Annotated in this window: 57 protein-coding genes and 1 pseudogene (1 of these 58 running past the window's edge); 31 read left to right on the top strand and 27 right to left on the bottom strand. The window is 69.9% G+C overall.

The features are described 5' to 3' along the window. A protein-coding gene (locus tag OWC43_RS06945; protein WP_137828950.1) for a lysozyme inhibitor LprI family protein crosses the window boundary here: on the top strand, positions 1-31 show its 3' portion. The gene continues 308 nt to the left of window position 1, outside the view; 31 of the gene's 339 nt are visible here — the last part of the coding sequence; the start codon falls outside the window, past its left edge; its stop codon occupies positions 29-31. Positions 32-115: 84 nt separating this feature from the next. On the opposite strand, the gene hisG is transcribed toward OWC43_RS06945, so the two are convergent. From hisG to OWC43_RS06925, 4 genes are all read right to left on the bottom strand, one after another. After that, on the bottom strand, positions 116-1,093 hold the full coding sequence (gene hisG, locus OWC43_RS06940; RefSeq protein ID WP_137828949.1) for an ATP phosphoribosyltransferase: 978 nt from the start codon (positions 1,091-1,093) through the stop codon (positions 116-118). Continuing rightward, positions 1,090-2,232 carry an ATP phosphoribosyltransferase regulatory subunit gene (locus OWC43_RS06935; protein ID WP_137828948.1) on the bottom strand — a complete coding sequence of 381 codons (1,143 nt, stop codon included), beginning with the start codon at positions 2,230-2,232 and terminating at the stop codon, positions 1,090-1,092. The genes hisG and OWC43_RS06935 overlap by 4 nt, the downstream gene beginning before the upstream one ends. Positions 2,233-2,402: 170 nt before the next feature. After that, on the bottom strand, positions 2,403-3,290 hold the full coding sequence (locus tag OWC43_RS06930; RefSeq protein WP_393956153.1) for a TIGR01459 family HAD-type hydrolase: 888 nt from the start codon (positions 3,288-3,290) through the stop codon (positions 2,403-2,405). Positions 3,291-3,403: 113 nt separating this feature from the next. Further along, positions 3,404-4,033, bottom strand: coding sequence for a TetR/AcrR family transcriptional regulator (locus tag OWC43_RS06925; RefSeq protein WP_171015448.1), 630 nt, complete (start codon positions 4,031-4,033; stop codon positions 3,404-3,406). A 331-nt stretch (positions 4,034-4,364) separates the two neighbouring features. On the opposite strand from OWC43_RS06925, the gene OWC43_RS06920 reads away from it, so the two are divergent. From OWC43_RS06920 to OWC43_RS06905, 4 genes are all read left to right on the top strand, one after another. After that, on the top strand, positions 4,365-7,781 hold the full coding sequence (locus tag OWC43_RS06920) for an acyl-[ACP]--phospholipid O-acyltransferase (RefSeq protein WP_393956152.1): 3,417 nt from the start codon (positions 4,365-4,367) through the stop codon (positions 7,779-7,781). Between the two features lie 59 nt (positions 7,782-7,840). Then, on the top strand, positions 7,841-8,230 hold the full coding sequence (locus OWC43_RS06915) for a type II toxin-antitoxin system RelE/ParE family toxin (RefSeq protein ID WP_393956151.1): 390 nt from the start codon (positions 7,841-7,843) through the stop codon (positions 8,228-8,230). Then, a complete protein-coding gene (locus OWC43_RS06910; RefSeq protein ID WP_393956150.1) occupies positions 8,214-8,537 on the top strand; it encodes a helix-turn-helix domain-containing protein in 324 nt (107 codons plus the stop codon). The genes OWC43_RS06915 and OWC43_RS06910 overlap by 17 nt, the downstream gene beginning before the upstream one ends. A 111-nt stretch (positions 8,538-8,648) precedes the next feature. Further along, positions 8,649-9,335, top strand: a complete 687-nt coding sequence (locus OWC43_RS06905) for a DsbA family protein (protein WP_393956149.1) — start codon at positions 8,649-8,651, stop codon at positions 9,333-9,335. Positions 9,336-9,441: 106 nt separating this feature from the next. Here the strand turns inward: OWC43_RS06905 and OWC43_RS06900 are convergent, their stop codons facing one another. Further along, a complete protein-coding gene (locus OWC43_RS06900; protein WP_137828943.1) occupies positions 9,442-10,461 on the bottom strand; it encodes a gamma carbonic anhydrase family protein in 1,020 nt (339 codons plus the stop codon). Between the two features lie 151 nt (positions 10,462-10,612). Here OWC43_RS06900 and OWC43_RS06895 point away from each other — a divergent pair, with 151 nt between their 5' ends. From OWC43_RS06895 to OWC43_RS06875, 5 genes are all read left to right on the top strand, one after another. Further along, a complete protein-coding gene (locus OWC43_RS06895; protein WP_137828942.1) occupies positions 10,613-11,068 on the top strand; it encodes a molybdenum cofactor biosynthesis protein MoaE in 456 nt (151 codons plus the stop codon). A gap of 58 nt (positions 11,069-11,126) precedes the next feature. After that, entirely contained in the window at positions 11,127-12,284 is a 1,158-nt protein-coding gene (locus OWC43_RS06890; protein ID WP_137828941.1) for an AI-2E family transporter, read from the top strand. A gap of 153 nt (positions 12,285-12,437) precedes the next feature. Beyond that, on the top strand, positions 12,438-13,121 hold the full coding sequence (locus OWC43_RS06885; protein ID WP_393958507.1) for a uracil-DNA glycosylase family protein: 684 nt from the start codon (positions 12,438-12,440) through the stop codon (positions 13,119-13,121). Then, the gene (gene pyrF / locus OWC43_RS06880; RefSeq protein ID WP_393956148.1) at positions 13,121-13,819 is read left to right on the top strand and encodes an orotidine-5'-phosphate decarboxylase; all 699 of its coding nucleotides are present in this window, start codon (positions 13,121-13,123) and stop codon (positions 13,817-13,819) included. Before OWC43_RS06885 ends, pyrF begins: the two co-directional genes overlap by 1 nt. A 2-nt stretch (positions 13,820-13,821) precedes the next feature. Further along, positions 13,822-14,178: a DUF1330 domain-containing protein gene (locus tag OWC43_RS06875; RefSeq protein ID WP_137828939.1), complete on the top strand. Its 357-nt coding sequence runs from the start codon at positions 13,822-13,824 to the stop codon at positions 14,176-14,178. Positions 14,179-14,298: 120 nt separating this feature from the next. On the opposite strand, the gene OWC43_RS06870 is transcribed toward OWC43_RS06875, so the two are convergent. Continuing rightward, positions 14,299-14,928 carry a TetR family transcriptional regulator gene (locus OWC43_RS06870; protein WP_393956147.1) on the bottom strand — a complete coding sequence of 210 codons (630 nt, stop codon included), beginning with the start codon at positions 14,926-14,928 and terminating at the stop codon, positions 14,299-14,301. Positions 14,929-15,405: 477 nt separating this feature from the next. On the opposite strand from OWC43_RS06870, the gene OWC43_RS06865 reads away from it, so the two are divergent. Continuing rightward, positions 15,406-17,094, top strand: coding sequence for a methyl-accepting chemotaxis protein (locus OWC43_RS06865; RefSeq protein WP_393956146.1), 1,689 nt, complete (start codon positions 15,406-15,408; stop codon positions 17,092-17,094). 19 nt (positions 17,095-17,113) lie between these two features. Here OWC43_RS06865 and OWC43_RS06860 read toward each other — a convergent pair whose 3' ends face one another. Further along, entirely contained in the window at positions 17,114-17,311 is a 198-nt protein-coding gene (locus OWC43_RS06860) for a hypothetical protein (protein ID WP_137828936.1), read from the bottom strand. Positions 17,312-17,416: 105 nt separating this feature from the next. Then, positions 17,417-17,899 carry a dUTP diphosphatase gene (gene dut, locus OWC43_RS06855; RefSeq protein WP_393956145.1) on the bottom strand — a complete coding sequence of 161 codons (483 nt, stop codon included), beginning with the start codon at positions 17,897-17,899 and terminating at the stop codon, positions 17,417-17,419. 151 nt (positions 17,900-18,050) lie between these two features. Here dut and OWC43_RS06850 point away from each other — a divergent pair, with 151 nt between their 5' ends. The 3 genes from OWC43_RS06850 to OWC43_RS06840 all read left to right on the top strand — a co-directional run bounded on the left by OWC43_RS06850 (position 18,051) and on the right by OWC43_RS06840 (position 20,166). Further along, positions 18,051-18,812 (top strand): DUF429 domain-containing protein, encoded by a 762-nt coding sequence (locus OWC43_RS06850; protein WP_393956144.1) that lies wholly within the window; start codon positions 18,051-18,053, stop codon positions 18,810-18,812. Between the two features lie 12 nt (positions 18,813-18,824). Further along, complete coding sequence (locus OWC43_RS06845) at positions 18,825-19,355, top strand: NUDIX hydrolase (RefSeq protein WP_393956143.1); 531 nt, start codon at positions 18,825-18,827, stop codon at positions 19,353-19,355. Positions 19,356-19,482: 127 nt separating this feature from the next. Then, positions 19,483-20,166, top strand: a complete 684-nt coding sequence (locus OWC43_RS06840; protein ID WP_393956142.1) for a carbonic anhydrase — start codon at positions 19,483-19,485, stop codon at positions 20,164-20,166. 117 nt (positions 20,167-20,283) lie between these two features. Here OWC43_RS06840 and OWC43_RS06835 read toward each other — a convergent pair whose 3' ends face one another. Beyond that, a complete protein-coding gene (locus tag OWC43_RS06835; protein ID WP_393956141.1) occupies positions 20,284-20,988 on the bottom strand; it encodes a DUF4142 domain-containing protein in 705 nt (234 codons plus the stop codon). A 403-nt stretch (positions 20,989-21,391) separates the two neighbouring features. Here OWC43_RS06835 and OWC43_RS06830 point away from each other — a divergent pair, with 403 nt between their 5' ends. From OWC43_RS06830 to bfr, 3 genes are all read left to right on the top strand, one after another. Continuing rightward, positions 21,392-22,255, top strand: a complete 864-nt coding sequence (locus OWC43_RS06830) for a universal stress protein (protein ID WP_393956140.1) — start codon at positions 21,392-21,394, stop codon at positions 22,253-22,255. A 334-nt stretch (positions 22,256-22,589) separates the two neighbouring features. Continuing rightward, positions 22,590-22,865 (top strand): bacterioferritin-associated ferredoxin, encoded by a 276-nt coding sequence (locus OWC43_RS06825; RefSeq protein WP_137828929.1) that lies wholly within the window; start codon positions 22,590-22,592, stop codon positions 22,863-22,865. Positions 22,866-22,915: 50 nt separating this feature from the next. Further along, complete coding sequence (bfr, locus tag OWC43_RS06820; protein WP_137828928.1) at positions 22,916-23,413, top strand: bacterioferritin; 498 nt, start codon at positions 22,916-22,918, stop codon at positions 23,411-23,413. Between the two features lie 123 nt (positions 23,414-23,536). Here the strand turns inward: bfr and msrA are convergent, their stop codons facing one another. Both msrA and msrB read right to left on the bottom strand, forming a co-directional pair. Continuing rightward, the gene (gene msrA, locus OWC43_RS06815; RefSeq protein WP_393956139.1) at positions 23,537-24,271 is read right to left on the bottom strand and encodes a peptide-methionine (S)-S-oxide reductase MsrA; all 735 of its coding nucleotides are present in this window, start codon (positions 24,269-24,271) and stop codon (positions 23,537-23,539) included. Then, a complete protein-coding gene (gene msrB, locus OWC43_RS06810) occupies positions 24,268-24,777 on the bottom strand; it encodes a peptide-methionine (R)-S-oxide reductase MsrB (protein ID WP_393956138.1) in 510 nt (169 codons plus the stop codon). Before msrB ends, msrA begins: the two co-directional genes overlap by 4 nt. A gap of 330 nt (positions 24,778-25,107) precedes the next feature. On the opposite strand from msrB, the gene OWC43_RS06805 reads away from it, so the two are divergent. From OWC43_RS06805 to OWC43_RS06795, 3 genes are read left to right on the top strand one after another with little or no spacing between them, the layout of a single operon-like run. Continuing rightward, positions 25,108-26,322 carry a homoserine O-acetyltransferase gene (locus OWC43_RS06805; protein ID WP_137828926.1) on the top strand — a complete coding sequence of 405 codons (1,215 nt, stop codon included), beginning with the start codon at positions 25,108-25,110 and terminating at the stop codon, positions 26,320-26,322. A gap of 17 nt (positions 26,323-26,339) precedes the next feature. Continuing rightward, the gene (gene metW, locus OWC43_RS06800; protein WP_137828925.1) at positions 26,340-27,029 is read left to right on the top strand and encodes a methionine biosynthesis protein MetW; all 690 of its coding nucleotides are present in this window, start codon (positions 26,340-26,342) and stop codon (positions 27,027-27,029) included. Then, entirely contained in the window at positions 27,026-27,553 is a 528-nt protein-coding gene (locus OWC43_RS06795; RefSeq protein ID WP_393956137.1) for an AAA family ATPase, read from the top strand. Before metW ends, OWC43_RS06795 begins: the two co-directional genes overlap by 4 nt. A 130-nt stretch (positions 27,554-27,683) precedes the next feature. Here OWC43_RS06795 and OWC43_RS06790 read toward each other — a convergent pair whose 3' ends face one another. The 13 genes from OWC43_RS06790 to OWC43_RS06730 form a co-directional block, all read right to left on the bottom strand. After that, the gene (locus tag OWC43_RS06790; protein WP_393956136.1) at positions 27,684-28,475 is read right to left on the bottom strand and encodes a lysophospholipid acyltransferase family protein; all 792 of its coding nucleotides are present in this window, start codon (positions 28,473-28,475) and stop codon (positions 27,684-27,686) included. 65 nt (positions 28,476-28,540) lie between these two features. Further along, the gene (gene ggt, locus OWC43_RS06785; RefSeq protein WP_393956135.1) at positions 28,541-30,298 is read right to left on the bottom strand and encodes a gamma-glutamyltransferase; all 1,758 of its coding nucleotides are present in this window, start codon (positions 30,296-30,298) and stop codon (positions 28,541-28,543) included. Positions 30,299-30,404: 106 nt separating this feature from the next. Continuing rightward, complete coding sequence (locus OWC43_RS06780; RefSeq protein ID WP_393956134.1) at positions 30,405-30,689, bottom strand: hypothetical protein; 285 nt, start codon at positions 30,687-30,689, stop codon at positions 30,405-30,407. Between the two features lie 262 nt (positions 30,690-30,951). Then, entirely contained in the window at positions 30,952-31,962 is a 1,011-nt protein-coding gene (locus OWC43_RS06775; RefSeq protein ID WP_393956133.1) for an NAD(P)H-quinone oxidoreductase, read from the bottom strand. A 180-nt stretch (positions 31,963-32,142) separates the two neighbouring features. After that, the gene (locus OWC43_RS06770) at positions 32,143-32,421 is read right to left on the bottom strand and encodes a hypothetical protein (protein WP_137830470.1); all 279 of its coding nucleotides are present in this window, start codon (positions 32,419-32,421) and stop codon (positions 32,143-32,145) included. Between the two features lie 143 nt (positions 32,422-32,564). Continuing rightward, positions 32,565-33,116, bottom strand: coding sequence for an RBBP9/YdeN family alpha/beta hydrolase (locus OWC43_RS06765; protein ID WP_393956132.1), 552 nt, complete (start codon positions 33,114-33,116; stop codon positions 32,565-32,567). A gap of 198 nt (positions 33,117-33,314) precedes the next feature. Then, positions 33,315-34,394 carry a UV damage endonuclease UvsE gene (locus OWC43_RS06760; protein ID WP_137830468.1) on the bottom strand — a complete coding sequence of 360 codons (1,080 nt, stop codon included), beginning with the start codon at positions 34,392-34,394 and terminating at the stop codon, positions 33,315-33,317. A 36-nt stretch (positions 34,395-34,430) separates the two neighbouring features. Next, positions 34,431-35,459: a biotin-dependent carboxyltransferase family protein gene (locus OWC43_RS06755; RefSeq protein ID WP_393956131.1), complete on the bottom strand. Its 1,029-nt coding sequence runs from the start codon at positions 35,457-35,459 to the stop codon at positions 34,431-34,433. After that, positions 35,456-36,181, bottom strand: coding sequence for a 5-oxoprolinase subunit PxpB (pxpB, locus tag OWC43_RS06750; RefSeq protein WP_393956130.1), 726 nt, complete (start codon positions 36,179-36,181; stop codon positions 35,456-35,458). The genes OWC43_RS06755 and pxpB overlap by 4 nt, the downstream gene beginning before the upstream one ends. A 223-nt stretch (positions 36,182-36,404) precedes the next feature. Continuing rightward, positions 36,405-37,202, bottom strand: coding sequence for a hypothetical protein (locus OWC43_RS06745; RefSeq protein WP_393956129.1), 798 nt, complete (start codon positions 37,200-37,202; stop codon positions 36,405-36,407). A 78-nt stretch (positions 37,203-37,280) separates the two neighbouring features. Beyond that, positions 37,281-37,664 (bottom strand): DUF3618 domain-containing protein, encoded by a 384-nt coding sequence (locus OWC43_RS06740; RefSeq protein ID WP_137830464.1) that lies wholly within the window; start codon positions 37,662-37,664, stop codon positions 37,281-37,283. Beyond that, the gene (locus OWC43_RS06735; RefSeq protein ID WP_137830463.1) at positions 37,661-38,071 is read right to left on the bottom strand and encodes a phage holin family protein; all 411 of its coding nucleotides are present in this window, start codon (positions 38,069-38,071) and stop codon (positions 37,661-37,663) included. The genes OWC43_RS06740 and OWC43_RS06735 overlap by 4 nt, the downstream gene beginning before the upstream one ends. 17 nt (positions 38,072-38,088) lie before the next feature. Then, positions 38,089-38,571, bottom strand: coding sequence for a hypothetical protein (locus OWC43_RS06730; protein WP_137830462.1), 483 nt, complete (start codon positions 38,569-38,571; stop codon positions 38,089-38,091). A gap of 474 nt (positions 38,572-39,045) precedes the next feature. Here OWC43_RS06730 and OWC43_RS06725 point away from each other — a divergent pair, with 474 nt between their 5' ends. From OWC43_RS06725 to OWC43_RS06680, 10 genes are all read left to right on the top strand, one after another. After that, positions 39,046-40,467, top strand: coding sequence for a trehalose-6-phosphate synthase (locus OWC43_RS06725; RefSeq protein ID WP_393956128.1), 1,422 nt, complete (start codon positions 39,046-39,048; stop codon positions 40,465-40,467). Between the two features lie 122 nt (positions 40,468-40,589). Continuing rightward, positions 40,590-40,937 (top strand): hypothetical protein, encoded by a 348-nt coding sequence (locus OWC43_RS06720; protein WP_393956127.1) that lies wholly within the window; start codon positions 40,590-40,592, stop codon positions 40,935-40,937. Between the two features lie 220 nt (positions 40,938-41,157). After that, positions 41,158-42,426 carry a diaminopimelate decarboxylase gene (lysA, locus tag OWC43_RS06715; RefSeq protein ID WP_393956126.1) on the top strand — a complete coding sequence of 423 codons (1,269 nt, stop codon included), beginning with the start codon at positions 41,158-41,160 and terminating at the stop codon, positions 42,424-42,426. Positions 42,427-42,554: 128 nt separating this feature from the next. Next, a complete protein-coding gene (locus OWC43_RS06710; protein ID WP_393956125.1) occupies positions 42,555-45,296 on the top strand; it encodes a TIGR02302 family protein in 2,742 nt (913 codons plus the stop codon). A 73-nt stretch (positions 45,297-45,369) separates the two neighbouring features. Beyond that, positions 45,370-45,555, top strand: a complete 186-nt coding sequence (locus tag OWC43_RS06705; RefSeq protein WP_137830457.1) for a twin transmembrane helix small protein — start codon at positions 45,370-45,372, stop codon at positions 45,553-45,555. 176 nt (positions 45,556-45,731) lie between these two features. Further along, positions 45,732-46,373 (top strand): acyloxyacyl hydrolase, encoded by a 642-nt coding sequence (locus OWC43_RS06700; RefSeq protein WP_373324333.1) that lies wholly within the window; start codon positions 45,732-45,734, stop codon positions 46,371-46,373. 154 nt (positions 46,374-46,527) lie between these two features. Then, a complete protein-coding gene (locus tag OWC43_RS06695) occupies positions 46,528-47,100 on the top strand; it encodes a cob(I)yrinic acid a,c-diamide adenosyltransferase (RefSeq protein ID WP_137830456.1) in 573 nt (190 codons plus the stop codon). Positions 47,101-47,264: 164 nt separating this feature from the next. After that, positions 47,265-48,014, top strand: a complete 750-nt coding sequence (locus tag OWC43_RS06690) for an electron transfer flavoprotein subunit beta/FixA family protein (RefSeq protein WP_393956124.1) — start codon at positions 47,265-47,267, stop codon at positions 48,012-48,014. A gap of 88 nt (positions 48,015-48,102) precedes the next feature. Further along, positions 48,103-49,056 carry an electron transfer flavoprotein subunit alpha/FixB family protein gene (locus OWC43_RS06685; RefSeq protein ID WP_137830454.1) on the top strand — a complete coding sequence of 318 codons (954 nt, stop codon included), beginning with the start codon at positions 48,103-48,105 and terminating at the stop codon, positions 49,054-49,056. A gap of 150 nt (positions 49,057-49,206) precedes the next feature. Continuing rightward, complete coding sequence (locus tag OWC43_RS06680; RefSeq protein ID WP_137830472.1) at positions 49,207-50,088, top strand: 3-hydroxybutyryl-CoA dehydrogenase; 882 nt, start codon at positions 49,207-49,209, stop codon at positions 50,086-50,088. A 154-nt stretch (positions 50,089-50,242) separates the two neighbouring features. Here the strand turns inward: OWC43_RS06680 and upp are convergent, their stop codons facing one another. From upp to glgX, 3 genes are all read right to left on the bottom strand, one after another. Next, positions 50,243-50,893, bottom strand: a complete 651-nt coding sequence (gene upp, locus OWC43_RS06675; RefSeq protein ID WP_393956123.1) for a uracil phosphoribosyltransferase — start codon at positions 50,891-50,893, stop codon at positions 50,243-50,245. 180 nt (positions 50,894-51,073) lie between these two features. Further along, positions 51,074-51,868 carry a hypothetical protein gene (locus tag OWC43_RS06670; RefSeq protein WP_393956122.1) on the bottom strand — a complete coding sequence of 265 codons (795 nt, stop codon included), beginning with the start codon at positions 51,866-51,868 and terminating at the stop codon, positions 51,074-51,076. Between the two features lie 101 nt (positions 51,869-51,969). Further along, positions 51,970-54,063: a glycogen debranching protein GlgX gene (gene glgX, locus OWC43_RS06665; protein ID WP_393956121.1), complete on the bottom strand. Its 2,094-nt coding sequence runs from the start codon at positions 54,061-54,063 to the stop codon at positions 51,970-51,972. Between the two features lie 113 nt (positions 54,064-54,176). Here glgX and OWC43_RS06660 point away from each other — a divergent pair. Continuing rightward, a pseudogene (locus tag OWC43_RS06660) lies at positions 54,177-54,630 on the top strand (polysaccharide biosynthesis/export family protein); the annotation flags it as partial.

The following is a 54,630-nucleotide window of genomic DNA, read 5'->3' as shown; positions in this document are numbered from 1 at the left end:
GTCGGAATTCGCCAAGCAGGGCGGGCAGTAGCCCGGCACACCGCGTCATCCGATCCGAAGCCCCCACCCTGAGGTGCCGCGAAGCGGCCTCAGGATGAAGGGTGGGGAGACGCCGTCAGAGGCGTGCCAGCAGCCGCTCCGCCAGCGGGTTCTCCGCCTGGAACGCGTAGTCGATCCGGCGCACGGTCACCGCCCGCGCCCCGGCCTGGACCAGCGCGTCGGAGAGGTCGAACACGGCATCGGCCGGACAGCGCAGGACGATCTCGCCGTCGGCGCCGCGCGGGGCGCCGTAGGGCAGCTCGGCCTCGTGCAGGCCGGCGATGGTGGCCAGATCGATCGCACCGGATTCGGGCAGGCCGGCGCGCACCTCCCGTGTCGTGCGAGCCCGCTCTTCCGCCGCGATGCGGCCCAGCACGGTGCGGAGCGCCCCGCGGGCGGTCTCGCCCCAGGACGCGGTGAGCGAGGCCACCAGATTGGCCTCCGAGCGCAGCATCACCCCGTCGTCGAGGATCTTGAGGGCGTTGGCCGCGAGGGTCGCGCCGGTGGTGGTGATGTCGACGATGATCTCCGCCGAACCGGAAGCGGGCGCGCCTTCGGTGGCGCCCAGGCTCTCGACGATGCGGTAATCGGCGATGCCGGCCTCGGCGAAGAAGCGGCGGGTCAGGTTCACGTATTTCGTGGCGATGCGCAGCCGCTTGCCCTGGCGCAGGCGCATCTCGCTCGCGACCTCGTCGAGATCGCTCATGGCGCGCACGTCGATCCAGGCCTGCGGCACCGCCACCACGACGCTGGCATGGCCGAAGCCCAGCGGCGTCAGCAATTCCACGCGGGAGGACGGGTCGGGCAGCGTCTCGCGGATCAGGTCCTCGCCGGTGACCCCGAGATGGGCGGTGCCGCTCGCGAGCTGGCCGGCGATCTCGGAGGCCGAGAGGTACCGCACCTCGACGCCCGGAACGCCGGCGAGCGTGCCGCGATACTCGCGCCCGCCCGCCTTCTGGACGAGCTTGAGGCCTGCCCGGGAGAAGAAGGCGGTCGCGTTCTCCTGAAGCCGGCCCTTGGAGGGAACGGCCAGAACCAGGGGCTGCTCGCTCATGCCGAGGCTCCTTCCGCACACCGGGACAGCCAGAAGGCGCAGCCGACCGCCGGCAGCGGCACGGGGCTGCCGAGTTGCTGCAGCAGGCCGTCGTAGCGTCCGCCGCCGACGAGCGTCGGGCCGCCGGCCTCTGCCGTCACCTCGAAGATGAAGCCGGTGTAATAGTCGAGATTGCGCGCGAAGCCGCCGGAGAAGCGGAACCGCTCGATCGGCAGGCCGCGCGCCGCCATGAAGCCGGTGCGCTCCTCGAACAGGCTCAGCGCAGCCTCCAGCCCGGCATGCTCCAGCCCCGCCTCGCGGGCGAGGGCGCGGACAGAGGCCGCCGCGGCGTCCGGGTCGCCGCTGATGGCGCAGTAGCGCTCGATCACCGCGCGGTTGCCCGCGTTCAGACCCGCCCCGCCCTGCGCCTGCGCGGCGGCGCGCGCGAGGAAACGCTCGGCGATGGCGCCCGCGCTGCGCCCGCCGACCTGCGAGATGCCGGCGATCGACAGAACGTCCTCGACGAAGCCGCGCACGGCGCCGGCATCCTGGCCCTGGATCGCGGCGAGGAGGCCCGCATGCGGATCCTCGGTCTGGGCATTGTTGGCGACCTCGGCGAGCGGCCGGCCGGCGGCGATCGCCCGCAGGGTCCGGCGCTTGGCGACCGGCGGGACCTGAAGCGCGTCGAGGAAGGCGTGGGTGAGCCCCATATCGCCGAGCCGCACCGCGGTCTCGGTGCGCCCGAGCAGGTCGAGCCCTTCGAGGGCGAGGCCGATCACCTCGGCGTCGGCGGCGGGGGTGTCGGTGCGCCCGATCGACTCGATGCCGCCCTGCACGAATTCGTCGGGCTCCCCGGCGGCCAGCCGGAAGACCGGGCCGAGATAGCTGTAATCGGCCGTCTCCCCGGGCCTCTGCGCCTGGTGCAGGCGGCAGACCGGAATCGTGAATTCCGGCCGCAGGCAGAGCTCGGCGCCGGTCGAATCCTGGGTCACGAAGATGCGGCGGCGGATGTCCTCGCCCGAGAGTTCGAGGAAGGGTTCCACCGGCTGCAGCACCGGCGGCGAGGCCGGCACGTAGCCGCAGGCCGCGAAATGCGCTCGCAGCCGCTCGTGGCGCACGGCTTCCGCCCCGCTGGGTCCGCCTGCCTCCGGTCTCGTCATGGGTCCTCGGTCCCGCTTGGATCCGAGCCCCCATAGCAACCGCCCGCCCTGTTGGCGACCTGTGGATCAACCGGGGGACCGGCTTTTGACTGCGCAGGGATAACGGCCGGAGATCTTGGGCCGCGTCGCCTGTGTCCCGAAAGCCGGCGGCCACGTTTCGGGCCGATGCTCTACCAGGTCAGCCGCTCGATCACGGCATCGGGCCGCACCGGCTGTGCGGCGAGCCATTCGGCGATGTCGCCGAGGCTGTGGTGGTCGGCGGTGACGCCGAGTTCCTCGGCGTGGATGCCGCGGGCCACGAGGATCGAGGGGATGCCGTAGCCCGACGCTCCGGCGATGTCGGTGCGGATCGCGTCGCCCACCGCGACGGTGCGGGCGATCTCGGGCGGGTGCGTCCCGTCGAGCTCGCCCGCCATGGCGAGCGCCGTCTCGTAGACCGGGCGGTACGGCTTGCCGGCATAGACCACCGCGCCGCCGATCGCCTCGTAGGCCTGGGCGATCAGGCCGGCGCAGGGGATGAGTTTTTTGTCGCGCTCGACCACGAGATCGGGATTGGCGCAGATCATCGGCACGTCGCGGGCCCGGAACTCCGCCAGGGTCTCGCGGTAATCCTCGGCGGTCTCGGTGTCGTCGTCGAACAGGCCGGTGCAGACGACGCGTTGCGCCTCGTGGCCGGGGACCAGCGTCAGGTCGAGCCCGTCGAAGATCGGCGCGTCGCGCTCCGGCCCCAGATGGTGCACCCGCTCGCCGGGATGCTCGGCGATCAGCCGCCGGGTCAGATCGCCGGAGGTGAGGATCGCGTCGTAGGCCTCCCGCGGCACGCCGTAGCCGTCGAGAATTGTCTGCACGCCCGGCCAGGGACGCGGCGCGTTCGAGACGAGGATCACCCGCCGCGCCCGCGGCCCCGGCAAGGCTCGGAACCGGATCAACGCCTCGCCCGCCGCGACATGGGCGCGGCGCCCGTCATGCAGCACGCCCCAGACATCGCAGAGGATCAGGTCGTAGCGCTCGGCCACCGCCTCGAAGTGGCGAAGCGTCGGGACGGGGGGCTGGGTCATGAGGGGACGATCCGGTCAGCGGGACGATTGCGGGCTCTATACCGGTCTTCGTGCCGCGCTGAAGGCCGCTGCAACGCATCTCTCCCACGTCGTCGCGGCGAAAGCCTGAATTCTCACCCCAGAAACCGTCCGACCAGCAGCCGCGCCAGTTCGCGCGGCGCGTCGGGCGTCAGCACCGCGAGCTTGCCCGAGGTCGAGAGCGAGGCGAGTCCGTGCAGGGCCGCCCACAGGGCCGCCACCGCCCGGCGCCGCTCCGCCGGCTCGGCGATCAGCGGCGCCAGCACCGCATCGACGCGGCCGACCGGCCGCGCCAGCGCCGCCGCGTACCAGTCCGGGAACGGCTGATCGGGCGCGGCGAGATGCTCGAACAGCAGGCTCCAGACCCGCGGATCGGCGGCCACGAACACGAGATAGGCATCGGCCAGGGCCAGGGCATTGTCCCGCGGGGGCCGGCGGGGATCGATGACGGCTTCCAATGCCCCGTGCAGGCGTTCCAGCGTGCGGGCATTGACCCGCAGCACCACCTGATCGAGGTCGCCGACGGCGTTGTAGATCGAGTTCGGCGCGTAGCCGATGGTGCTTGCCAGCCGCCGCATCCCGAGCGCGCGGAAGCCCTCGTGCCGCACGAGACTTTCGGCGGCGCTCGCCACGAGCGCGACGAAGCCGTCCCGGTCGTGCTCGCCCCGCGGCCCGCTGCTGCGGACGGCCCTTTTGCGAGGGGGCGGTGCCGGTTGATCCTGCATCGTGGTCGGAAAGGCTCGTCGGCAAGGCCCCTCCCACCCATTCCCCTCATCCTGAGGTGCGGAGCGCAGCGTAGCCTCGAAGGAGGGCTCCAGAGATCGCGCGATCCACTGGAGCCCTCCTTCGAAGCTGCTTCGCAGCACTTCAGGATGAGGGTGTGGGTGGGAAAAGCCGAAAACGTGCGGGCTCGCACGCCCGGCGGCGATAGATTGCACGTTGTGCAAAATCAACCTTGCGGGCGGACCGTGCCCAGATAATTTGAACATCGTGCAAAGGCTCGATTTGACGCCCCGCCCGTCGGCGGGCAGTCATGCCGGAAGCCGGGAGACCACGATGTTCCGCACGCTGATGACGACGCGGCGTTTCGCGCCGCTGTTCTGGTGCCAGTTCTTCTCCGCGTTCAACGACAATTTCCTCAAGAACGCGCTCGCGTTGCTGATCCTGTTCCAGGTCAATGCCGAGAGCGGGGAGAAGGGCAGCGTGCTGGTGACGCTGGCGAGCGCCGTGTTCGTCGGCCCGTTCTTCATCCTGTCGGGCCTCGGCGGCCAGCTCGCCGACCGCTACGACAAGGCGCTGCTGGCCCGCCGCCTGAAATTCGTGGAGATCTTCGCCGCCCTGCTCTCGGTGCTGGGCTTCTGGCTGCATTCGGTGCCGTTGCTGTTCGGCGCGCTCGGCCTGTTCGGCATCATCGCGGCCCTGTTCGGGCCGATCAAGTACGGCATCCTGCCCGACCACCTGCGGCGCGAGGAACTGACCGCGGGCAACGCGCTGGTCGAGGCCGCGACCTTCCTCGCCATCCTGCTCGGCACCATCACGGCGGGGCTCGCCATGGCCATGGGCGGCCACGCGCTGGGGCTCGGCGCCGGGCTGCTCGGCATGGCGGTCCTGTGCTGGCTCGCCGCCCGGGCGATCCCGAAGACCGGAGAGGGCGCGCCCGACCTGCGGGTCGATCCGAACATCGCCCGCTCCACCGCCGACCTCCTCAAGGATCTGTGGTCCGACACGCGGCTGTGGCGCGGCTCGGTGATCGTGAGCTGGTTCTGGCTGGTCGGCGTCGTCGTGCTCTCGCTGCTGCCGACGCTGGTCCGGCAGACCCTCAACGGCACCGAGATCGTCGCGACCACCCTGCTCGCCATATTCTCCGTCGGCATCGCGGTCGGTTCGGGCCTCGCCTCCTGGCTCGCCAGCGGGCGCATCGTGCTCCTGCCCACGCCCGTCGGCGCGGTGCTGATGGGCCTGTTCGGGCTCGATCTCGCCTGGGCGGTCTCGCACGTGCCCCCGCCCGGGGCCGAGCCCATCGGCGCCCTCGACTTCATCACGAGTGGCTCGGGCCTGCGCATCGCCCTCGACTTCGCCGGGCTCGCCGTGGCGGGCGGCCTCTATGTCGTGCCCTCCTTCGCCGCGGTGCAGGCCTGGACCGAGAAGGCCAAGCGCGCCCGCGTCATCGGCGCGGTCAACGTGCTCACCGCCGCCTTCATGGTCGGCGGCACGCTGGGGCTCGCCATCCTCCAGGCCGCGGGCCTCTCGATGGCGCAGCTCCTCGTGCTGGTGGCGGTGCTGAACCTCATCGCCGGCGCCGTCATTCTCAAGACCCTGCCGACGAACCCGCTGCGCGACGCGCTCTCGATCCTGTTCCGCGCGATCTACCGCCTGGAGGTGAAGGGGCTGGAGAATGTCGAGAAGGCGGGGCCGAACGCGATCGTGGCGTTGAACCACGTCTCCTTCCTCGACGCGCCGCTGGCGCTCTCGCTGCTCGATCACGACCCGGTCTTCGCCATCGATCACGGCATCGCGCAGCGCTGGTGGGTGAAGCCGTTCCTCAGCGTCGCCAAGGCGATGCCCCTCGATCCGACCCGGCCGCTCGCGACGCGCACCCTCATCAACGCGGTCAAATCCGGCGAGACGCTGATCATCTTTCCCGAGGGCCGGCTCACCGTCACCGGCAGTCTGATGAAGGTCTATGACGGCGCGGGGCTGATCGCCGACAAGTCCGGCGCCATGGTGGTGCCGGTGAAGATCGACGGGCCGGAGCGCACGGTCTTCTCGCGGTTGAAGCGCGATCAGGTGCGCCGGGCGTGGTGGCCCAAGATCACCGTGACGATCATGCCGCCGGTGCGGCTCACGGTCGATCCGGCCCTCAAGGGCAAGAACCGCCGCCGCGCCGCGGGGGCCGCCCTCTACGACATCATGTCGGACCTCGTGTTCGAGACCGCCGACATCGAGCGCGGCGTCTTCGCCGCCCTCATCGAGGCCGGCGAGCGCCACGGCTGGCGCCGTACCGCCCTGGAGGACCCTGTCACCGGCACGATGCGCTATTCGCGCCTCGTGATGGGCGCCAACATCCTCGGCCGAAAGCTGCAGGCGCTCCTGCCGGACGCGAAGAAGCCGGTCGGGCTGATGCTGCCCAACGCCAACGGCGCGGCGGTGACCTTCTTCGCGCTCGCCAGCGCGGGCCGCGTGCCGGCGATGATCAACTTCTCCGCCGGGCCGGCGGCTGTCCTCTCGGCCTGCAAGGCGGCGCAGGTCGACACGATCCTGACCTCCCGCGCCTTCATCGAGAAGGGCCGTCTCGGCGCGCTCATCGACGGGATCAAGGATTCCGTGCGCCTGATCTACCTGGAGGACGTGCGGGCGAGCGTCGGCACCGGCGACAAGATCCGGGGCTTCCTGAGCCCCCGCCGCCCGCTCGTCGAGCGCCGGGGCGCGGATCCGGCCGCGATCCTGTTCACCTCGGGCTCGGAGGGCACGCCGAAGGGGGTGGTGCTGGCCCATCGCGCCATGCTCGCCAACACCGCCCAGGTCGCCGCGCGGATCGATTTCGGGCCGCGCGACAAGGTGTTCAACGTGCTGCCCGTCTTCCACGCCTTCGGTCTGACGGCGGGCCTCGTGCTGCCGCTGGTCTCCGGCGTGCCGGTCTACCTCTATCCCTCGCCCCTGCACTACCGGATCGTGCCCGAACTCATCTACGGCTCGAACGCCACCGTCCTGTTCGGCACCGACACCTTCCTTACCGGCTATGCCAGGATGGCCCATTCCTACGATCTGCGCTCCCTGCGCTACGTCGTGGCCGGTGCCGAGCCGGTGAAGCAGACGACCCGCAAGACCTGGGCGGAGAAGTTCGGCCTGCGCATCCTGGAGGGCTACGGCGTCACCGAATGCGGGCCGGTGCTCGCCCTCAACACGCCGATGTTCAACCGCTTCGGCACGGTCGGCCGGCTCCTGCCGGGCATCGAATCGCGGCTGGAGCCGGTGCCGGGCATCGACGAGGGCGGGCGCCTCTCCGTGCGCGGCCCCAACATCATGCTGGGCTATCTGCGCGCCGAGAAACCCGGCCAGCTCGAACCGCCGCCGGAGGGGTGGCACGACACCGGCGACATCGTCCGGCTCGACGCCGACGGCTTCATCACCATCCAGGGCCGGGCCAAGCGCTTCGCCAAGATCGCGGGGGAGATGGTCTCGCTGGCCGGCGTCGAGGCCCTGGCGGCCGAACTCTGGCCCGACGCCCCGAGCGCGGTCGCGGCGGTGGCCGATGCCCGCAAGGGCGAGCGCCTGATCCTGTTCACCGAAGCGAAGGGCGCCACCCGCGCGGCCTACCAGACCTTCGCCAAGGGCCGCGGCGCCTCCGATCTCGCCATCCCCGCCGAGGTGGTGGTGCTGGAGACGCTGCCGATGCTGGGCACCGGCAAGGTCGATCAGGTGGGCGTGACGAAGCTGGCGAAGGAGCGAGCGGCGACGGCGGAGGCGGCGTGAGGATACGAGAACCAGCGGAAAGGTCGTTGTCAGGATAGCACTGGGTGCTATCTTACCGTATGACCGACGACGATGCTGTTGGAAAATTCCCGCGTGCCTTCAAGACCGCCGTCTTTGCCCGCTCGGCCCGCAAGGCACGCCTTGCCGACGCCGATTTGTGTCAAGCCCTTCGAGAAGTTCTGCTTGGACAAGCGGAGGATCTTGGTGGTGGAGTTTTCAAGAAGCGTCTGAACAAGAATCAGCATCGGAGTATCATTCTGGCAAAAGGCGGTCGGTACTGGATCTATGAGTACCTTTTTGCCAAGAAAGATCGTAGCAATATCAACGATGATGAGTTGAGAGATTTCAGATTGCTCGCCAAGAGTTACGCTGCGCTGAGCCAGGAACAAGTCGATCGGCTCGTATCCGATAAGGATCTGCTGGAGATCTGCCATGACGGCAAAACGTAAATACAGAAGCGACGTATCCGAAGCGCTTCATACCTCGGCAGCGATGCTTCACAAAGTCGGAGCATTGGACAAGGCCACGATGCGCGACTTCGATGCCCGCCATTTGGCCATGCCGGACATGATCGAGCCGGCCCAGATCAAGCAGATCCGCGAAACCAACAACGTCAGCCAGCCGGTTTTCGCGCGCTATCTCAACACCAGCGAGAGCACGGTCGAGAAGTGGGAGACCGGTGCCAAGCGTCCCAGCGGCATGGCTTTGAAACTTCTCTCGGTCGTCCGAAAGCACGGCCTGCAGGTTCTCGCCTGAGGGCCACGCGGTCTCATGGCTCGTGACGGAACGGCGGAAGGGTCGAAGCCGAACTTAAACCATTCTTGCCCCTATCCTGCGCTTCATTCCTCGCTGTTCCGGTCGTTCGCGATGCCTCTTTCCCGCCGCCGCTTCCTCGCCACGTCGCTCGGCCTCGCGGTCGCGGGGCCTGCCGCCGCGCAGAGCTACGGCCAGTTCTTCAAGGTCGAGAACGACGAGGGCCGTCCGGTCGCGAACATGCGGCTGCCGGGCGAGATCACCGGCCAGATCCAGGAACTGCGCGGCGTCACCTATCTCGGGCCCCGCGAGGCCGAGGTCACGCTCTACGAGTTCTTCGACTACAACTGCCCCTGGTGCCGCAAGGCGGCGGCCGATCTCACCGCGCTCTCGGGCAGCGACGCGGCCTTGCGCATCGGCCTCGTCCACAACCCGATTCTGTCGCCGATGTCGGCCCAGGCCGCGAAGGTCTCGCTCGCGGTGCAGCGCAAGCTCGGCTCGGCGGCCGCCTTCGCCTTCTACGGACAATTGCTGGCTACCAGGGGGCAGATCGACGGTCTCAAGGCCCTCGAGACGGCGGCCAAGACCGGTGTGTCCCGGGCCGAGCTCGAACAGATCGCCGACAGCGAGGAGGTGCGCCAAGCCCTGCGCGCCCACATGAACGTGGCGGCCAATCTCGGGCTGACCGCAACCCCGTCCTACGTGCTGGGCAATACCGGGGTGCTGGGCCATCCCGGTGTCAAATCGCTCGCTCGGATGATCGCGGCGGTCCGGCGCTGCGATCAGATCGCCTGCGGCTGAGAGACCGATCCGGGCAGACGATCGCCGAACGACGCCGTCGGCTGATCAGAAGCGCGTCGAGGCGTCGATTTCTCCCGTCATCGACCGACAACGGCGGAGGGTTCGTTCATCCCTCCGCGTCCTGCAGGGCCCGGTATTCCCGCCCGTGGCGGCAATAGCCCTCGACGATATGCGCCATCATCGCCCGCTTCTTCGGATCGAGGGCGCCGAGGATGCGCGCGGGGCGTCCGCCCCAGAGATGGCCGCCTTCGAGCAGCTGGCCCGGATCCGTGGTCGAGCCGCCGGCGAGCATCACGTCGTCGGCCACCACCGTGCCCGGCGCCAGCACCGAGCCGATGCCGATGAGCGACCGGGCGCCGATCCGGCAGTCATTCATGCGGACATTGTGGCCGATGGTGGTGTCGCGGCCGATCACCACGCCCTCGCCGCGGGTGCGGATCACCGTGTTGTCCTGGATGTTGGTGTCGGCGCCGACCACGATCGGGCCGACCTCCGCGGCGAGCTCGCAGGAGAACAGCACCGTGGCGCCCGCGCCCAGGGCGATGCGGCCCGACAGCCGGGCCGTGCGGGCCACGAACACGCTCTCCTCCACCTCCGGCGGAACCGGATCCGGGCCGGTGGCGCTCTCGTCGGCGGCCTCGCGCAGCCGCTCGGCCCGCTCGGCGATCTCCGCGAGCGTCACCGGGCGCAGCCGCTTGGCCGGGTTGCCGCCATAGGCGAAGCCCCCTTCCAGGGTGGAGCGCGGGAAGATGGTGGCGCCGGCCTCGATCAGCACGCCGTCGCCGACCGTCGCGCCGTCAAGGATGATCGCGTCGTCCTCGATCACCACGTCCGAACCGACGGTGCAGGCATGCACCACGGCGTTGCGGCCGACCGTGACCCGGTCGCCGATATGGGTCGGCAGCGATTCGGTGGCGATGTGGACGGTCGAGCGGGCCCCGAGCCAGAAGCGCTCCCCCGCGGTGATGACTTGGCCATCGCTGCGGATCACGCTGTCGTCGCCGAGCCAGGCCTGGGCTCCGAGGGAGGCGGTGCCGATCACCGTGCTGCCGCGCCCGCACCACACGGGCCGCGAGGCGAAAACGGGGAGGACGCCGTCGTAGGGCAGGATCAGGTCGGGCGTCACGGGCGGCTCGTCTGCTGGCAAGGCCGGCGCGCCGTGGCGCGTTGGCATCGATGAGCCATATAGGCGCACGGGGCGTTGGGGTAGGTCGAGACCCGCGCCGAGGCCTTCAGCCCTCTGCCGGCGTCCGGCACGGCCCTTCAAGTCGAGTGCGATGAATCCGGTCAGCATCCAGTCCGAGCCCTTCGACACCGCCGCCGAGATCGCCCGCGTCGAAGCGGATCTGATGGGGCGCGCCGGTGCGGTCGTGACCTTCTCGGGGCTCTGCCGCGACGAGGGCGGGCGCCTCGCCGCCCTGGAGCTGGAGCATTATCCGGGCATGGCGGAGGCGGAGATCGGCCGCGTGGTCGAGGAGGCGCGCGCCCGCTGGCCGGTCCAGGCCGTGCGGGTGATCCACCGCCACGGCCTCGTGCGCCCGGGCGAGGGCATCGTGCTGGTGGTCACCGCCTCGCCCCACCGCAAGGCGGCCTTCGGGGCGGCCGATTTCCTGATGGACTATCTCAAGACCCGCGCCCCGTTCTGGAAGCGCGAGCACCTCGCCGACGGCACCACCGGCGGCTGGGTCGAGGCGACGGCCGCCGACGAGGCCGCCGCCGAATCCTGGGCCTGAACGCGGGCTCGATTCGGCCCCGATCCCCGACACGTCTCCCCGACACTTCGCGCAAGAGATGACATCCCCGATGAGCGAACCCTCCTCCATCGGGCCGCGCCGGCTCGCGGCCGCCGGCATCGCCGTCGTCGCCTTCGCGGCCGGGCTCTGGCTGGCCTGGACCGCCGCGGCGACGTTGCTCCTCATCTTCTCCGGCATTCTCCTCGCCGTCTTCCTCGACGGACTGACCCGGGCACTCGGCCATATCCTGCCGCTGCCCCGGGCCCTGCGGTTGACCCTCGTCGTGCTGGCGCTGACCGGCCTCTCCCTCGGCCTCGTCGCCTTCGGCGGCGCCACGGTGACGAGCCAGGCGCGCGACCTCGGCACCACCGTGCGCCAGCAATCCGAGACGGTGCGGACCTGGCTCAAGGATCACGGCATCGAGCTCGATTTCTCGCAGCAGGGCGGCGGCGAGGCGGGCAACGCGGCGCCCAAAGCCGATCCCAAGCCGGACGAGGACGGCAAGGACGACAACGGCCGCAAGCAGGGCGGCCTCGCGGGCCTCGCCTCGGGTGCCCTGAAGAGCCCCGGCTCGCTTCTCTCGGATGCCGGCAGCGTGCTCGGGCCGGCGGCGACCGTCGTGCTCGGATTGTTCAACGCCCTCGGCAACGTCCTCGTCATCGCCTTCCTGGGCATCGCCATCGCGGCCGATCCGGGCAGTTACCGGAACGGGGCCCTGCGCCTCGTGCCGGTGCGCCACCGCGACAAGGGCGCCCGCGTCCTCGACGGGTCGGGCGAGACCCTGCGGCACTGGCTGTTCGGCCAGCTTCTGACCATGGCGGCGATCTTCGCCCTCACCTGGGCCGGACTCTCCTTCCTCGGCATCGGCGGCGCGCTGATCCTCGGCTTGCAGGCGGGCCTGCTGGCCTTCGTGCCGACCATCGGCCCGATGATCGCGGGTGCCATCATCGTGCTGAGCAGCCTCGCCTCCGGCTTCAATGCGGCGCTCGGGGCGGCGGGCGTCTATCTCGCGGTGCAGGCGGCGGAGAGCTACGGCCTTACCCCCTTCATCCAGCGCCGCGCCCTCGACCTGCCGGCGGCCACGATCTTCGCCGGCCAGCTCCTGCTCGGCGTGCTGTTCGGGCTATGGGGCGTGGCGCTGGCGCTGCCCCTCGTCGCGGTGATCAAGGTGCTGCTGGAGGAACTCTACATCGAGGACGCGCCCGGCGAGGGCTAGAACCGCATGCGGGCGCGGTGATCCGGGTCCGCAAGGCGAACCTTCTGCGGTCGCCTGACGCTGAAACGTCATCGGGGCTTCGAGCCTGGTCGTCCCATGGGGCGCGGATGACGCATCGTGGGGCGAGCCCGGCTGCTCCATCTTCCGGGCGTCATGCTGTCCGACCCCTTCGCCACCACCGCTGCGGCCCTGCGCGCCTGCCGGATCTGCCGCGACGCGCCCCGCTTCGGGGCGGCCCTGCCGCACGAGCCGCGCCCCGTGGTGCAGGGCAGCGCCACAGCCCGCCTGCTGATCGCGAGCCAAGCGCCGGGCAACCGGGCGCATCGCAGCGGCGTGCCGTTCTGCGATCCCTCGGGCGTCCGCCTGCGGGCCTGGCTCGGCCTCTCGGAGGCCGCGTTCTACGATGCCGCGCGGGTGGCGATCCTGCCGATGGGGGCCTGCTTTCCCGGTCTCGATGCCAAGGGCGGCGACCGCCCGCCCCGGCGGGAATGCGCACCCGCCTGGCGCTCCGCTTTGCTGGCCGGCTTGCCGGAGCTCGATCTGATCCTGGTGATCGGTCAGTACGCGCAGGGCTGGCATCTCGGCCGCCCGCCCGGCGGCCTGACCGCGACGGTCGCGCGCTGGCGAGACATCCTCGAGGCCTCATCGCGGCCGCGCATCCTGCCGCTGCCGCACCCGTCCTGGCGCAACAACGGCTGGCTGCGAAAGAACCCCTGGTTCGAGGCGGAGCTGCTGCCGGTGCTGCGGGCGGAGGTCGCCGCCGTGATGGGATCTGCGTTGACAGACGCGCCCGGGGAGAGGATCGCTGCCCGCGGTTCTTTTCCTTCGAGCGCCTGATGCCGGACATCGCCGACCCCCGCGACCGCCTGATCGTTGCCCTCGACCTGCCCGACGTCGCCGCGGCCGAGCGGCTCGTCGAGCGCATCGGCGACGCGGCGACCTTCTACAAGATCGGCTATCGCCTCGGTTACGCCGGTGGCCTCGCCTTCGCCGAGCGCCTCGCCCGGCAAGGCAAAAAGACCTTCCTCGATCTCAAGCTGCACGACATCGGCAACACCGTCGAGGAGGGGGTGCGCTCGGCCTCCGGCCTCGGGGCGACGTTCCTGACAGTGCACGCCTATCCGCAGACCATGCGGGCCGCCATGAAGGGGCGCGGGAACGGCCTCAAGATCCTGGCGGTGACGGTGCTCACCTCCTACGACGACGCCGATGCGACCGAGGCCGGATACGCCCTGCCGGTGGCGGAGTTGGTGGCGCAGCGCTCGGCCCAGGCCCGCGACATCGGCATCGACGGCATCGTCTGCTCGGCGGTCGAGGCGGAAGCGGTGCGCCGGGTCGTCGGGGCCGAATGCCTGATCGTGACGCCGGGCATCCGCCCGGCCGATGCGGCCCTGGGCGACCAGAAGCGCGTGATGACGCCGGGGCAGGCGCGCGCGGCCGGCATCGATCATGTCGTGGTCGGGCGTCCGATCACCGGAGCCGACGATCCCCGCCGGATCGCCGAACGGATCGTCGCCGAGATGGAGGGAGCGTGAGCATGACCCAAGGTACGGCAAGGGGATATTGGATCGTCCGGGTCGATGTGCGGGACGCGGAGGCCTACAAGGCCTATGCGGCGGCCAATGGTGCCGCCTTTGCCCGCTTCGGCGGTCGCTTCCTCGTGCGGGGCGGCGCCTACGAGGCGGTGGCCGGCACGGCACGGGCCCGCAACGTGATCGTCGAGTTCCCCAGCTACGAGGCGGCGCTCGATTGCTGGAAATCGGACCTCTACCAATCCGCCCGCGCCCTGCAGAAGGATGGGGCCGAGGCCGATATCGTGGTGATCGAGGGCTATGACGGCCCGCAGCCGAACGTGTCGGAGCCGGCCCCGACGCCGGGCGCCGCCTCGGAGTGAGGCGGCGCCGACCGGCGGTCTAGAGCACGATGCGGAAAAGTGGAATCCGGTTTTCCGGAATCATCGTGCGACCACAAAGAGATAGAGCGTGCTGCTGTTTCCGTAGAAATGCAGCACGCTCTAGCGCCCGGACACCCCGAGGGCGCCGAGCAGGAACGCGATCATGGTGGGCAGCGGCGGCAGGGCGGTGTCGTGCTGTCGGCTCACCAGCAGGGGATGGCAGTAGCGCACGATCGCGGCGTGCAGGCAGGCGGCGGCGGCCTTGGGATCAGCAACCGTGAGGCTGCCCTCGCGCACGCCGTCCTCGATCATGCGCCGGAACACGGCCTCGATCCGGTCGACATGCGCTTGGCAGACCGACCAGCTCTCGCTCATCGCCGCCTCGACCATCTCGTGGACGCGCGGATGCGCCTCCCAGCGTCGGCGGCAATCGGTGTGCAGGGCCGTGATCACGCGGGCGAGGCGCTCGGGCGCGTCGAGCTTCGGCGTGTCGGCGATCGCCGCGATCATCCCCTCGATCTCGCCGGTCACCCGTTCGACCACCGCTTCGTTGATCGCCTTCTTCGAATCGAAGAAGCGATACACGTTGGCCGGACTCATCTTGAGGGTCCGGGCGATGTCGGCGACCGTGGTCTTCTGGTAGCCGATCTCCCGGAAGGAACGGGCCGCCACCTCCACGATCCGCTCACGGGTCGTCGGGGCCGTCTCCTCGACGGGGGGCGGGATGAGATGGGCCGTCGCGGCAGGCATTGTCGTGAGTACCTAAGCCTCGCATTGGGATGCGTCAAAGTGGCCGCAGGATCGCTCGAAGCCCATCGACCCACATCCCAAATCGTATCACCGACGATCCGTTCCCCGCGAGGGTTCGGCGACGATAAAGGCAACGCACCCGTATCCCCCGTGACCCGTCGCTCTCAAGTAAGCGCGGATGTTTCGGCCCTCGGGCACCGCTCGGCGATGAGACCTGAAAGGCTGTAGCTCTTCCGCTCAAGATACGATCCTCGAGCATTGATTGGTGAGCGGAGCGGCGAATCTCGAAACAAGGCTCGGCCGTGTGACAACGCAACAGCGTCGTCTCGAATCCCGGTGTCTGGAGCAGTGCTTTCATCATCGGGCTGCATGTTTGGGAAGGTATTGTTAACCTAAGCTGTGCAGCCTGCACGCATGGGTTTCTTCTCGCGCTCATCCTCCCGTTCTCCCGCCCCGGCGTCGGCGGAGGCAGGGTCCGTGTCCCCGGTGGAGGCGGCCGAGGTCGCGCCGTCCGCCGTATCCGAGCCGGCGACCCTCGCCGACCACGCGACGATCGACGCGGTCGAGGCCGACGTCTTGAGCGCGATCACCGGTGTCGGCGACTCGATCGTCGCGACCCGCGACGAAGTCGGTCGGATGCAATCCGGCGTTGCCCGTATCCGTGCGCAGATGGAGCAGCTGTCGACGGCCGCCGAGGGCGCCGCCGGAATGGCCGCGGGCATGCTCGACACCAGCCGTACGCTGTCCTCGACTTCGGGGCGCATCGCCGATGCCATGGACGAGGCCGGCCACCACCTCGCCACGGCCAACGATCGGTCGGTGCAGGCCCGCGACCTCCTCGCCGAATTGGAGCGGGCGGGCCACGAGATCGCCAGCGTCGTCGAGACCATCGCGGCGGTCTCGCGCCAGACCAATTTGCTCGCCCTCAACGCCACCATCGAGGCGGCCCGGGCCGGTGAGGCGGGACGCGGCTTCGCGGTCGTGGCCGGCGAGGTCAAGGCGCTCGCCGTCGAGACCGGCCGCGCCGCCGCCGAGGTGCGCGACCGGATCGCCCGCCTGCGCGAGGGAGCGAGCGCCTCGGGCTCGGCCATCGCCGCGATGGCGGGGGCGGTCGAGGCGATGCGTCCGGCCTTCGCCACCGTGCGCGGCATCGCCGAGGATCAGGCCGCCACGGTGGGCACCCTCGCCGCCGAGGCGCAGCAGACGGCAAACTTCGTCTCCGGCGTCAGCCGCGATGCCGGGGTCGCGACCGCCGCCACGGTGGAGATGGACGATCTCGCGGTGCGGGCCGAGGGCACCAGCGCCGCGGCCGCGACGCAGACCGAGGCCCTCGGTCGTCGCTTCGTCGCCGTGATCCGCCAGACCGAGATGGGCGACCGCCGCCGCTTCGACCGCTATCCGGTGGAGCGCGCCGTGACGCTTCCCAACGGTCGCGGCCAGACGGCGGATCTCAGCCTCGGCGGTGTTCTGGTCCGTCCGGAGGGAACGGCGCCCGCGCCCGGCACGCGCCTGTCCCTGGAGATCGAGCGGATCGGTCGGCTCGATGCCCGCGTCGTGGCGGCGAGCCCCCTCGGCCTGCACTGCGCTTTCGAGAGCCTGTCGGCTGCCGCCGACGCCTCCCTGCGGGCGACCCTCGCCGAGATCGAGGCCGAGTACGCACCGCTGGTCGCCCGCGCCCAGGACATGGCCGCGCGCATGGCCGAGGCGATGGAGGCCGAGATCGCCGCCGGGCGCCTGACGCCGGAGGCCCTGTTCGACACGGCCTATCGGCCGATCCCCGGCACGGACCCGCAGCAATTCCTGAGCGAGGCGGTCGCACCGCTGGAGCGCCTGATGCCGCCGCTGATCGAACCGCCGCTCGTCGCCGACGAGGGGATGCTGTTCTGCATCCCGACCGACCGCAACGGGTTCCTGCCGGTCCACAATGCCCGGGTGTCGCAGCCGCAACGACCGGGCGATCCGATTTGGAACAATGCCCATTGCCGCAATCGGCGCATCTTCGACGACCGGACCGGCATCACCGCCGCGCGGTCGACGCGGCCCTTCACCGTGCAGGCCTATCGTCGCGAGGTCGGGCGCGACATGATCCTCGTCCGCGAGGTCGATGCGCCGATCCGCATCCTCGGGCGCCACTGGGGCGCCTGCCGGACGGCTTATCGTCTGTGAGGCATGGCGGGGCGGCGGATTACGACCCGAACTGCGAGCCGAGCTGCTCCAGATACTCCGCGAGGTCGAGGCCGCCGACGCGCCGTCCGTACTCGAAGCGCATGCCGCGGCGGATATCGATCCGGCTCGACCGGGTGTTGAGCGTGAACGGCTTCACGCAGATCCAGGCACCGTCGTTGCGATGCTCGAAATAGCCGAGGATCTCGTGGGCGGCCATGGCGTCTCGTCCGGGCTTTGGGGGTTCGGCCTGATCAACGGACGAGTGAGGGAAAAGTTCGCGCGAGCGAGCCAGTAAGTCGTTATACGGCCAAGCTTATCCCGGTCAGCGAAGCCCGGTCGAACCGAACCCGCCCCGACCGCGCCGGCCCGATGCTTCCTCGTCCCTCTCACCGTCGACGAGATCCTCGATCAGCTCGAAATCCGGCCGCACGATCCGGGTGAACACGATCTGGGCGATGCGCTCCCCCGGCTCGATGCGGATCGGATCGCCCGCGGGATTGCGATTCCAGGCGGAGATCAGGAGCGGCCCCTCGTAATCGGCATCGATCACCCCGGTGCCGTTGCCGAGCACGAGGCCGTCGCGATGGCCCCGCCCCGAGCGGGGATGGACCAGCCCGCACCATTCGGGATCGCCGATCCGCACGGAGAAGCCGGCCGGGATCAGCACGGCCGTTGCCTGGGGCGCGAGCAGGAGCGGCGCGTCGAGGCAGGCATGCAGGTCGAGCCCAGCCGAGCCGGGGCTGCCCCAACGCGGAAAGCCCCAACCTTGGAGCCGGGAATCGAGGATGCGGAGCCCGACCTTCATGGATGGGCCTTCCCCGAGAACCGTTTCGTCGCATCCTCGCGCAAGCGCTTGCCCCGTATCGGTGTGGTGGGTGCGATTGTCCTCGAAGCCGAGCGGGGGAGCAATCGTGCCGAGCGACCCGAATAGCGGTCGGAATGTCGAGAGAGAACCGATGGCGCGCTGGATCGCGGGATTGGACGGCAGCCGCGGTGCCTGGGCCGGCCTGCTCCTCGACCGCGACGATCCCAGCCGCTGGCGCGCCGCCCGCTTCGCCCGGGTGCGCGACGTCCTCGAAGCGCCGGAAGCGCCGGACGTCGTCGGCATCGACATACCGATCGGCCTGCCCGAGCGTATCCGCGACAAGGGACGTTCGGCCGACCGCGCGGCGCGGGCGCTGCTCGGTCGCAAGCGCACCAGCGTGTTCCCGGTGCCGCCGCGGGCGGCGGTCTACGCCGCGGATTACGAGGCGGCCAAGGCCCTGTCGCGCGCGCTGTCCGAGCCGCCCTTCGCCCCCTCGATCCAGTGCTGGAACATCGTCCGGTCCATCAAGGAGGTGGACGCGCTCCTGCGGGCGGAGCCGGACTTCCGGACGCGGGTTCACGAGGTGCATCCGGAGGTCGCCTTCTTCCGCCTCAACGGCGACCGGCCCCTGGCAGCCGGGAAGAAGGAGGCGGCGGGCCTCGCCGAGCGCCGGCGACTGCTCGCGGCGGCGGGTCTGGCCCCGGCCCTCGTCGCCTCCTCCCCTCCGCCGGGCGTGGCGGGCGACGACCATGTCGATGCCATGGCCGCCCTCGTCGTCGCCCGCGACATCTCGGAGGGACGCGCCACGCCGCTGCCGCCCGATTTCGAGCACGACGCGGAAGGGTTGCCGGTGGTGATCTGGGCACCGGCCAGCGGTCTCGGAGTGGGTCTCGGAGACGCCGGGATTTGCTGATAGGCGGGACGGATGAGCGATCTCGATCCGCCGACCCGCGACATCGCCCGCGCCCTGGTCTTCGACCCGGCCGGGCGTCTGCTGCTCATCGAGTACGAGGCCGTGCGCCCGATCAACCCCGACAAGCCGGATGCGCGCGGTTTCTGGTTCATGCCCGGCGGGGGGCTGGAGCCCGGCGAGACGCACGAGGAGGCCTGCCGCCGCGAACTGGCGGAGGAGATCGGCGTCGCCGATGTCGAATTGGGGCCGATGGTGGCGGTCTGCGACGGTCCGTTCCACCTGTTCCGCACGCCGCGCTACGCCCGCGAGCGCTACTTCGTGGTGAGGCTGCCCAACGACACGATCGACACGAGCCGGCTGGCGGAAACGGAGGACAATCCGGTCCGCGGTACACGCTGGTGGTGCCTTGACGCACTTGCCGCGAGCGAAGAGCGGGTCGAACCGGCCGGATTGGCGGCTTTGGCGCAACAAATCGTGACTGGGGACGTTCCGGGCACGCCTGTGCGTTTAAATTGGCGTAACGCACGACCCCGAGGCCGGTGACATCACCGGCAACAGGGTCATTCCGCCCGAGGCGGCGCCTGATGCGGCACTCCCCGTCCGACGCTCAAAAGGTCGATCGGGGCCGCAGATGCGCTGCCGCACCCGACCATAACCGGAGAGCGACACGATGTTTCCTGAGGTTCTGACGGAAGGCTACAAAACCTTCCTCGGTGAGCGCCTGCCGAACGAGCGGCGCAAATACGAGGCGCTCGGCGCCGGCCAGGAGCCGGAGGTGCTGCTGATCGGTTGCTGCGACAGCCGCGTGGCCCCGGAGGTGATCTTCGACACCGGACCCGGCCAGATCTTCACGATCCGCAACGTCGCCAACATCGTCCCGCCCGCCGAAGACAACAAGGGCGAGAGCCATCACGGCACGTCCTCGGCCCTCGAATTCGCGGTGGTGGCCCTCAAGGTCAAGCACATCGTGGTGATGGGCCACGCGACCTGCGGCGGCATCAAGGCCGCCGGCCTCGGCTCCGATCCGCTCTCGCAGGGAAACTACATCGGCAATTGGGTGTCGCTGGTCGAGCCGGCCAAGAAGACCCTCGCCGATGCCGGCGATCACAAGGACAAGGAGGGTTACCTCACCCGCCTCGAATACGCGATGGTCGGCCAGAGCCTGCAGAACCTCATGACCTTCGACTTCGTGCGCAAGGCCGTCGAGGCGGGCGAGCTTCACTTGCACGGCGCGCATTTCGGCATCGCCACCGGCGAGCTGCGCGTGCGTGATCCGGAGAGCGGCGAGTTTCGGCCGGTCGTCAACCGCGACGGTCAGCCCCTGAGCCCCTCCGCTCTGATCAACTGCAACTGACCGGATCGGCCGGGCGGCGTTCATTCTCTGCCCGGTCGTTTCCCCATCGTCGAACGCAAAAAGAAGCGGCGGGCCTCTCGGCCCGCCGCTCTTTCGTTACCGAATGGATCGCTGGACTCAGCGGGCGCCCGGCAGGCGCTGGGCCATCGCGTAATGCTGCTGCAGCACCGGCACGGCCTGCTGGGCATAGTTGCGCAGGGCCGGGTTCGGGCCCGACTGGGCGTAGGTCTGGTGCATCTGCAGCGACATCTGGTGCGACATCACCTGCTGGCGGCCGTAGAGCCGGTCGAATTGCGGGCCGGCCGGAGCAGCGGACAGCTCGGCGAGCATCTGCTGCTGCTGCGGGTTCAGGCGACCGCCGAGACCGGTGCCCGCCGTGGTGTCGATATCGAAAGCCTGGCTTCCCGCCGCCGCGCCGCGCGCCGCACCGGCACCGGCGCCCTGAAGGCCGCCGACCGGACCACCCTGGAGCGTACCGCCGACGGCACCGGCCGCCGCACCCGTGGCCGCGCCGACCGCGCCACCCGCGACCTGCAGCGGAGCCTCGATGAGGCCGCCGATCGGACCGCCGATGCCACCCGCGACCACGTCGCGCCCGCCGCCGGTCAGCGCCACGGCCGCGGCGTGATGGTCACGGATCGCTTCCTTCGCGAAGGCGCGTACCGCCGGGTTGCGGCTCTTCTGCAGGGCGATCTGGCTCGACTGAATCTCGAACGAATTGGCTTGCAGGGCATCCACGCGGAAATCGCCCGAGCTCTGGGCGAAGGCAGGGGTGGCCATGACGGCGACGAGCGCGGATGCGATGGCGTAATTCTTCAGCATACGAAACCTCTGATCAGGAAAGATCGACATGGGTTTTGGCCTCACAGACCGGCTGAACCGGTCGAGGCCGTGATATCGACTTCGGTCCGACAACCGCCGTTTGCGCGCATGGTTCCCCGAACTTGATTTCGGGCATCTCAGATCTTGTTGGATACGGACAAGCTTGTCGGCTCAGATCAGACTTCGTCCCGGCCATGGGCGGCTCATCGCGCATCAGGCGCGGCCGAGGTCAGGATGAATCTTGGTTAACGGATACGCGACCTGCGGCACGGCCCATCTCGGCAGGGGATGGCGACGACGGGTCCGGTTCCCCGCGCACCCGATTCGATCTAGCCTCTTTCCCCTCGCCCTTGCCGACGGAAATCCGCACCGTGAGGCTCCTGCCCGTTCGAGGAGGCTGGCCATGAAGACCCTGCTCGTCCCGGTCACGCTGCACGACGCCCTCCCCTCGGTGTTCGAGACGGCTCTCCTCGTGGCCCGTCGCTTCGGCAGCCTGATCGAAGGGGTCGCGCTGCGTCCCGCGCTCGCCGAATACGTTCCGGTCGACATGGTCGGCGGCATGACCTGGCTGCGCGACGAGGAGGCCGACCAGGCCGAGGCGCAGGATGCGGGCGCCCGCTTCGTCGCAGCCATGGAGGCTGCGGGCCTGCCGCGCCGCGAGCCCGGCGCCGTGTGCTCGCCGGACGCGTCCGCCAATGCCGGCGCGCGCTATCGCTGGCGTCCCGACGTGCCGCCGGGCGACGCGTTTCTCGGTCAATATGCCCGCCTGTTCTCGGCGACCGTGGTCGGTCGGCCGGGCCCGGAGGACGGCGCTCCGCGCATGACGACCTTCGAGACCGCCCTGTTCGAGAGCGGGCGCCCGATCCTCCTCGCCCCGCCCGAGGCGCCCGCATGCCTCGGTGAGTCGATCCTGATCGCCTGGAACGGCTCCACCGAGACGGCCCGCGCCATCGCCTTCGCCATGCCGTTCCTGCGCCGGGCCCGTCGCACCCTGGTGCTCAGCGCCGAGGGTGGCATGGTGCCGGGGCCGAGCGCCGAGGATGTCGCCCGGTCCCTGGCCCTGGAGGGCATCGAGGCCTCGCACAAGGAGCTGTTGGCCGGACGCCGGACACCGGGCGAGCTCTATCTCGACACCGCCGAGAGCGTCGGCTGCGACCTGATCATCAAGGGGGCCTATACCCAGAGCCGCCTGCGCCAGATGATCTTCGGCGGACCGACCAGCCACATCCTGTCGCAGGCACGGGTGCCGGTTCTGATGGCGCATTGAGCGCATCACCGCGAATCCCGTTTCATCGATTCGCCGGGCAAGTCCTTGCCCGCGCTCGATTGGTGGGCTTCCCCAAGGGGTTTGACCGATCTCCCCACGCGTCTCGGAATAAGGACGGGAGATGTCTCGCGCGCCATTCAAGAGCGCGTGTCAAGAGTTGCCAGGCTTCGGCGTCGCCGCTAAAGTCCTGAAAGGCTTGAACTTTTCAATTATTCTAATCTGAGAGCGTCCGGTCACCGGCTTCCGGCGGCGTCTTGCGGAGAAGGATTGAGAAGCTTCCAGCACCGCCGTCTCCCGGCGGATTCCGACAGGCACGACAGGTTCGCGATCCCCTATGATCGTCTGCTCTTGCAACGTCCTCTCCGACGGACAAGTCCGTGCGTGCCTCACGCCGGGGCCCGGCTGTCCGCGCACCCCCGCTCAAGTGTATGGTTGCCTCGGATGCAGCGCGAAATGCGGGCGCTGCGCCCGCACCATCCGCTCGATCCTGCGCAGCGCCCTGGCCGAGGCCGACAACCAGGCGGGGCATGATTGTACGAGCAGCTGCAATTCGGCTTGCAGTTTGGGATCATTCCAAACTACAAGAGACCCCGAGGGCGTCGCTGCCTGAGACGAATCGTCTGATCGTCCCGACGCCTCTCGTCAGAGGAGTAAGGGTCGATGAAGGGTGATGCGAAGGTCATCGAATATCTTAACCGGGGCCTGCGCAGCGAGCTGACTGCTGTTAGCCAGTATTGGCTCCACTTCCGCCTGCTGAACGACTGGGGTTACGTCAACCTCGCCAAATTCTGGCGCAAGGAATCCATCGAGGAGATGAACCACGCCGATCGGTTCATCGATCGGATCCTGTTCCTCGACGGCTTTCCGAATCTCCAGGAACTTGACCCGCTGAAGATCGGGCAGAACGTCCAAGAGATCATCGAGTGCGATCTTGCGGCCGAAAATGGCGCCCGGGCGCTCTACCTTGAAGCTGCCAAGTATTGCGACTCGATTAACGATCGCGTCTCCAAGAATCTGTTCGAGGAACTGGCCACCGACGAGGAAGGCCATATCGACTTCCTCGAGACGCAGCTCGACCTGATTGGCCAGATCGGTCTGCCGCTCTACGCCCAGAGCCATATCGGCGGGCTTCAGCAGATCGAGCCCGAGAAGGACTGATCCTTTCGGAGCGCTCCCTCCCCCTGCTCTTCCCTCTTGGGGAGGGCCAGGGGTGGGAGGTTCAGGATGAGACGTGACGGTGCCGTTCCCCGACGTCCACCCTCACAGCGGGTGAGTCGAGGCTTACGCCTTCGACTTGCCGACCAGAACCGGCTGCGGGTTCGCCCGCTCCGGGAAGAACGCCTTGAGATCCTGCAGCTTCGGCGCATCGTTGGCGACGATGTAGCCGTTGTTCGGATGCAGGGTCATGTAGTCCTGATGGTAGTCCTCCGCCGGGTAGAAGGCGGCGTTGGGCTCGATCTTCGTGGCGATCGGCCGGGAGAACGTCTTCGCGGCGTCGAGCTGGCCGATATAGGCCTTGGCGATCCGCGCCTGCTCGGCATCGGCCGGGAACACGGCCGAACGGTATTGCGGGCCGGTATCCGGGCCCTGGCGGTTCACCTGGGTCGGGTCGAGCGCCACCGAGAAGAAGATCTGAAGCAACTCGTCGTAGCGGATGACCGCCGGATCGTAGGTGATCTGGACGGCCTCGGCATGGCCGGTGCGGCCGGTGCCGACCTCCTCGTAGCGGGCGCTCGCCTTGGTGCCGCCGGCATAGCCGGACACCGCCTGTTTCACGCCCTTCACGTGCTGGAACACGCCCTGCACGCCCCAGAAACAGCCGCCCGCGAGGGTCGCGGTGCGAAGCCCGGCGGTTTCCTGGGCCTGCTCCGCCGCATCGGGCAGGCGCCGACCGGCTTCCTCGGCGGAGACCGGCGCGAGGGGCAGCACGGTGGCGGCCAGCAGGCCGAGCCCGGCCAAGCCGCCGAGCAGCAGCGATTTCGGGGAATGCGAATGACGGGGGGTGTCCGAGTTCACAGCGCGGCTCCCTTCTGGTCGGTGGCGGGCTCGAAGCGCAGGGCCACGCCGTTCATGCAGTAGCGCAGTCCGGTGGGGCGCGGCCCGTCCTCGAAGACGTGGCCGAGATGGCCGCCGCAGCGCCGGCAATGCACCTCGGTGCGGCGCATGCCGTAGGCGGTGTCGACCTGGGTGCCGACCGCCTCCGGCAGGGGCTGGTAGAAGCTCGGCCAGCCGGTGCCGCTCTCGAATTTGGTCTCCGAGGCGAACAATGGCAGGTCGCAGCCGGCGCAGGAGAAACGGCCGGCCCGCTTCTCCTTGTTGAGCGGGCTCGTCCCCGCCCGCTCGGTGCCGTGCTCGCGCAGGACCGCGTAGGCGGCCGGGCTCAGGGCCTGGCGCCACTCGGCCTCGGTCTTCGTCACCTCGAAGGTTTTGGCGGCTTCGGCCCAGGCCGGGCCGGCGAAGCGCGCGGCGGCGAAGAGACCGAGGAACGAGGCGCCGGCACGCAGGGTCTGACGGCGGTTCATGGAAGACCTCCGGCGGGTTGGCCCGAAACGGGGTCGCCGAAGCGGGCGAAGCGAAGCATCGTGCGCAATCGATAGCATGAAAGCCCCGCCGCCGCCGCCGGGCGAACCGCCGCATGGGTGGCGCCGCGCGGCTCGGGCCATTCGGGGCGCCTCGCCGGCACGACCGCGCGTTGACGCTTGACCGGGTGGGTATTACCTCCGGTGCAGGTTCGGCCGAGAGCTGCCCCGTCGAAGGCGCCGCGGCCCGGACTCCCGAAATCTTGCGGGATGCGCGGAGGACGGGCGGCTCCTCTGGCGGGCCGGCTCCGGGCTCGGCATCCGGGACGCGCGATGGATTCGACCCTCACCCACACGGCCGAGCCGGGCATCGGGACCGCCCCACGCGACGATGCGCGCCGCGGCAGCGAGGTTTCGCAGGCCATGGACCCGCGCAGCCCGGTGATGCGCTTCTCCGCCGACGAGCCCCTGGCGATGGATTCCGGCGCCCGGCTCGGACCCTTCCAGATCGCCTATCAGACGGCGGGGACGCTCAATGCGGATCGCTCCAACGCGGTCCTGATCTGCCATGCGCTGACCGGCGACCAGCATTTCGCCCATCGCCATCCGGTGACGGCCAAGCCCGGCTGGTGGGAGACCCTGGTGGGGCCCGGCAAGCCGGTCGACACCGATCGCTACTTCGTCGTCTGCTCCAACGTGATCGGCTCCTGCATGGGCTCGACCGGTCCCGCCTCCCTCGATCCGGCGACCGACCGGCCCTACGGCCTCGATTTTCCGCTCGTGACGATCCGCGACATGGTCCGCGCCCAGGCGATGCTGCTCGACCGGCTCGGCGTACCCGACCTCTTCCTCTGTATCGGCGGTTCGATGGGCGGGATGCAGGTGCTGCAATGGGCCTCGCTCTTCCCGGAGCGGGTCTTCGCCGCGATGCCGATCGCCACCGGCCCGCGCCACTCGGCGCAGAACATCGCCTTCCACGAAGTCGGACGGCAGGCGATCATGGCCGATCCGGCCTGGGAGGACGGCCGCTATCTCGAAGCCGGCACCCGGCCCTCGAAGGGGCTCGGCGTCGCCCGGATGGGCGCGCACATCACCTACCTGTCGGAGCCGGCGCTCCACCGCAAGTTCGGCCGCCGTCTCCAGAACCGGGCCGCGCCGACCTTCTCCTTCAACGCCGATTTCCAGATTGAGAGCTACCTGCGCCACCAGGGGCTCTCCTTCGTCGAGCGGTTCGACGCCAACGCCTATCTCTACCTCACCCGCGCGATGGACTATTTCGACCTCGCCGAGGACCATGGCGGCGTGCTGGCCGAGGCCTTCCGCGGCTCCAAGACCCGCTTCTGCGTGATGTCCTTCACCTCCGACTGGCTGTTCCCGACGGCCGATTCCCGCGCCATCGTCCACGCGCTCAACGCGGTCGCCGCCCCCGTCGCCTTCGTCGAGGTGGAGAGCGACAAGGGCCACGACGCCTTCCTCCTCGACGAGCCGGCCATGTTCTCCGCCGCCCGCGGCTTCATCGACGCCGCGGCGCGGGCGCGCGGCCTGTGAGCGGCGGACACACCGCCGTGGAGACGGAACGCTTCACCGACGCTGCTTCCGACGCCCCGTGGGACGCCGCCGAGGGCCTGCCCCGCGAGGCCGGGGCGCGCATCGACCATATCGTCGTGCTCGGCCTCGTGCCGCCGGGCGCGCGGGTGCTCGATATCGGCTGCGGTGACGGCTCGCTTCTGGCGCTGCTGCGCGACCGGCGCGGGGTCGACGGGCGCGGCATCGAGCTGTCGCGCGAGGGCGTCAACGCCTGCCTCGCCCGCGGCCTGCCGGTGATCCAGGGCGACGCCGACACCGATCTCGCCAACTATCCCGACGGCGCCTTCGACGTCGTGATCCTGTCCCAGACCATCCAGGCGACCCGCAACCCCCGGATCGTGCTGGAGCATCTGCTCCGCATCGGGCAGCAGGTCGTGATCTCGTTCCCGAATTTCGGCCATTGGCGGGTGCGGGCCGAACTCGCCTTCCGCGGCCGGATGCCGGTGACCGAGACCATGCCGGAGGCGTGGTACGAGACGGCCAACATCCACCACTGCACCATCCGCGACTTCGTCGGCCTGTGTCGCCTCGTCGGCGCCCGCATCGAGAAGGCCACGGCGCTCGACGTGCGCGGCCGCCCGATGCGCTTCTCGATGCCGTGGTGGTTCTGGAACCTGATCGGCGCGCAGGGCGTGTTCCTGCTGCGGCGGGGTCGTCCGAAGGCGTGAGCGAGCGGCTCGATCCGGCCTCGCGGCGCATCGTCGTGCTGGGTCCACCGGGCAGCGGGAAGACGACCCTCGCCCGACGCCTCGGTGCCCGGCATGGGCTCCCGGTGTTCCATCTCGACCATGCCTATTGGCGGCCGGGTTGGGTGGAGGCGGGATCGGACGCGTTCCGCGACGAAGTCGAGCGCATCGCCACCCTTCCGTCCTGGATCGCGGACGGCAATTATCTCGGCACGATCGGTCCCCGCTTAGCGGCTGCCGACACGGTGATCTATCTCGATCGGCCGGCTTGGCTCTGTACCGCACGCGTCCTGCGGCGCACCCTGTCGAGCCTCGGTCGCGTGCGTCCCGAGGGGCCGCAGGGCTGCCCGGAGCAACTGACTCTGGAGTTTCTGCACTACACCGCGACGTGGAATCGAAAACGGCGTGAGCGCTGCCTCGCTCTGATCGAAGGCTTCCCTGGCCGCCGAATCATCCTGCGCGGGCGGGACGCGTCGCGCTTCCCCCATCCATCCCCCTCATCCTGAGGTGGCGGCGCGAAGCGGCGCCCTCGAAGGAGGGCTCCAGGGATCGCGGTGATTTGTGGAGCCCTCCTTCGAGGCCCGCCGAGGCGGGCACCTCAGGATGAGGGGATTTGATCGAAAAAGGGGCGCCGCCTCACAGTGTCCCGGACCCGTCCGGTGACGGCTCGGCGCCGCCCACCGGCACCGCGACGGGGTGGCCCTGGCGGGCGAGGTCGGCGCGGCCCTCCGCCAGCAGGGCGGTGGAGGCGGTCTCGATGCGCTCCTGCACGGTGTTCAGGAACTGGATGCGCGGCAGCCCCGGCGGAATGACGGGCAGGAACTCGATGACGGTGGTGCCGGGCATCCGGCGGAAGCCCCGGCGGCGCCAGTACAAGCCGGTGTTGAGCGCCACGGGCAGGCAGGGCACGTTCAGCGCGGTGTAGAGATGGGAGGCGCCCTGCTTGTAGGCGGGCGGCGCGCCGGCCGGGCGGCGGGTGCCCTCGGGGAAGATGATGAGCTGGCGGCCCTGACCGATGGCGGCTTTGGCGGACGCGTTCATCGCTGCCATGACCTTGCTGCCCTTGGCGCGATCAATCGGCACCATGCCGCCGCGGGCGAAGTACCAGCCGACGATCGGTGTCCACATCAGCTCGCGCTTGAGGACGTAGGCGAAATCGTCGAAGGGGATCGTCAGAGCCAGGGTCTCGAGGGCCGATTGGTGCTTGGCGGCGACCAGCAGCGGCCCCGGCGGGATGTTGTGCAGGCCGCGGAACTCGACCCGGGTGCCGCCGACCACCCGCAGCAGCCAGAGCACCGTCCGGCCCCAGAACTGCGCCACCCGGATCACGCCCTTGCGCGAGACGAAGGCGGGCAGGCCCCCGATCGCGATCAGCGCCGTCGCGACATAGAAGCAGAGGTTGAAGGCGAGCGAGCGGAGGAGGAGCATCGGCGGTCCGGAGAGGCTGGCGCTCCTTTAGCTCGCGCGCCCGCGCTTGCCCACCGCCGCGTGTCTCAATGCCCCTCGGCCAGCGTCCCCCGCTGACGTGGGTCTGAGGCGCCCGCGAGGAATCCGTCCTCGGCCATCACCGAATTGGCCGAGCCCGAACTCGCCCCGACCTTCACCGGATGGCCCTTGGCGCGCAGCAGGGCCAGGGTGTCGGGAGAGACGCCCTCCTCCACCATCAGCATGTCGGGCTGCCACTGATGGTGGATGCGCGGCGCGGCGACCGCCTCGGCGAGGTTCATCCGGAAGTCGAGCACGTTGACGATCACCTGCAGCACCGTGGTGATGATGCGGCTGCCGCCGGGGCTCCCGGTGACGAGATAGAGCTTGCCGTCCCGGAACACGAAGGTCGGCGTCATGGAGGAGAGCGGGCGGGCGCCTGGGGCCACCGCGTTCGCCTCGCCCCCGACCAGGCCGTAGGCGTTGCGCGCGCCGGTCTTGGCGGAGAAATCGTCCATCTCGTTGTTGAGCAGCACCCCCGTGCCCTCGGCCACCAGCCCGATCCCGTAGGAGAAGTTGAGCGTGTAGGTGTTCGAGACCGCGTTGCCCTCGGCATCCACCACCGAGAAATGGGTGGTCTGATCCGATTCGTAGGGCAGCGGGTCGCCGGCCTTCACCTCCGTGGCGGGGCGCGCCCGCTCCGGGTCGATCGTTGCGCGGATCGCGGCCGCGTAGGGTTTGGACGTGAGACCCGCCACCGGAACCTTGGTGCGGGCCGGGTCGCCGAGCCAGGTGGCGCGATCGGCATAGGCGGGCTTCATCGCCTCCGCCATGAGATGAAGTGCGGCCGCGCTGCCGGTGCCGAGTTTGGCCAGATCGTACCCCTCCAGCACGTTGAGGATCTCGATGAGGTGGACCCCGCCAGAGCTGGGCGGCGGCATCGAGACGATCTCGTAGCCGCGATAGGTGCCGCGCACCGGCTGGCGGATCTCCGGCCGGTAGGCGGCGAGATCGGCCGCCGTCATGATGCCGCCCGCGCCCTGTACCGCATCCGCGATCTTCTGGGCGATCGTGCCTTCGTAGAACGCGTCCGGCCCGCGCTCGGCGATGGCCTTGAGGGTGTCGGCGAGGTCGGTCTGCTTCAGCGTCGCCCCGCGCGGCAGAACATGATCGCCCTCGAAGAAGATCTTCCGGCTCGACGGCCACGCCCCGAGCAGTCCGGAGGCGCGCGGCAGGGAATCGGCGAGCCCCGACTCGACCGGGATGCCCGCGCGGGCGAGCGTCTCGGCCGGCGCGATGAGTTCGGCGAGCGTCAGCTTGCCCGAGCCGTAGCGGCGATGCGCTTCCGCCAAGCCCCGCACGGTGCCCGGTACCCCGACCGCCTTGCCGCCGCGGGTGGAGGCGGCGCGGTCGGGCTCGCCCTTGGCGTCCAGGAACATGTCGGCCGCCGCCGCCGCGGGGGCAGTCTCGCGGTAATCGATCGCCACCGTCTCGCGGTTCGCGGCCCGGTGGACCATCATGAAGCCGCCGCCGCCGAGATTGCCCGCCCGCGGCAGGGTCACGGCCAGGGCGAACCCCACCGCCACCGCCGCGTCGATGGCGTTGCCGCCCTTCTCCAGCACCGCGACCCCGACACGGGTCGCCAGCGCCTCCTGCGACGAGACCATGCCGCGGGTCGCCAGCACCGGCAGCAACCGCGCCGCATCCGATTGGATCGGCGGCGGTTCGGGAGCGGTGGGAAGGGAGCCCGGCGTGACGTCCGCCTGCGCCCAGGCCGGGCCTGCGAGAACGAGGAACGCGAGGGCGAGGCGAAGTCGGAGCGTCATGCGAGACGATCTAGCCCCCGGCCCGGCCGCGGCCAGCCGGCGCGCGCGATTCCCCTGCCCGCACCGGCTTCCTCCAAAGCCGGTTCCTCCCTTTCGGGCCGGAGCTTTATTGCCCGCTGATCGACGGGCCGCCGGCCGCACCGCCGGTGCCGGGCGGGCCGCTCGTCGGTGTCCCACCGATCACGGCACCGGGTGTCCCTCCGACGACCGCCGGACGGTTCGGGATGCCGCCGGTACCGGGACCGGTGACGGGCGCGTCGCCCGTGGCCGAGGCCTTCGGGCTCGGCGGCGAGGGGACCGCGGATGGGCCCTCGCGCTGGCTGGACTGCGCTAGGGCGTGCGCGGTCGGAAGGGTCAGGACGAGCGCTAGGGCGAGCGGAAGATGCCGCATGGAGGGCCTGCGAGGTCAGAATGCCGGAAGCGGCGGGTTCTGACGAACACCGGCACCGGACCGGAGTTCCGCGCCGTTCGGGAAGGCTTCGCCCGGCTCTCTCGCTTTCTCCCACCCACACCTTCATCCTGAGGTGCTGCGGAGCCTCGCAGGCGGGCTCCAGCGTATCGCGCGACGTCTGGAGCCCTCCTTCGAGGCTCCGCCTTTGGCGAAGCACCTCAGGATGACAGGGGTGGATGGAGGGGGGCGGGCAGTCGAGCGATCAGCGTCCGGTCGTCAGCAGGATCTTGCCCGAATGGCTGCTGGTCTCCATCAGCTCGTGGGCCTTCCGGGCGTCTTCGAGCGGGAAGGTGGCGTGGACGATGGGGCGGATCTTTCCCGCCTCGACCAGCGGCCAGACCTCGCCGCGCACGCCGTCGGCGATGGCGGCCTTGGCCTCCTTGGATTGCGCCCGCAGCGTCGCCCCGGTGATCGTCAGGCGCTTGAGCATGATCGGGGTCAGGGTCAGGCTCTCGGCCTTGTAGCCCTGCATGAAGGCGATCTGGACCAGCCGGCCCTCGACCGCGAGGGAGGCGATATTCTTCTGCAGGTAGGCCGCGCCCACCATGTCGAGGATCACGTCGACGCCCTTGCCGTCGGTGAGGCGCTTCACCTCCTCGGCGAAATCGGCCTCGCGGTAATTGATCGCGGCATCCGCGCCCAGTTCCTCGCAGAACCGGCACTTCTCGGCGGAGCCCGCCGTGGTGAACACCCGCGCGCCGTGCTGCTTGGCGATCTGGATCGCGGTGGTGCCGATGCCGCTCGACCCGCCATGGACCAGGAAGGTTTCGCCGGCCTTCAGCCGCCCGCGCTGGACGACGGTGGAATAGACCGTGAAGACGGTCTCGGGCAGGCCCGCCGCCTCGACGAGGGAGAGGGAGGACGGCTTCTTGAGCACCTGCCCGGCTTCGGCCACGGCGAATTCGGCGTAGCCGCCGCTGATGACGAGGGCGCAGACCTCCTCGCCGAGGGCGAAACCGCCGACGCCCTCGCCGAGGGCGGCGATGCGTCCGGCGATCTCCAGGCCGGGGATCTCGGTGGCGCCCTTCGGCGGCGGATAGCTGCCCTGGCGCTGCATGATGTCGGGCCGGTTGACGCCCGCCGCCACGACCTCGATCAGGACCTGTCCCGCTCCGGGCCGCGGCACCGGCGCCGTCTCGACCGCGATCACCTCCGGCCCGCCCGCGCCGCCGAAGCGGATCTGGCGCATGGTCTCGGGCGGGGATTGGGTCATCGACGGGCTCCTGCGGCGTTCCGGGCTCCCCGACACATGGCGCGGAAGGTCGGCCCCGTCGAGGTTGCGGTCGGATCGTTCATCCCTGCCGGCAGGGGACATGGCGGGGAGCGGCGCATGAAAAAGCCCCCGGACGCGGTGTCCGGGGGCTTTGTTGCTCGAAGCGTCGAAGTGTGGGGCTCAGTTGGCCTTCTTCTGCGCCGGCTGCGGATAGGCCGGGTTCTCGGCCGGGACGTTGCCGCTGTTGGAGGACGGCGCCTTGTTGACGGAGCCCGTCGTGATCTCACGGGCCGATTCCTGGCTCTTGCCGGCATAGTCGGCGGGCGACTCGGCCCGGTTCCAGCTCAGGAGACCGACGGTCGCGACCGCAAGCAGGACCAAGCTGGCGATGAGCACGTAGAGGACCGGCTTGCCCTTCTCGCCCTGGCGAGCTTCGGTGGGGTTCTCGATCGGCGCCATGGAGTTCCTCTCTCGCCGCCCCGATGCCGCTGGGCCATCGGGCAGCCTGATGTGATTTGGGATATGCTTGGCCAACGCCGACCGGGGCGGGGGAGTTCCTGACGGCCAAGCCCATGGCAGAGCCGATCGCCCGCTTTGACGGCTTATAAATTCTTCAGGAAGCCGGCGAGCCGCATCAGACCTTCGGGCCAGGGGCCATGCCCGCTCGCCACGTTGATGTGGCCGGACTCGCCCGCATCCACCAGGGCGGATCCCCAGGCATAGGCGTAGTCTTCGGCCCGCGCGTAGGTGCAATACGGATCGGTGCGGCTCGCCACCAGCAGCGAGGGGAAGGGCAGCGGGTCGCGCGGGACGGGGGCGAAGGCGCGCACGCTCTCGGGCAGGTCGGCGCCGGCCTCGATGTCCGGGAAGGCGACGAGCAGCGCCCCGCGCACCACGTTCGGGGGGAAAAGCGGCGCCGCCTCCACCGCCGCGACGACGCCCAGGCTGTGGGCGATCAGGATCACCGGCCGACGCGCCGCCTCGACCGCCTCGACGATGCGCGCGCGCCAGGATTCCGGATCCGGCCGGTGCCAATCCGCCTGCTCGACCACCCGCGCCGTCTTGAGGCGGCCCGCCCAGCGGCTCTGCCAATGCTCCTCCTCGGAGCCGGCATAGCCCGGCAGGATCAGGATGTCGCAGTCGGCTGTCTTCATGATCGGCCTTTCGGGTCGGGCGCTGCCGTCAACTCACCGGCGCAGCCCCGGTCCCCCTGACCTTGGGCGCGCCTCCGGTCCGGCCAGTAGCCGAGACGATCGATCATGACGATCCCGGGCGGCGAGCCGAAGCGACGCGAGGGCGGTTGGCGCCCGCCCCCGGCGATGACCGCATGGGGCGCGACGCCGGGACTTGCGTCAGGCGGCGGCGCGGATGCCGCCGAGGCGTCCCCCGATCTGCGCGGCGAGCGGGACGCTCGCTTGGTTCTTGCCCTTGGCCTCGATCTCGAAATCGGTCCAGGCGAGGTGGCGGGCCACCAGCGCGTTGACGGCCTCGTTCCACATTTTATCGGAATGGGCGGCGAGATCGCGCCAGGAATGGCCCTGCTCCGAGAGCCCGACGAAGTCCGGCAGGGCGCCGGGATCGTGGTCCGCCAGCACGCTCTCGCGCGACACGCTGATATGGCTCACCGGTCGCACGCCGCGCCAGGAGGCGATCACGGCCGCGATCCGGGGATCGTCCGGCTCGATGTAATCGCCGCGGCTCTCGACCCAGTGGTGATGGATGTCGAACACCACCGGGATCCGGTCGCCTAGGCGCAGGACCGCGTCGAGGCCGAACAGGGATTCGTCGTTCTCCACGGTGAGCAGGTTGCGCGCCGTCTCCGAGATCAACGACAGGCTTTCGCGAAAGCCCTCGATGCCGGGCTCGCGCCCGCCGACATGGATGTTCAGGTGGGCGCCGTGCGGGTGCCAGCCGGAGCCGTAGCCCAGCATCGCCATGATCTCGGCGTGGTACTCCAACTCGGCGATGCCGTTGGCCTGCGCGTTCGGGTTGCGCGAGGCGATGATGCAGAACGGCCCCGGATGCATGCTGAGGCGCACGCCTCCCTGGCGCGCCCGCTCGCCGATGCGGGCGAGCCCGGCCTCGATCAGGGCGCGGAACGAGGGCTCGGCATAGAGCGGCATCGCGGTCGGGTGGGTGTAGCCGGGCAGGAGCGAGCTCGCCATGCGCAGGAGCCGTTCCAGCGGCGGGCGTGCGGCGACCCAGGCGACCTGCCGCTCCAGGGCCGCGAGATTGTGGCGGACCACGTCCTCCAGCTTCTTCCGCCGCTCGGCCGGGCCGAGACGCTGGAGGTTGGCCATGGTCACGGTGCCGAGATTCATCAGCTTGGCCGCGTCCTTGGCGGCCTTGAGCGTCTTATGCTCAGGGTCCGGATCCGGGATGAAGGTGCAGCAGAAGCCGAGGCGGGGGGATTCGGAGGGTTCGCGCGACATGGGCGGACAACGCGGCAGGGCGAGATCGGTCACCGATCAGGATGCCGCATCGTCGCCGAGCGCATCCACCGCCGCGCCCGCCAGATTGGCCGCCATCAACCGCTCCGCCTCGCCCGCGACCGGGCGCAGATGTCCCGGAAGGGCATCGAGCGCGGCCGCCCGTGCCTGAGCGCATCGCCGCGCGGCGGCGAGATCGATAGCCTCGAACCGCACGGTCTCGCCGGGCCGTCGCTGGGCGATCCGGCGGAGATCGGCCGAAATCACCGTCGCGATCTTCGGATAGCCGCCGGTGGTCTGGCGGTCGGCCATCAGCACGATCGGGCGGCCGGACCCCGGCACCTGCACCGAGCCCATCGCGGTCGCATCGGAGACGATGTTGAAACCGCCCGCGCCGTGGGCGATGGCCGGTCCGTCGAGCTGATAGCCCATCCGGTCGGCCTGGCCCGAGACCGTGTAGGTCGCCGTCAGGAAGGTCGCGACGCCCTCCTGCGAGAAATGATCGTCCTGGGGGCCGAGCACGACGCGGATCGGCCGGTCGCTCTCGAGCGGGACCGGATCGAGGCCGACATCCGCCTCGCCCGCGGGCGCCGGGCCGGCGAGCGTAAGGCGGTCGCCCTCCTGCAGGGGGCGGCCGTCGCGGCCGCCGATCCCGGCGCGGCGATGGAGTGCGACGCTGCCGAGGACGGGACGCAGAGCCAGGTCGCCGGCGATCGCGAGGGTGGCGAACACGCCCGTACGGGGCCGCCCGAGGGTCAGTTCGGCGCCCTCCCGCAGCACGAAGGAGCGGTGGTCGGCGACGGGCTCGCCGTCGAGGAGCAGCGGCCCGCAGGCACCGGCCAAAGCCAGCCGCACCGGCCCACCCTCGACGCGCAGCGTCGCCGCGGCGAGCCCCCACTCGATCGCCGCCGCGCCCGGCGGATTGCCGACCAAACGGTTGGCGGCTTCGTGCGCCAACCGGTCCATCGGGCCGGAGGCGGACAGGCCGTCGCGCAGGTAGCCGGGCCGGCCGCCATCCTGGATCGAGGCCGCGCCGGAGAGGCGCAGGAGATGGAGGATGCGGCTCATGCCTCGCTCCACTCGGCCACCGTCTCGCCCGCTTCGGCCGCCGCCGACAGCCTCTCCCAGTCCTCGGCCGGGGTCGGAACGAAGCGCACCCGGTCGCCGGGTCGCAGCAGGAAGACGGGATCGCGATCCGGCACGAAGGTTCGGACCGGCGTGCGGCCGAGCAGGTGCCAGCCGCTCGGGGCGGCGATGCTCGCCACCAGCGCCTGCGCTCCGCCGATGGAGATGGTGCCCGCGGGCGTGACGGGGCGCGGATGCGGACGGCGCGACAGGGCGAGGCGGGGATCGAGCCCTTCGAGATAGGCGTAGCCCGGCAGGAAGCCGATCATCGCGACCCGGTATTCGGGCGCGGCGTGGCGCTCGATCACGGCCTGCGGGGCGAGGCCGTGATGGGCGGCCACCGCCTCGAGATCGATGCCGAACGTGCCGCCATAAACGACCGGGATGCGCCAGAGCCGGGACGCCGCGACCGGCGGCAGCGGCTCTTGGGCGAGCGACAGGACGGCGCGGCCGAGCGCCTCCGGGTCGGCCGTCAATGGATCGAGATGGACCGTGAGCGAGCGGTAAGTCGGCACGGTCTCGCGGATGCCGGGGAGCGCCCGTGCCGCCAGGGCCGCGTCGAGGGCCAGCACGCGGGCCGACAGCGCGGGATCGATCCGGGCGCCGAACTCGATGGTGAAGGCCGTGTCCCCGCAGGCGAGCAGCCGCGGCGCGTCGTGCGTCATGGACGCCAGGCTATCCGAAGGCGCGACGCATCGCGAGCCTGTCCGGCCGGCCACCATCGATGAACCGCATCGAAGCGGCCGATCCCACCCTCGCCCTCATCCCGAGGTGCCCGCCGCGGCGGGCCTCGAAGGAGGGCTCCGGGGATTGCTAAGACGTCCGGAGCCTTCCTTCGACGGCAATTGTGCGCGTCGCCGCCTCAGGATGAGGGGGATCGGTGGGTCTTCAGAGCCGATGCGCCGTCCGCTCCGCCTCGTCGCGCTCGTCCCGACCGGTGGCCGAACCTGAGGGGGGAGCCGAGGCACGCTGGACGGCGGCGTCGATGTTCTCGGGGTCGAGGGCGGTCTCGACGAAGGAGCGGCCGCGCTGGGTCAGGTCGCGGGCGTAGCGAACGCCCTGGTCGCGCAGGTCGTCGGCGTAGGGGCCGAGCGCCCGGTCTTCCTGGCGCGTGCGCGGCAGGAGCGCCCCGAGCAGCAGGCCGGCGGCGAGACCGACCACGCCGACGAGCAACGGATTCTCCGAGATGAACTCCTCGGTGGCGGTGCGGCCGCGGCGCAGCTGCCGCGCGCCGCGATCGGCGAGATCGGCGGCGTTCTGACGATGCGTGTCGTAGCGGTCCTCGGCCCAGGAGCGAGCCTCCTCGTAGGTCTCGCCGGCCCGCTCGCGGGCCGAGCGCAGCGTCTCGCCGGCGCGATCGCGCAATTCCGCGGCCTTGTCGGTCGCCTGGTCGCGCAACTCCGCAGCCTTGTCGGCGGCCTGATCACGCAGGTTCGAAGCCTGCTCCGCCGCGCGGTCACGCAGGTTCGCGGCCTCGTTGGACGCTTCACGGGTCGTGTCGTGCAGGCCCTGCTGAAGGCGGGCATTGGCGTCGCGGCCCTGGGCGGTGGCGCGCTCGGAGGCGGCGTGCAGGGTATGGTCGAGGCTCCCGGAGCGCGGCATGCCGGCCTTGGCGGCCAGGTGCTCCGGCAGCGTCTCGACCGGCGTGCCTTCCGGCGTGAGGGGTGAGGTGGGGTTCTGCGTCATGATGGGCTCCGATTTCGGGCGGTGCGGCGGCGCGGGGTCGATCCCGGCGCCGCAGGCGGGCTCAAGCGGGGTCGGGGGTCAGATCTGTCGCTCGCCGGACAGGTCGTGCGGAGGCCTCCCGGCCGGAGCGTCGGGATCGTAGGTGCGGTCGGCACCGGTCACGGTGACGGGCTTGATCTCCACCGGGACCACGGCGCGGCTCGCCCGCTGGCGGCCGTTGCGCATCCCATTGAGGAGGAGACCGACGCCTGCCGCGATCAGCAGCACCGGCACGGGGTTGCGCCGAACCGTGTCGAGGGCCTCGTCGTAGAAGCCGCTATAGGGCGTACGCCGGGCCGAACCGAGCATCTCGTCGACGAGGCTCGACGCGTTGAGGCGCCCCTGGATGCGGTCGATCGTTTCGTCGAGCCGGGCGCGGCGCTGCTCGATGTCCTTTTCCAGATCCGAGATCGATTCGCTCATCCCGAAACCCTTTCCGTCAACGCGCGGGCATCCTGCCGGACCTGCCGCGTGGTCCGGGTCGGGGCGAGGTTGGAGAGCGACATCGCCCGGGCACCGACGATGCCGAGGATCACCGCGATGAGGAGCAGCACGCCACCGACGAGGAGCGCGGCGAGCCATTCCGAGTTCACGAGGGTCGCGACGTATTTCACCAATGCGCCGATCAGCACCAGCATCGCGGTCACCGCGAACACCGCGGCGAAGACCATCATGCCGAGACCGACGAACAGCGAGCGGACATTGCTCGTCATCTCGGAGCGGAAGAGCGCGATCTCTTTGCCGGCGAGTTCGCTCGCCTCGCGCAGGGCGTCCGCGATCAGAGCCTGGATCGAGGACGACGGCGGCGGTGGGGGGGGAGGACTTGCCATCGTGGTCGTCTCCGTCCTCAGGCCCGATAGCCGTCGTCGTACCGGTCGCTACGCTCGGTCTGGCCCGATGCCTTGACGAAGCGGGCCAACAGGAAGCCCGCCGCAAAGGTCGCCACCGCCGTCGTCACCGGCGAGCGCCGGGCGAAGGCCTCGGCCTCGGCGTAGAAGTCATCGAGGCCGCGCCGCTCGATCGAGCCGGCGAGGTCATCGAGACCGTCGGCGGCGCTGTCGAAGAAGGCGCGGATATTGGGGCGATCCTCGAAGGTCTGCCCGGAATCGCGCACGGACTTCGCGAGATCGCCGACAGAGCGGGCGGCTTCGCCCTTGCGCTGGTCGACGTAATCCAAGGCCTGCTGGCGGGCGGCCGCCGCGAGGCCCCGGCCGCGCTCGACGGCCACATGGGCCGTATCCTCGACGTCGTGGCGCAGATCCTTCAGATCGGCTTGGCGGGCGGCGGGATCGGCCCCGCCGACGGGATCCGGTGACGCGGAGGCAGTCATGGTCTCAACTCCTGCAACGAAGAAGCGGAAAGAGCGACCGGCGCCGGGTGCGACGGCCGCAATAGGATTCGGCCGGAGAACCAATGGCCCTGCGGCGGGGTTCCCCTTCCAGACATCCCGTTGCGCCTCGGTGGGCGGGTGACGATGCATCGCTCTGGAAGGAGCGCCGTCTGTGGTCATACGCGGGACCGTGCAAAGACTTGTGCCAGCGCTTGTGACGAGGCGCGCGGCGCAACGTATGGCTGATTCGTTGCCGTCCCGTGTCGGATCGGTGACGGGGGGCCCGAACCTCCGCTCCTGTCATGCGGCAGAGCGTCGGAACCCGTTCTGCTCGCTTGACCGGCGGGAGGCGATGCGCTTGGCTGCGCCACGACGGATCACGCGAGGGTTCCGCGCGTTTTCCCACGGACGTTTAAGACTCTACAGGCGGGCGCATTCCCTGCATCCGCTGCAACGAGGACCGGAGCCGGGTTCGTGGCACGTCTGATCATCGTCTCGAATCGCGTCGCCGTGCCCGCCGAGGGCAAGGACGCGGTCTCCGCCGGCGGCCTCGCCGTGGCGGTCAAGGAGGCGTTCTCCTCCTACGAGGGCCTCTGGTTCGGCTGGAGCGGCAATATCTGCGAGGATGCGAGCTCCGAACCGGAGCTGATCGATCGCGGTCCGATCCAGTATGCCGTTCTCGACCTCTCGCCCCAGGATCACCGCGAATATTATGCCGGGTTCGCCAACCGGGCCCTCTGGCCGATCATGCATTACCGCATCGGCCTGGGCACCTTCTCGCGCTCGGATTACGCCGGCTATCAGCGCGTCAACCAGAACTTCGCCCGTGCGCTCGCCAAGCTCGTCGAGCCCGACGATCTGATCTGGGTGCACGACTATCACCTGCTGCCGCTCGCGAGTGAATTGCGCGGCCAGGGCATCGCCAACCCGATCGGCTACTTCCACCACATCCCGTGGCCCGCGGCGGACGTGTTCAACACGCTGCCGGCGAGCAACGAGCTGCTGCGCGCCATGGCCGATTACGACCTGATCGGCCTCCAGACCGACGCGGACGTCCAGAACCTCTCGCGCAATTTCATCGACACGATGCGGGCGATCCCGCTGGGCGGCGGTGCCCTGATGGTCGATGGGCGCCGCACCCGCATCCGTTCCTTCCCGATCGGCATCGACGTGGCCGGTTTCAAGGAGGCGGCGGATCGGGCCGGTTCCAACAAGGTCGTGCGCGAGACCATGGCGGGTCTGCGCACCCGCAAGCTTCTCATCGGCGTCGACCGGCTCGATTACTCGAAGGGCGTGCCCGAGCGCATGGAGGCGGTGGATCGCTTCTTCGCCTCGAACCCCGATCAGCGCGGCAACGTCGTCTACATCCAGATCACGCCGAAATCCCGCAGCGAGGTGCCGGAATACGAGCAGCTCTCCCGCGAGGTGAACGAGAAGGTCGGCGACATCAACGGGACGCTCGGCGAGCCGGCCTGGACGCCGATCCAGTACGTCACCAAGGCCTATCCCCGCCCGGTGCTCGCCGGCCTCTACCGTGCCGCCCGGGTCGGGCTCGTCACGCCGATGCGCGACGGGATGAACTTGGTGGCCAAGGAATACGTCGTCGCGCAGAGCGAGGAAGATCCGGGCGTCCTCGTCCTGTCCAAGTTCGCCGGCGCGGCGCGCCAGCTGCCCGAGGCGCTCCTGGTCAATCCCTACGACCGCTTCGAGGTGGCGGAGGCGATCCGGCAGGCGCTCTACATGCCCCGGGCCGAGCGGCTGGAGCGCTGGAAGCCGATGGCCGAGCGCATGCTGCGCGAGGACGTGGATTGGTGGGCCCGCAGCTTCATGGCCGAGCTCGAATCCTTCCGCACCGTCGAGCGCGAACCGCCGAAGGCGGCGGCCGCCGCCGAGTAGCAGCCGCCTTCGGTCCCAACCCGGCCGCGCTTGCCGCGTTCGGCAGCCCTGTGGCCCTGCCGGGCTCGCGCGGCGGGCCGGCAACGGCTAAGCTGTCGCCGGAACCTGTGCCGGAACTGCCGATGTCCTCCCGTCTGTCCGCCCTGATCGCGATCGGCCTTGTCGCGCTCGCCTGCACCGCCTGCGGGCGCCGTGGTGGGCTGGAGCCTCCCGGCACCGCTTCGGCGAATGTCGCTCCCGCCGCCGCGCGACCGGGCGCGCTGGCCTCGCCGCGGGCCCTGCCGACCACCAGCGTCGGCGTCGGCGACCGGGCCGCCGCACCCGATCCGGACGCCGTGCAGGCCGGCGACGAGCTGAGCCCCGCGGCGATTCCGCCGGCCGCCGACGGCGTGCCGGTCACCACCTCCCGCGGTGCCAAGCGCGGCTACCGGGTGCCGAAGGAGCCGTTCATCCTCGACGCGATCCTCTGATCGCGGCGGATCGCCGGGCGACGAACCGCTTTCGGGCGGCGCCTCCGATGGAGCGCGCGCTGCATTTCCACGGAAACAGCGGCACGCTCTATCTCTTTGCGGTCGCACGATGATTCCGGAAAACCGGATTCCACTTTTCCGCATCGTGCTCTAAAGACGCGGGCGACAGCGATGCGCCGGGGGCCTCCCGGAGCGCCGCGCGGCCCTCACAAAGCCTGCCATGCACCATTTCCATTACCGCGACGGACGCCTCCACGCGGAGGATGTCGATCTGACCGCACTCGCCGCGGAGGTCGGCACCCCGTTCTACTGCTACAGCACCGCGACGCTGGAGCGGCATTACCGCGTCTTCGCCGACGCCTTCGCCGGCGACGACGCGCTGGTGTGCTTCGCCATGAAGGCGAATTCCAACCAGGCGGTGCTCGCGACCCTGGCCCGCCGGGGAGCCGGCATGGACATCGTCTCCGAGGGCGAGCTGCGCCGCGCCCTCGCCGCGGGCGTTCCGGGGGAGCGCATCGTCTTCTCCGGCGTCGGCAAGACGAAGGAGGAGATGGCCGCGGCCCTGGAGGCCGGCATCCTCTGCTTCAACGTCGAGAGCGAGCCGGAACTGGCGGCCCTGTCCGAGGTCGCCGCCTCGCGGGGCGAGCGCGCGCCGGTCTCGATCCGGGTCAATCCCGACGTCGACGCGCTGACGCATGCCAAGATCTCGACCGGCAAGTCCGAGAACAAGTTCGGCATCCCGATCACCCGCGCCCGCGAGGTCTATGCCCGCGCCGCCCGGATGCCGGGGCTGCAACTCGTCGGCGTCGACACCCATATCGGCAGCCAGATCACCGATCTCGCCCCCTTCGCGAGCGCGGCGCGCCGCCTCTGCGAACTGGCCGGCGCCCTGCTCGCCGACGGGCACGCGCTGCATCACGTCGATTTCGGCGGCGGCCTCGGCATCCCCTACCGCGACGACAATGCCCCGCCGCCGGACCCGGCGGCTTTGGCGGCGATCCTGCGCCCGCAATTCCAGCCCCTGGGCCTGCGCCCGGTCTTCGAGATCGGCCGGATGATCGCCGGCAATGCCGGCATCCTCGTCACCCGCGTGGTCTACGTGAAGCCGACCGAGGCCAAGACCTTCGTCATCGTCGATGCGGCGATGAACGACCTGATCCGCCCGACCCTCTACGAGGCGTTCCACGGACTGCGCCCGGTCGTCGAGGCCGCGCCCGATGCCCCCCGCATCACCGCCGACGTGGTCGGCCCGGTCTGCGAGACCGGCGATTACCTCGCGCTGGCCCGCGAGATGCCCGAGGTCGGGGCCGGCGACCTGATCGCCGTCATGAGCGCGGGGGCCTACGGCGCGGTCCAGGCCGGTACATACAACAGCCGCCGCCTCGTGCCCGAGGTGCTGGTGAGGGGAGACCGCTCGGCGGTGGTGCGCCCGCGGCCCAGCTACGAGGATCTGATCCGCCTCGACAGAATGCCCGACTGGCTGGGGTAAAACCCTCCCCTGCGGAGGGGGAGGGACGCCGCGGCGGCCAAGCGCGGCTGGGCGGATTTGACCCGATGGTGCCGGCCCGCCACCATGCTAGCTTCCGACCGACGATGCGGGAGCCGCGACCGATCACGATGACCGAGGCGCAACGGACGAGCCCTGAGGCCGGGCCGCAGCACGGCGACGCGCGGCGGCGCCTCGACCGGCTCGTGGCCGGCGCACGGGCGGCGGGCCTATGGGAACGGGTCTGGCCGGTGCTGTGGCGCCCGCTGGGTGTCGGGCTCCTGTTCCTCACCGTCTCCTGGCTCGGCCTCTGGCTCGACCTGTCGCCGGTCTGGCGCATGATCGGGCTCGGCCTGTTCGCGCTGCTCGCCCTCGCCGCCTTCGTGCCGCTGCTGCGCATCGCGCGGCCGAGCCGGCGCGAGGCATTGTCCCGGATCGACCGGGAGGCTGCCCGGACCGGCGGAAGCGGGAGCCGGCTCGCCCACGATCCCGCCTCGGCGATCGAGGACACGCTCGCCGTCGGCGGGACCGATCCGGCGACCCGGGCGCTCTGGGCCCTGCACCAGTCGCGGGCCGCCGCCGCCGTGGCGCGGCTGCGCGTCGGCCGACCGCGGCCCGACATGCCCCGGCACGATCCCCGGGCGCTGCGGGCCGGCGCCCTGGTCGCGACGCTCGCGGCCCTGTTCGTCGCCGGTCCGGAATGGCGCGGTCGTGTGGCGGCCGCCTTCGACTGGCGCGAGCCCCCGGCCGCCGCCCCCAGCTTCCGGGTCGACGGCTGGATCGATCCGCCGATCTACACGCGGGTGCCGCCGCTGATCGTTGCCATGTCCGGCGGCAAGGACGCGGTTCAGCGCCTGCGCGCGCCGGTGAATTCGACCCTGATCGTGCGTATCGCCGGCCAGGGTGAAGCGCAGCTGACCCCGAATGCCGCCTTGGTCCCGGTCGAGAAGGAGGCGGGCACCGACAGGCCCGCCCCGCGCCGCGCCCTGAGCCAAGGGACTGGCCAAGCGGCCGAAGCCCGGACCTCGCTGCGCGAGGAGCGCTTCCGCCTCATTGGCGGCACGGCCGAACTCGGCATCGCCGCCTCCGGCTCCGAGCCCCAGCGCCTCGTCGTCGAGACGATTCCCGATCTTGCGCCCGAGGTCAGCCAGGTCGGCGGGCTGGAGGTGAACGGGCGCGGCACCTTCTCCCTGACCTACCGGGCCAAGGACGATTACGGCATCGCCTCCGCCGAGGGGCTGGTCGAGCCGCTGAAGCCCGGCCGCTCGCTCGTGCCGGTGCCGAAGATCGCCCTCGCCCTGCCCGCCGACGCCACCGGCGAGCACGACACCAAGACCCTCGTCGACCTCACCGACAATCCGTGGTCCGGGGCCCGCGTGCGGCTGACGCTCGTGGTGCGCGACGAGGCCGGGCAGGAAGGCCGGACGCAGCCCGCCGAGACGACGCTCCCGGCGCGCCCCTTCGGCAAGGCGCTCGCCCGTTCCCTGGCGGAGGAGCGGCGCCGCCTCGTCACCGCGCCGGATTCCGACCGCAAGCGCGTCCAGACGGCTCTGGACGCGCTCCTGATCGCGCCCGACCAGTTCACGCCGGAACCCGCGATCTTCCTCGGCCTCACCACTGCGGCCAAGCGCCTGCGCGCCGCCCAGACCGATGACGACCTGATCGGCGTCGCCGACCTGCTGTGGGAAATGGCCCTCAAGATCGAGGACGGGGACCTGTCCGATGCCGAGAAGGCGCTGCGCGCCGCCCAGGACCGGCTGAAGGAGGCGATCGAGCGCGGCGCCCCCGACGAGGAGGTCAAGAAGCTCACCGAGGATCTGAAGCAGGCCCTCGACAAGTTCATGAAGGAATTCGCCGAGCGCCAGCGGCAGAATCCGCAGAACCGCCAGCAGCAATCCGAGCGTCAGCAGCGCCAGCAGCAGCAGGGCGCCAAGACCGTCACCCCCGACGATCTGGAGAAGATGCTGAAGGACATGCAGGACGCGATGCAGCGCGGCGACACGGCCGAGGCCCAGCGCCTGCTCGAACAGCTGCGCAACACCCTCGAGAATCTCCAGAGCGCCGAGAACCAGGGCCAGAAGTCCGGCGACGGCATGGCGGAGATGAATCGGCAGCTCGACGAGCTCGACCAGATGTCCCGCGACCAGCAGGACCTGCGCGACGAGACCTACAAGGATGGACAGCAGGGCCAGGAGCGCCCCCGCCCCGGTCAGCGCCAGCGGCAGGGCCAGCAGCAACAGCAGAACGGCCAGCCTCAGGGCCAGCAGGGGCAGCGCGGCCAGCAACAACAGGGACAGCAGGGCCAGAACCAGCCCGGCGAACAGGGGCAGCAGGGGCAAGGTCAGAAGGGCCAGGGCCAGAAGGGGCAGCAGGGCCAGAGCATGGGCCAGCGCCAGCAGGGCCTGCGCGAGCAGCTTCAGGATCTCAAGGACCGGATGAAGCAGCAGGGTCTCCAGGGTGAGGAGGGCCTCGCCGATGCCGAGGATGCCATGCGCGAGGCCGAGGACGCCCTCGGCCAGGGCCGCAGCGGCGACGCGGTCGATGCCCAGGGTCGCGCCCTCGACGGGTTGAAGCGCGGCGCCGAGGGCATGCAGAAGCAGATGCAGCAGATGGCCGAGGGCGAAGGCCAGGGTGAGGGCGAGGGCCAGCAATCCAGCCAGCAGGGCCGCCCCGGCGCCGCCGACGACGATCCGCTCGGCCGCCCGACCCGCGGGCGCGACATCTCCGACGGCCGGGTGCGGGTGCCGACCGCCGACGAATCGGCGGTGCAGCGCGCCCGCCGGATCATGGAGGAGTTGCGGCGCAAGCTCGGCGACCCCTCGCGCCCGCAAGAGGAACTCGACTATTTCGAGCGCCTGCTGCGCCGCAACTGAGCGGCAGGCCCTCGCGCAACCCCTATGAGCCCGCGCGGCGCGCCCAGGCTCCTACCGGAACGAAACGCACACTATGTCCGCCAATCAGCTCGTTCTCCTCGCCTGCCTCGCGGTGGCCGCCGTCCTCCTGTTCGGCCTCGTCAACATGATGCGCGGCGGGAGCGCCAACCTCTCGCAGAAGCTGATGCGGCTGCGCGTGCTCCTGCAATTCGTGGCCATCATCGTCATCATGGGCGTGGTCTGGTGGCGCACCGCCTGATCTATGCTCGCCCTGCGTGAAGCGACGCGCGGGCGACAACGTCCGGCACGGCTGCCCGCCGCCGAGTGTGGCGCGCGCGCCCCACCGCCGAGGCAAAGCGTAATCGATGGATGAATCCGCGGGATGGGTCCGGGGCCGCGTGGTATTCGAGAGCGGTTCTAATGGATGTACCGCCGATGATGTTTCCCCTTGCCCGGACGACGGCCCTGCTCGCGGCCGGTGCGCTGGCCGTCACGGCCGTGCAGGCCGCCGATCTCGGCGGCGCCCGGGCGCCCGCGCCGATGCCCTACGCCGCGCCGGTGCAGCCCTACAGCTTCGTGTCCGAGATCCGCATCGGCGGCTCGGTGCAGGATCCGGGAAGCGCCGAGGGCAAGTTGCCGGGCTTCAGCACCGCCAACGTCAACGGCGAGATCCTGTTCGCCAAGCCGGTCGTCAGCCTTGATCCGTTCTGGCAGGCCTTCGTGCCGCGTCCGACCGTCGGCGGTAGCTACAACACCGGCGGGCGCACCAGCTACGCCTATCTCGGCGGCACCTGGACGGTCGATCTCTTCCCCGAGACGTTGGGCCGCCGCGTCTTCATCGAAGGCTTCTTCGGTGGCGCCGCCCATAACGGCTATGTCGGGCCGAAGGGGGAAACGCCCTACGGCTTCAACACGCTGGGCTGCAATCCCCTCTTCCGGGAGGCCGCCGCGCTCGGCTTCCGCATCACCCCGCAATGGAGCGTGATGGCCACCGTCGAGCACATGTCGAATGCGGGCCTGTGCGGCGACAACCGCGGCCTGACCAATTTCGGCGGCAAGGTCGGCTACACGTTCTGATCGCGGTCCCGGGGCCGCCTGCGCGGGGCATTCATCGTACTCGGCTTCCAGCGCCCGATCGGCGCAGAGGTCGCGGTTTTCCCGCTTGCAAAGACCCGCCGCGCGCGAAACACCATCGCCCGGCGGGTTTTTCGTGCCCGTGGGGAGGGACGTCGTGGTCAAGCTGAACCGCATCTACACCCGCACCGGCGACAAGGGGACGACAGGGCTCGCCAACGGTGAGCGCCGCTCGAAGGCGGATCTGCGGGTCGAGGCCTACGGCACCGTCGACGAGACCAATGCCTGCGTCGGACTCGCCCGGCTGCACGCCGAGCCGGCCCTCGACGCGATGCTGGCGCGGGTCCAGAACGACCTGTTCGATCTCGGCGCCGACCTCGCGACCCCGCCGAGCGAAGAGCCCCTTGGCTACGAGCCCCTGCGGGTGGTGGCCGCCCAAGTGCAGCGCCTCGAAGCCGAGATCGACGCGCTCAACGCCCATATCCCGCCGCTGAAATCCTTCGTGCTGCCCGGCGGCTCTCCGGCCTCCGCCGCGCTCCACCTCGCCCGCACGGTCTGCCGACGGGCCGAGCGCCTGGTGGTGGCCTTGTCCGCCAACGAGAGCGAGGCGATCTCGCCGGAAGCGTTGCAATACCTCAACCGGTTGTCGGACTTCCTGTTCGTCGCCGGGCGGGCGGCCAATCGCGACGGGGCCGACGACGTGCTCTGGGTGCCGGGCCAGAACCGCTGATTTTCGCAGGACCACGCTGCCCATAAGGCGCGTTGACAAGCGGGAAATCGCCTCGCTACGGTCCCGCCGCCCTGACAATCAAGATCTGATTGCCGTCGAGCCAGACGCGGCCGCCTCATGAGCGCCCGGTTGGCCATCCGACGGCGCGGAGGAAAGCGACTGCCATGAAGGTTCTCGTGCCCGTCAAGCGGGTCGTCGACTACAACGTGAAGATCCGCGTCAAGGCCGACGGGTCGGGCGTGGAACTCGCCAACGTGAAGATGTCGATGAACCCCTTCGACGAGATCGCCGTCGAGGAGGCGATCCGCCTGAAGGAGAAGGGCAAGGCCACCGAGATCGTCGCCGTCTCGATCGGACCGCAGCAGGCGCAGGAGACCCTGCGCACGGCGCTGGCCATGGGTGCCGACCGGGCGATCCTGGTGAAGACCGACGTGAATTGCGAACCGCTGGCCGTCGCCAAGATCCTCAAGGCGGTGGTCGCCAAAGAGAATCCGGAACTCGTCATCCTCGGCAAGCAGGCGATCGACGACGATTCCAACCAGACCGGCCAGATGCTCGCGGCCCTGCTCGGCTGGCCCCAGGGCACCTTCGCGTTCAAGGTGGAGTTCGGCGAGGGCACGATCGACGTGACCCGTGAAGTCGATGGCGGTCTGCAGACGGTGGCGCTCAAGCTGCCGGCGATCGTCACCACGGATCTGCGCCTCAACGAGCCGCGCTACGCCTCGCTGCCCAACATCATGAAGGCGAAGAAGAAGCCGCTGGAGGAACTGGCGCCCGACGCGCTCGGCGTCGATGTCAGCCCGAAGCTGACCGTGGTGAAGGTCGCCGAGCCGCTGGGCCGCTCGGCGGGCGTCAAGGTCGGCTCCGCCGCCGAGCTCGTTCAGAAGCTCAAGGTCGAGGCGGGGGTCTTCTGATCCGGCGTCTCCCGATCGTCCCCGCGATTCACGCGCCGCTCCCTCCGGGTCGAGCGGCGCCCCCTCCCCTCTTCCGAAAGTCCTTCCGATGACCACGCTCCTCTACGTCGAGCACGCCGACGGCAAGATCAAGGACGGCACCCTCAAGGCCCTCACCGCCGCCAAGGCGCTCGGCGCCCCCATCCACGCCCTCGTCGCCGGTGCCGGCTCGAAGGCGGCGGCGGAGGCCGCGGCCAAGCTCGACGGGATCGAGAAGGTCCTCAATGCCGAGGACGGCGCCTACGATCACGACCTCGCCGAGACCAATGCGGCGCTGATCGTCTCGCTCGCCGACGGCTACGACGCGATCGTCGCCGCCGCCACCACGACCGGCAAGAACACCCTGCCCCGCGTCGCCGCCCTGCTCGACGTCGCCCAGGTCTCCGACATCATCAAAGTCGTCTCGCCCGATACCTTCGAGCGGCCGATCTATGCCGGCAACGCGATCCAGACCGTGCAGGCGGGCGCGGGCAAGAAGGTCATCACCGTGCGCACCGCCGCCTTCAAGGCGACGGAAGAGGGCGGCGCGGCGGCGGCCGTCGAAGCGGTTTCGGCCGCGACCCCCGATGCGCTCGGCGCCGCCTACAAATCCGAAGAGATCGCCAAGTCCGATCGGCCGGAACTGGCCTCGGCCAAGTTCATCGTCTCCGGCGGCCGTTCGCTCGGCTCGGCAGACAAATTCAAGGAACTGATCGAGCCGCTGGCCGACGCCCTCGGCGCCGCGGTCGGCGCCTCCCGCGCGGCGGTCGATGCGGGTTACGCCCCCAACGACTGGCAGGTCGGCCAGACCGGCAAGGTGGTCGCCCCCGACCTCTACGTCGCCGTCGGCATCTCCGGCGCGATCCAGCATCTGGCCGGCATGAAGGATTCGAAGGTCATCGTCGCTGTCAACAAGGACGAGGACGCGCCGATCTTCCAAGTGGCGGATTACGGTCTCGTCGGCGACCTGTTCCAGGTCGTGCCGGAATTGCAGGCCGAGATCGCCAAGGCGAAGGACCGCTAAAGGTCGCGCGTTTCCGCGCCTGCTCCGGCGGGCGCGGACAACACCCGTACGGATTCGGCGAACGGCCGGTTTGACGCATTTGTTGCAGTGCCGCATGGTATACAGGCGGTTCGCCCGGCGATGCCGCAGCAGGTGAGACGCGAGACGGGTATGGGCATCGAGATCAAGACGGTCGGCATCATCGGTGCCGGCCAGATGGGGACCGGCATCGCGCATGTCTGCGCGGCCTCGGGCCTCGACGTCCGGCTGAACGACCGCGATGCCGACCGGCTCGATGCCGGCCTCGCGCAGATCGAGGCGAACCTCGCCCGCCAAGTGCAGAAGGGCAGCCTCAGCGAGGACCAACGCCGCACCGCCCTGGAGCGGATCGGCGTGGCCCGCGCCTACGCGGATCTCGGCCCCTGCGATCTGGTGATCGAGGCGGCGACCGAGGACGAGGCGACCAAGCGCAAGATCTTCCAGGATCTCTGTCCGTCGCTCAAGCCCGACGCCCTGGTGGCGACCAACACCTCCTCGATCTCGATCACCCGGCTCGCCGCCTCCACCGACCGGCCGGACCGCTTCATCGGCATCCACTTCATGAACCCGGTGCCGGTGATGCAGCTCGTCGAGCTGATCCGCGGCATCGCCACGGAGGATCCGACCTACGAGTCGGCCAAGGCCTTCATCGGCAAGCTCGGCAAGACCTCGACGATGTCGGAGGATTTCCCGGCTTTCATCGTCAACCGCATCCTGCTGCCGATGATCAACGAGGCGATCTACACGCTCTATGAGGGCGTGGGCTCGGTCGAGTCGATCGACACGGCGATGAAGCTCGGCGCCAACCACCCGATGGGTCCGCTGCAGCTCGCCGATTTCATCGGCCTCGATACCTGCCTGTCGGTGATGCAGGTGCTCTACGAGGGTCTGGCGGATTCGAAGTACCGCCCCTGCCCGCTGCTGGTGAAATATGTCGAGGCCGGCTGGCTCGGTCGCAAGACCAAGCGCGGCTTTTACGATTACCGCGGCGAGACGCCGATCCCGACGCGATAAGTTGGGCCTCAAGCGCCGGCGGCCGCGTCCTCGGCCTCAGGGGTGTTCACTCCGCTCGACGCCTCGGCTGACGCCGAGGCCGCTGCGCGCGGCGCTCTTCGCGCCGGGCCACACGGTGCTGCCGCACGGTCTGCGCGGTGGGTTAAGTCTTTTTCTAACGCGTGCCGTACATCCGGTCGCCCGCATCGCCGAGGCCCGGCACGATGTAGCCGTGCTCGTTGAGATGGCTGTCGATCGCCGCCGTCCAGACCGGCACGTCCGGATGCGCCTCCTGGAACCGGGCGATCCCCTCGGGGGCGGCCAGCAGGCAGACGAAGCGCAGATCCTTCGCCCCCCGGCTCTTCAGCCGTTCCACCGCCGCCACCGCCGAGTTGGCGGTGGCCAGCATCGGATCGAGCACCAGCACGGTTCGATCGGCGAGGTCGGACGGGCTCTTGAAGTAATACTCGACCGCCTGGAGCGTGTCCGGATCGCGGTAGAGCCCGATATGGGCGACGCGGGCCGAGGGCATCAGCGAGAGCATTCCGTCGAGGAAGCCGACGCCCGCGCGCAGGATCGGAGCGAGGACGAGCTTCTTGCCGGCGATCTGGCGGCCCTCCATGCGCTGGAGCGGCGTCTCGATCGAGATCGCCTCCAGCGGCAGATCGCGGGTCACCTCGTAGGCCAGCAGCATGCCGATCTCGTTGAGGAGCTCGCGGAATCCCTTCGTCGAGCGGTCGCGGTCGCGCATCATCGTCAGCTTGTGCTGGACGAGCGGATGATCGACCACCGTGACCGCAGCCGCTCCGCCGCCGCCTGCCTGCATATCCCCGCTCCCGTTCCGGCCTCGGCGCTCACGATGCCATGAAGCCCCCGCGAAGCCGAGATGGCGCGCGGTGTTATCCGTGAGCAACGTGACCGGGCGGTCTCGCGCGCAGAGCGTATCCAGGGCGAGGCGTCCGGTCTTGAGACCGCATCCGCCGGTGGCCGGATGCCGGCAGGATGTTCAATCGGAGAAGGCGCGGCGCAGCCGCTCGGGACGCGGTGCGGCGGCCGCTCCGGCCATCGCCATGTCGTGATGACCGCCATGCGCCATCATGTGCCGGTAGCTGTCCAGCAGTTCCCGGTAGCGCGGCTCGTCGTCGGAGGCGCCCCGCGCGGTCCGGTAGGCCGACCACATCCGATCGATCCAGCCGTGCAGCCGCCAGAACCGGGCGTTGAAGATGTTCACCGTCGGGTCGCCGAGATTGACCGGGCTGTCGGGGTCGGTCCAGCGGTTGTGGAGCCAGTTGTGCAGGCCGGTTTGCCGATCCGGGGTCCGGTTCGTCGGATCGGTGGGAGTCGGCCGGAGATCCGTTTCGAGGAAGAGGGCGAAGTCGTCATCCGTGGCGAACCGGGATGGCTGGGTCTCGACCACGACGATGCCCTGGGCCTTCTCGGGAGCGAACGGCACGCCGCCGGGCACCGGATCGTCCCGGTCGGCCGGATTCTGGGGCGGCGTCGGCCATCCGGCGAGATACGGGCGGTGCTGCGGGAACCGCTCCGCCAGGAGCTGAAACATCGCCCGGTGCATGGCCAGGAAGTGCAGCCCGTGGCCGGGGGCCCCTTCCTGATACGCCGCGCGCTTCCAGCCCTTGGCGTCACCGTAGGCGACGACCTGCGCGGCACCGGCATCGCCGCGTGCCGCCAGATGCCGCCAGAAATCGTAGCGCTGCTCGTAATGCCATTGATCGTGATGCTCGCCCCAGCCGAGCGACCGCATGTAATCGTCCATTTCGGACGGCAATCTCGGATCGGACATGGACGCTCCCTCCGCGAATCGGACGGCAAGCGTCGTCTCAATTTGATTGCTTTACAAGAAATTACATCCTCAGGTAGAAGTAGCAGCTGAGGAGAAGGGGCTCAGGCCAGGGCCGGCGCCGCCTTCAGCACCAGCACGACCCGCTCGGGCAGATCGACCGTACCACCGGCTTCCACCGGGGGCCGAGAGCCCTCGGGCACGGTGCCGGTCGGCAGAGTGGTGTCGAAGACCGGGCGCCACGGGCCGCCGAGCTCCAGGGGCAGAACGAAGGGACAGGGCGCGGTCGCGGCGTTCATTAGGATCAACACGCGCTCCGAGCCGGCGATGTCGTTGCTCATCTGCATGCCGAAGGCTTGGCGTTCGCCGTCCGCCCAGGCGGCGGCGTCCATCTCGGAGGCGTCCGGGGAGAGCCAGTGCACGTCCTTGAGGCCGGTGCCCTCGACCTCGGCGCCCCTCAGGAAGTGGCGCCGTCGCAGGGAGAGGCAGACGCGGCGGAGCTGCGCGAGATTTCCGACGAACTCGGCCAGAGCCGGATCGGGGTCGGTCTCCCAATCCATCCAGCTCAGCGCATTGTCCTGGCAATAGGCGTTGTTGTTGCCGTTCTGGGTGCGCGAGCGCTCGTCGCCCATCAGCAGCATCGGCACGCCCTGGGCGAAGAACACGCAGGCCAGCATGTTCCGCTTCTGGCGGGCGCGGCTCCCCAGGATCGCCGGATCGTCGGTCGGCCCCTCGACGCCGTAATTGCAGGAGAGGTTGTGGCCGTGGCCGTCGCGGTTTCCCTCGCCGTTGGCCTCGTTGTGCTTCTCCTCGTAGGCGACGACGTCGGCCAGCGTGAAGCCGTCATGGGAGGCGACGAAGTTGATGCTGGCCAGGGGCGAGCGGCCGGATGGGAGGAAGATCTCGCGCGAGCCCGAGAGCCCCTGGGTCAGCTTGGCCAGCGTGCCGCGGTCACCCCGCCAGAAGCCGCGCAGGTTGTCGCGGAACTGGTCGTTCCACTCGCTCCAGCCATAGGGATAGCCGCCGAGCTGGTAGCCGCCCATGCCGATATCCCAGGGTTCGGCGATGAGCTTCACCCGCGACAGAACGGGATCCTGCGCCACCGCCTGGAAGAAGGCGGCCGCGGGGGTGAAATCGTGCGGTGCGCGGCCCAGGCTTGAGGCGAGATCGAAGCGGAAGCCCGCCACGCCGTAGACGGTCACCCAATGCCGCAGGGAATCGAGCACCATCCGCAGGACGCGGGGATGGGCGACGTTCAGGGTATTGCCGCAGCCGGTGCAGTCGATGTTGCGGCGGCGATTGTTCGGGTCGAGCTTGTAATAGCTGACATTGTCGATGCCGCGGAACGAGAGTGTCGGGCCGAGATGGTCGCCCTCCGCCGTGTGGTTGTAGACCACGTCGATCAGGGTCTCGATGCCGGCCGCAGCGAGTTCGCGGATCGCGAAGCGCAGGCCGCTGGCATCGCCCTCGCCGAGATAGCGCGGCTCGGGGGCGAAGTAGTTGTAGGGCTGGTAGCCCCAGAAGTTCACGAGACCCTTGTCGACCAGGAAGCGGTCGTCGGCGAAGGCCTGGATCGGCAGGAGTTCGAGCGCCGTCACGCCGAGCTTGAGCAGATGCTCGATGATCGCCGGATGCGCGAGACCGAGATAGGTGCCGCGCTCCGCCTCCGAGAGCGCCGGATGCGTCATGGTCAGCGCCTTGACGTGGGCCTCGTAGATCACCGTCTCGTGCAGCGGTCGCGGTGCCGAGAGCGTCACCGGCTCGGGGGTGTCCGGCCGCGTCACGACGCAGCGCGGCAGGAACGGGGCGCTGTCGCGGCGGTCGAGCTGCTCCTCGCGGACGCCGCCGCGGCGATTGCCGAAGATCGCATCGTGCCAGCGGATGCGGCCGGAGATCTCGCGGGCATAGGGGTCGAGGACGAGCTTGGCCGGGTTGAAGCGGTGACCGGCGGCGGGCTCCCAGGGCCCGGACACGCGGTAGCCGTAGAGCTGTCCCGGCAGCAGGCCGTGGACGTAGCCGTGGAAGATGTCGTCGGTCCGGCAGGGCAGCCGGATCGTGCGCGTTTCGTGGCGCACGCCCGGCTCGAACAGGCAAAGATCGACCGCCGTCGCGTGCTGCGAGAAGAGGGCGAAGTTGACGCCGCGGCCGTCGAAATGCGCGCCGAGCGGCGTCGGCAGGCCCTCCTCGATGACGATCATCCCGGTCCTTCGTCTTGGCCCATGTCTTGGCCAGTGTCTTGGCCAGTGTCTTGGCCAGTGTCTTGGCCAGTGTCTTGGCCAGTGTCTTGGCCAGTGTCTTGGCCAGTGTCTTGGGCTCCAAATCCGCCCTGATCCCCGAGCAGATCGTCGGGCCCGACGGCGGGATCTCGGTGCCCTATGCCGGCCGCATCCAAGTCGCCGGACGGCGCACCCAGGACGTCCAGAGCCTGATCGAGGCCGAACTCGCCGGCAAGGCGATCCAGCCGCAGGTGCTCGTCAGCGTCACGCGGCCGGTCTCGCAATCGGTGACCGTCACCGGCGAATCCGCCACCGGCACCCGCGTGCCCCTGACCGGCCGGGGCGACCGCCTGCTCGACGTGATCGCCCTGGCCGGGGGCGTGCGCACCCCGGTGGCCGAGACCTTCGTGCGGCTGTCGCGCAGCGGGCGCACCGTCACGGTGCCGATGACCACGATCGTGTCGAACCCACGCGAGAACATCTTCGTGCGCCCCAACGACACGCTGACGCTGGTGCGCGATCCCCAGACCTTCCTGGCGGTGGGCGCGG

The organism is Methylorubrum sp. POS3 (genome assembly GCF_043352485.1).
Lineage (GTDB): Bacteria > Pseudomonadota > Alphaproteobacteria > Rhizobiales > Beijerinckiaceae > Methylobacterium > Methylobacterium suomiense.
The sequence above is the reverse complement of the archived record's forward strand: the minus strand, read 5'-3'. Positions and strand labels throughout refer to the sequence as shown.

What these genes read in the sequence shown, in the direction of transcription:
- OWC43_RS06870 (WP_393956147.1), bottom strand. Translation starts at nt 14,928, where the DNA reads ATGCCTGCCGCGACGGCCCATCTCATCCCGCCCCCCGTCGAGGAGACG.
- dut (WP_393956145.1), bottom strand. Translation starts at nt 17,899, where the DNA reads ATGAAGGTCGGGCTCCGCATCCTCGATTCCCGGCTCCAAGGTTGGGGC.
- OWC43_RS06920 (WP_393956152.1), top strand. Translation starts at nt 4,365, where the DNA reads ATGTTCCGCACGCTGATGACGACGCGGCGTTTCGCGCCGCTGTTCTGG.
- lysA (WP_393956126.1), top strand. Translation starts at nt 41,158, where the DNA reads ATGCACCATTTCCATTACCGCGACGGACGCCTCCACGCGGAGGATGTC.
- OWC43_RS06765 (WP_393956132.1), bottom strand. Translation starts at nt 33,116, where the DNA reads ATGAAGACAGCCGACTGCGACATCCTGATCCTGCCGGGCTATGCCGGC.
- OWC43_RS06730 (WP_137830462.1), bottom strand. Translation starts at nt 38,571, where the DNA reads ATGACTGCCTCCGCGTCACCGGATCCCGTCGGCGGGGCCGATCCCGCC.
- OWC43_RS06705 (WP_137830457.1), top strand. Translation starts at nt 45,370, where the DNA reads ATGTCCGCCAATCAGCTCGTTCTCCTCGCCTGCCTCGCGGTGGCCGCC.
- OWC43_RS06680 (WP_137830472.1), top strand. Translation starts at nt 49,207, where the DNA reads ATGGGCATCGAGATCAAGACGGTCGGCATCATCGGTGCCGGCCAGATG.
- pxpB (WP_393956130.1), bottom strand. Translation starts at nt 36,181, where the DNA reads ATGACGCACGACGCGCCGCGGCTGCTCGCCTGCGGGGACACGGCCTTC.
- OWC43_RS06670 (WP_393956122.1), bottom strand. Translation starts at nt 51,868, where the DNA reads ATGTCCGATCCGAGATTGCCGTCCGAAATGGACGATTACATGCGGTCG.
- OWC43_RS06770 (WP_137830470.1), bottom strand. Translation starts at nt 32,421, where the DNA reads ATGGCGCCGATCGAGAACCCCACCGAAGCTCGCCAGGGCGAGAAGGGC.
- bfr (WP_137828928.1), top strand. Translation starts at nt 22,916, where the DNA reads ATGAAGGGTGATGCGAAGGTCATCGAATATCTTAACCGGGGCCTGCGC.
- OWC43_RS06825 (WP_137828929.1), top strand. Translation starts at nt 22,590, where the DNA reads ATGATCGTCTGCTCTTGCAACGTCCTCTCCGACGGACAAGTCCGTGCG.
- OWC43_RS06700 (WP_373324333.1), top strand. Translation starts at nt 45,732, where the DNA reads ATGATGTTTCCCCTTGCCCGGACGACGGCCCTGCTCGCGGCCGGTGCG.
- ggt (WP_393956135.1), bottom strand. Translation starts at nt 30,298, where the DNA reads ATGACGCTCCGACTTCGCCTCGCCCTCGCGTTCCTCGTTCTCGCAGGC.
- OWC43_RS06895 (WP_137828942.1), top strand. Translation starts at nt 10,613, where the DNA reads ATGAATCCGGTCAGCATCCAGTCCGAGCCCTTCGACACCGCCGCCGAG.
- OWC43_RS06890 (WP_137828941.1), top strand. Translation starts at nt 11,127, where the DNA reads ATGACATCCCCGATGAGCGAACCCTCCTCCATCGGGCCGCGCCGGCTC.
- OWC43_RS06755 (WP_393956131.1), bottom strand. Translation starts at nt 35,459, where the DNA reads ATGAGCCGCATCCTCCATCTCCTGCGCCTCTCCGGCGCGGCCTCGATC.
- OWC43_RS06930 (WP_393956153.1), bottom strand. Translation starts at nt 3,290, where the DNA reads ATGACCCAGCCCCCCGTCCCGACGCTTCGCCACTTCGAGGCGGTGGCC.
- pyrF (WP_393956148.1), top strand. Translation starts at nt 13,121, where the DNA reads ATGCCGGACATCGCCGACCCCCGCGACCGCCTGATCGTTGCCCTCGAC.
- OWC43_RS06685 (WP_137830454.1), top strand. Translation starts at nt 48,103, where the DNA reads ATGACCACGCTCCTCTACGTCGAGCACGCCGACGGCAAGATCAAGGAC.
- OWC43_RS06875 (WP_137828939.1), top strand. Translation starts at nt 13,822, where the DNA reads ATGACCCAAGGTACGGCAAGGGGATATTGGATCGTCCGGGTCGATGTG.
- OWC43_RS06720 (WP_393956127.1), top strand. Translation starts at nt 40,590, where the DNA reads ATGTCCTCCCGTCTGTCCGCCCTGATCGCGATCGGCCTTGTCGCGCTC.
- OWC43_RS06845 (WP_393956143.1), top strand. Translation starts at nt 18,825, where the DNA reads ATGAGCGATCTCGATCCGCCGACCCGCGACATCGCCCGCGCCCTGGTC.
- OWC43_RS06850 (WP_393956144.1), top strand. Translation starts at nt 18,051, where the DNA reads ATGGCGCGCTGGATCGCGGGATTGGACGGCAGCCGCGGTGCCTGGGCC.
- upp (WP_393956123.1), bottom strand. Translation starts at nt 50,893, where the DNA reads ATGCAGGCAGGCGGCGGCGGAGCGGCTGCGGTCACGGTGGTCGATCAT.
- OWC43_RS06860 (WP_137828936.1), bottom strand. Translation starts at nt 17,311, where the DNA reads ATGGCCGCCCACGAGATCCTCGGCTATTTCGAGCATCGCAACGACGGT.
- OWC43_RS06710 (WP_393956125.1), top strand. Translation starts at nt 42,555, where the DNA reads ATGACCGAGGCGCAACGGACGAGCCCTGAGGCCGGGCCGCAGCACGGC.
- OWC43_RS06885 (WP_393958507.1), top strand. Translation starts at nt 12,438, where the DNA reads ATGCTGTCCGACCCCTTCGCCACCACCGCTGCGGCCCTGCGCGCCTGC.
- msrB (WP_393956138.1), bottom strand. Translation starts at nt 24,777, where the DNA reads ATGAACCGCCGTCAGACCCTGCGTGCCGGCGCCTCGTTCCTCGGTCTC.
- OWC43_RS06780 (WP_393956134.1), bottom strand. Translation starts at nt 30,689, where the DNA reads ATGCGGCATCTTCCGCTCGCCCTAGCGCTCGTCCTGACCCTTCCGACC.
- OWC43_RS06790 (WP_393956136.1), bottom strand. Translation starts at nt 28,475, where the DNA reads ATGCTCCTCCTCCGCTCGCTCGCCTTCAACCTCTGCTTCTATGTCGCG.
- OWC43_RS06840 (WP_393956142.1), top strand. Translation starts at nt 19,483, where the DNA reads ATGTTTCCTGAGGTTCTGACGGAAGGCTACAAAACCTTCCTCGGTGAG.
- OWC43_RS06830 (WP_393956140.1), top strand. Translation starts at nt 21,392, where the DNA reads ATGAAGACCCTGCTCGTCCCGGTCACGCTGCACGACGCCCTCCCCTCG.
- OWC43_RS06935 (WP_137828948.1), bottom strand. Translation starts at nt 2,232, where the DNA reads ATGACGAGACCGGAGGCAGGCGGACCCAGCGGGGCGGAAGCCGTGCGC.
- hisG (WP_137828949.1), bottom strand. Translation starts at nt 1,093, where the DNA reads ATGAGCGAGCAGCCCCTGGTTCTGGCCGTTCCCTCCAAGGGCCGGCTT.
- OWC43_RS06745 (WP_393956129.1), bottom strand. Translation starts at nt 37,202, where the DNA reads ATGACGCAGAACCCCACCTCACCCCTCACGCCGGAAGGCACGCCGGTC.
- OWC43_RS06760 (WP_137830468.1), bottom strand. Translation starts at nt 34,394, where the DNA reads ATGTCGCGCGAACCCTCCGAATCCCCCCGCCTCGGCTTCTGCTGCACC.
- glgX (WP_393956121.1), bottom strand. Translation starts at nt 54,063, where the DNA reads ATGATCGTCATCGAGGAGGGCCTGCCGACGCCGCTCGGCGCGCATTTC.
- OWC43_RS06740 (WP_137830464.1), bottom strand. Translation starts at nt 37,664, where the DNA reads ATGAGCGAATCGATCTCGGATCTGGAAAAGGACATCGAGCAGCGCCGC.
- OWC43_RS06925 (WP_171015448.1), bottom strand. Translation starts at nt 4,033, where the DNA reads ATGCAGGATCAACCGGCACCGCCCCCTCGCAAAAGGGCCGTCCGCAGC.
- OWC43_RS06735 (WP_137830463.1), bottom strand. Translation starts at nt 38,071, where the DNA reads ATGGCAAGTCCTCCCCCCCCACCGCCGCCGTCGTCCTCGATCCAGGCT.
- OWC43_RS06805 (WP_137828926.1), top strand. Translation starts at nt 25,108, where the DNA reads ATGGATTCGACCCTCACCCACACGGCCGAGCCGGGCATCGGGACCGCC.
- OWC43_RS06915 (WP_393956151.1), top strand. Translation starts at nt 7,841, where the DNA reads ATGACCGACGACGATGCTGTTGGAAAATTCCCGCGTGCCTTCAAGACC.
- OWC43_RS06905 (WP_393956149.1), top strand. Translation starts at nt 8,649, where the DNA reads ATGCCTCTTTCCCGCCGCCGCTTCCTCGCCACGTCGCTCGGCCTCGCG.
- OWC43_RS06690 (WP_393956124.1), top strand. Translation starts at nt 47,265, where the DNA reads ATGAAGGTTCTCGTGCCCGTCAAGCGGGTCGTCGACTACAACGTGAAG.
- OWC43_RS06835 (WP_393956141.1), bottom strand. Translation starts at nt 20,988, where the DNA reads ATGCTGAAGAATTACGCCATCGCATCCGCGCTCGTCGCCGTCATGGCC.
- OWC43_RS06775 (WP_393956133.1), bottom strand. Translation starts at nt 31,962, where the DNA reads ATGACCCAATCCCCGCCCGAGACCATGCGCCAGATCCGCTTCGGCGGC.
- OWC43_RS06910 (WP_393956150.1), top strand. Translation starts at nt 8,214, where the DNA reads ATGACGGCAAAACGTAAATACAGAAGCGACGTATCCGAAGCGCTTCAT.